Below are 57,671 nucleotides of genomic sequence, written 5' to 3'. Positions count from 1 at the left end.
TCACCTGTTTTACCAAAGATGCCTTGCGCCAGTTTGGTTTTAAAGCTAAGTTGAAATTTTGCTTCGTAATTATTGTAATCTACCCGAAATGGTAATGTATAACCAGGTGTTTCGCTGAACGGCCGCTCATTGGGGTTGCTGCTCCAGCGCCCTGCAGTAATAAAGACCGGACGATAAGATGTAATGGTAAATGTTTTGCGTTTGGTAATTGAATCAAGCTCCCAACGTTGACTTAAACTACTGGAGGCTGTTTGTTCGTTGCTGTCATATACTTTTTGAGCATAAAGATTGCATGTGATCAGTAACAGCGCAGCAAGGTGTGCGGTAAGTGATTTCATAATAGCGTTTTGGTGTTGGTTATCTGAAACGGTTAAATATGGGTTTTGTTTGCTAAACAATCGTTTAACTTAAAACTCTCCCAGCCTGTCTTTCACATACGTGATCTCTGTTTTCCCATGTGGCACTGGTTTGCCGGTTGCATCTACATTTACAAACACAATACGTTCAATGCTTAAAATTGGTTCACGGGTTAGTTTATTCCGTACTTCACAACGCATGGTTACCGATGTATTCCCAAAATGCGTGGCCATAATACCGATCTCGATAATGTCTCCCTGTCTTGGTGCTGAAATAAAATTGATCTCCGAAATAAACTTCGTTACTACATGAGGGTTCTCCAGTTGAATAACGGCATACAGCGCTGCTTCTTCATCGATCCATTGCAGCAAACGGCCGCCAAACAAGGTACTGTTGGGGTTCAGGTCTTCGGGCTTTACCCATTTACGGGTGTGAAAGTTCATCAGGTTCTTTTGATCGCTCATAGTAGAAGTTTATACACTAATGTACAGCGCAAGTTTCATAAACCGTTTAATGCCGGTTAACAAAAAATAATTTCAATCACCGGTTCATTTTCGTAACTTATATATCTAAATCGTTTTGGTATGAAAAAAGCAGTCATCATTACGTTGCTGCTGGCTTTTTTTGCCTTGGTGGCAATTGCCAACATCAATCGCAAAACGGAAAACAAAACAGAAAAAAAGATGGAGAAGAAAGTTGAAAAGAAGATGGAAAAGAAAAAAGATTGTAAGCGATCCTGTTTGTTTTCGTAGTTCAGCACAAGTCCCACTTTCAACAAAGCGGGACTTTTTTTATTGGTTTGTTTGAATAAATCCGGTAGATAGTTACAGAATAGTTGAACAAATAATAAAAAAGTTTGTAATATTATTTAAGTTAACCGAAACACAGTTATGCGATACCAACTAACCGAAAAGCTTCGTCATCTTATTATCATTGGACTTCTTTTCATCTTATTCGCTTGCAACAACTCCACCGGCAACAGCAATACTGAAACATCAACTACGGATTCTTTAACCACAACAACTACACAGCCCTCTCCTCTCTGTTATGCATTTGCATCCGCAACTGATACAGTTGAATTGAAATTATTGATTCAAACCGATCGTTCTGTAAGCGGAGAGCTTCATTATAAGTTAAGTGGCAAAGATGGAAACCACGGTTCGATACAGGGAATAATGAAAGGAGATACAATTCTTGCCGATTACGAGTTCATGTCGGAAGGAAAAGAAAGCATTCGTCAGGTAGTGTTTCTCAAAACTGATAGTTTGATCACCGAGGGCTATGGCCCTGTGGAAGAGGTAAATGGTGAAATGCGGTTTATGAAAGGGACAACACAGGACTTCAGCAAAGGATTGAAACTTTTCTTAACGAATTGCAAAAATTAATACCACACATCTTCGCTGGTATGTAATCAAACTTTCATGTACATCTGCTTCAAAACTTTTAGTATGAAACAAACAATCTTTTTTCTTGGCATTGCTGCTGTTGTGCTGCAATCGTCATCCTGCCATAGCAGTAAACCATCAACAACATCAAACAGTCCTGCTGCAACAGAAACAACAACAGTTGCAACGGATACTAAAACCACAAGTGGCGGCAGCGAAATGCTTTTTATGTATCGCTGGTACCTTTCTGAAATAAATCAAAAGCCAGTGCGTAGCGAAAACGGCAGAACTGCACATTTATCATTTTCTCCCGGACAAGTAAGCACAGTCGCAGGTTTTACAGGTTGTAATCGTTTAAGCGGAACGTTCGAATTGTCGGGATCAAATGCAATTAAATTTTCGCCATTGGCGGTTACAAAGATGGCTTGCCTGAATAATGATCAAACAGAAAATCTGTTTTTGCCTGCTATTGCTGCAACCAACAAATGGAGTGTGCAAGACAAAACACTTCTCTTCTACAATGGAGAAACTGTGGTAGCAAAATTTACAGCTGTTGATGTTGCTGTTGCCAAACTTGAAGGCAACTGGGAGCTCAATTACATTTCTGGTGCACGCATTGCTTTTGATGGATTGTATCCCGATAAAAAACCAACAATCCGTTTTGAACTTGGTCTTTCCATGATCAGTGGCAATACTAGTTGTAATGGTTTCAGCAGCAAGTACACGATAACAGGCAACTCAGTGAAATTTGCTCCTCCCCTTTCAACCATGATGGCGTGCCCGGGTAACGGAGAAAAAACGTTTATAGAGATGTTGCAGAAAGTTAATAAATACGCATTATCTGATGACAATACACTCAATTTTATGATCGATGATGTGGCCGTAATGCGTTTCGCACGGAAATAATCATTTAACCAAAACATTATGAACAAGAATCATCTGACTGCTTTTGTTTTTTTTCTGAGCTGTTTATTGAACCAGGAAACGTTTGCACAAACAAAAAGCAAAGCACTCGTTATACATTCCATCGCCGGGTTCAATGCGCCACAGTTGGGAGATCTGAATACTGTTTTGGCAAATGAAGGATTACCGCAGTTCAAAGATTTTTATTTTACACGTGGCGGTGGATTTTATACCATCTTTCCAAAAGCACGACTTGCTTCTTTATTCAACTTTGCTACTTTCAGCGGAACAAAAACCACAGGAGACCAAAGTAATTGGTTGCGCTCCACGCAGGTAGGTACATCACTTGGTTTTGTTGCTACAAAAAGCGAAACGATACAGGTAATCCCTTTTGCAGGTTTGAACTATTCGTTTTTTGGAGCAAGAGTTTCGGCCGATGACGTGAGCAGCAGTTCATTCAATAATTATTTTGGTGCAGCTGCCAATCAATATCATGTTTCATCCAATCAGTTTATGGGACATCTCGGTTTGCACATCAGTAAAGTGGGAATTGGCGATAAGCGTTTGCTTGAAAAAATTGTTATCGGATTAAGAGCAGGCTATTATCTTCCGCTGGGCGACAGCAAATGGAAGTCAAACAATACTGCTTTATCGGATGGCCCCAATATTAATTCCGGTGGAGTATACGCAAGCTTTCTGTTAGGCCTCCAACAATAGTTATTTACATTCATCATCACCAACCATAATTGACCTCGTATGCAGTACAAAATTTTCTTATTAGCAGCAACGTTTTTTGTTTTTACACAATCGCCTGCTCAACTATCGCCCGGCTTTGACAAAGGAGAATATATCGAGTTAATGAAAATGTCGGCACGTACTTCTGCCGCTGAGAATTACTACAGTAAAATTGCAGAGCCGCAGCGATTCAAAATGGTTTATCAATCACCCGTTATTGGTTTGGATAATTTATGGGATCTGTGGAGCGATGGAAAAGGGATTGCCACAATCAGCATCCGCGGTACAACTACCAACAGCACGAGTTGGCTGGCGAATTTTTATGCAGCGATGGTTCCTGCCAAAGGTCAGTTGCAATTGGCAGACAATGATTTGTTTGAATACGAACTGGCAAGTAATCCAAAAGCTGCCGTGCATGTGGGATGGTTGGTAAGTACTGCTTTTTTAATGAGGGATATGATGCCGAAAATTGATTCAACTTACAAAGCAGGAACAAAAAGTATCATCATTGTCGGGCACAGCCAGGGCGGTGGAATTGCTTATCTGGTTACATCTTACTTGTACAATCTGCAAAAAACCGGAAAACTTCCGGCCGATATTCGTTTTAAAACATACTGCAGTGCCGGACCAAAACCAGGCAATCTTTATTATGCTTATGAATACGAAGCAATGACGCAAAACGGTTGGGCATACAATGTGGTGAATGCAGCAGACTGGGTGCCTGAAGTGCCGATATCCATTCAAACACTAAACGATTTTAATCAATCAAATCCATTTATACATGCACAAGGAATTATCAAAAAACAAAAATTTCCAACCAGCCTTGCATTAAAATACATGTACAACCAGTTGAGTAAGCCGCCAAGTAAAGCACAAAAAAGGTATCAGAAATATCTTGGCTCAATGACTTCTAAAACTGTACAGAAAACACTGCCGGGTTTTGTTCCTCCTGCTTATTATGCCAGCAGTCATTACGTACGTACTGGAAATATGATCGTGTTGATACCGGACGAAGAATATTTAAAACTATATCCTGAAAGTCAATCAGCTGATAATTTATTTCCACATCATTTGCATCCGCAATACTTGCTGCTTGCTGAAAAATTAAAGTAATTACTTTTTTATACTCTTCAGCACATCAGCAGTTTTGCGTTTTACTGTAGATGATTTGTTGAAGTTGTAACTGAGTGCAATACGATAATTTCTTGTTTGTGTACGGCTATAACTTTCAAGATTGAAATTTGGTCCGTATGTAAACACTCTGTTCTGTTGCTGAATGAACGGATCAGTTGCATTAACGCTGATAATCACTTTCTTTTTAAACAGTTTGTATTGCACACCCATGTTCATCGAAACATTGCTCCGTACTGTTCCCTGTGGGTTAGCAAATCGATTGAATGAAAATGCGCCTGTAAACGTCCACAGATCGGTTGGATTATAATTGGTGCTGAAGTTTGAAGTGAATGAACCTCCGTCACGAAACTTCCTTACCTCTTTGTCAAAGCTCCCATATTTGTTGTACGTGTAGCTTGCACTAAAATTGGTTCGTAATTTCCGGCTGATGGTTAAACCTGCCCATGTGCTTGTTTCATATTCCTGGCGGTTGCTTACATTGTCCCATGATACAATTGTTTTACCATCGGTTTGTAACGTGCGTATCTGACTGAATACATCTTCCACTAAATTGTATCCAATACTGAAGTTGTAAAAATATTTACTCTTTGTTTTACCTCCCACCAAATCGAATGTGTGCGATTGCGAAGGCAACAGATCAGGATTGCCGTAACGCAAATTGTATGGATCGCCATAATCAATGGCAGGGTTCAATTCACCAATGCCCGGCCTTCGAATTGTGCGACGATAGGCGAACGTTAAATTCGTTCCGTTCTTCCAACTGCGGTTGAGGTTCGCAAACGGAAGAATATTAAAAAAGCGATTGTATTCCGTTTTATTATCTCTGAATAATTCAAACAGAAAATTGGTTTGCTCAAACGATGAGCCGGCAGTAAATGAAAAGCCGGGCATAAAAAGATGTTTCATCGAAAGTCTGGCACTCAGTATATCCTGGTGAAACTTAAAATCATTACTCAGCAAATCAGCTTTTTGAAAAATGTTTTCCGGTTTTTTCATGAACTCGGTATTTAACAGAACATGACTGTTGTTCCGGTTGTAAGCCACGCCCGTTGAGATACTTGTTTTTTGATTACTCAATGTGCGGCCGTAAGTAATAGTAACGCTGTATCCGTTCGATCTTGTTTTATTGGTTTGCCGTTGCGTACTGTCTATGCCGTTCGGTGTATCATCAGCATTTAAAAACTCCTGGAAAAAATTCCGGACATTTTGATTCCATCCAAAATTCGCAGCCGATAAAATGCGTAGTTGCTCGCCGGGACGTTTTCCTTTGCGTGTATAGCTGAGATTGATCGATGGATTTCTTGTACTTCCTTCCGACGCAACAGTACGCTCACTCAATCTTGAAATATCTTCAAAACGGTTAAGGTTGGTGTAACGGTTAAAGCCGGTATTGTTGCTGTTGCTTTGATTGTATTGTGCCACAAAGTTGAAGCTGTTCCGCTTGTCGAGTTCATAATCGATATTTAATCGGAAACTGGGACGTACACTTTTATTAAATGAACGGTTGATAATGTTTAACTGGTTGCTGGAATCTTTATAAATATTGGTTCGGTTACTGTACCCCTCCGATTGAAATTCGTTGTAAGCAACACCTCCATTTAAGTTAACAGCAAAGCCTTGTTTGCGGTAGTTAAAGTTGGTGCTTACACCTGTTTGACCTCTTGTACCTGCGTAAATATTTACACGTGCACCAAAGCCTACTCTTCCTTTTTTCGTTACAATGTTGATTACGCCACCTTGTTCGTTGGCATATTGTGGTGGCGGATTGGTAAGTACTTCAATTTTTTCGATCATACTACCGGGCATACTTTCCAGCAGATCCTGCAATTGCTGGGCATTCAGCTCAACCGGTTTGTCATCGATCAAAATTCTTGGCTCTTTTCCCCGCACAGAAATTTTTCCATCAGCATCGGTTGTTACGAGGGGCGTTTGTTTCAAGAGTTCAGTAGCGTTGCTACCGTTGCTCAAAGCACTTTCGCCCACGTTGAAGGTGATGTTGCCATCTTTTGATTCGATCAATGGCTTTTCTACAAAAATGATCACTTCGGCCAACTCAACCGACTGATTGCTGAGAGGGATGTCATTGAAATTGAAATCAGCTCGATCTGTTCGTAAATGAATACTGTCGATGGTGAGTGTTCGAAAACCCACGGCAGTGATCTGTAATCGATAATAACCCAGCTCAAGGTTGTTGAAAGTGAAACCGCCATTCTTGTCAGTTAAAAAAACAGATTGCCGGCTGGAATCTTTGTAGGGAATCACGGCTACAGTGGCACCCATGATTGCTTTTTGACTACTTGTATCAATGACTGCACCCACAATTACACCATCTTTTTTGGTTTGTTGAGCAACAGCTTTTGAAAAAAAGAATAAAACAAACAGTAGAGTGAAGAGAACGAAGTTGGAACGCAAAAGGCTAAAGTTTGGGTTAAAGGTAGATTTTGAAGTAAGACGTTGCTCAGTATATTCCACCAGCGGTCTCATTCGCTGTCAATCTGTCACGAAATAGAATTGTTTCATTAACTTTGCCTGCTCAATTTTTGAATGATATGCTGGATTTGATAACCGATAACAAAGTGCATGACGAAAGCAGACAAGGGGAAGCGTATGCTCCCTTCGTAAGCGATCCGAATCAATATAAAAAGAAGTTTTACATTGAAAGTTATGGCTGTGCAATGAATTTCAGCGATAGTGAGATCGTAGCCAGCATTCTCAACGGAGCCGGTTACGGGGCCACCCGCAATACCGACGAGGCCGACCTGGTGTTATTGAACACCTGCTCCATTCGTGAAAAAGCAGAACAAACTATCCGTAAACGATTGACCGAATTCAGAAAAGCTAAGCAACGCAAGCCGGGCTTGTTGGTTGGTGTACTGGGCTGCATGGCCGAGCGCTTAAAATCGAATTTGCTGGAAGAAGAAAAACTGGTGGATATGGTGGTGGGCCCAGATGCTTACCGCACATTGCCTGGGTTGATCGAAGAAGCGAAAGGCGGACATAAAGCAGTGAATGTGTTGTTGAGTCGTGACGAAACCTATGCAGATATTTCGCCCGTTCGTTTGGAAAGCAATGGGGTGAGTGCGTTTATCTCCATCATGCGTGGTTGCAATAATATGTGCAGTTTCTGTGTGGTGCCGTTTACACGTGGTCGTGAGCGTAGCCGTGATGCCAATTCAATTGTTGCCGAAGCGCAGGATCTGTTCGATCGTGGTTTCCGTGAAGTAACACTGCTCGGCCAGAATGTAGACAGCTATCATTTTGTGGATGAAAAGAGTAATGTAACGGTTTCGTTCGCCATGTTAATGGAACGGGTGGCATTGGTGTCGCCATTACTTCGTGTACGTTTTTCTACATCGCATCCAAAAGATATTACCGATGATGTGTTGCATACAATAGCGAAGTATGAAAACATCTGCAATTATATTCACCTTCCGGTGCAAAGTGGTAACACACGTATTCTGCAGTTAATGAACCGTACCTACACCCGTGAGTGGTACATGAAGAAAGTAGATCGCATTCGTGAAATCATTCCTGATTGCGGATTGAGTTCTGATATCATCACAGGCTTCTGTTCTGAAACGGAAGAGGAACACCAGGATACATTGAGTATGATGGAATACAGCCAATACGATTATGGCTATATGTACTTCTACAGCGAACGTCCGGGTACACTGGCAGCGAAACGCTACAAAGATGATATTCCGGAAGATGTGAAGAAAAGACGATTGCAGGAGATTGTAGATAAACAATACTATTTATCGCTGCATAGTAATCAACGTGATGTTGGTCAAACTTACAAAGTGTTGATTGAAGGCGATAGTAAAAAAGATGCGAATAGTTGGATGGGTCGCAATTCACAAAATAAAGTGATTGTATTCCCCAAAGAAAACTATGAACTGAAGAAAGGCGATTATGTAATGGTAAAGGTGAATAGTTGTACGAAGGGCACATTGCTGGGTACAATTGCAAATCAATAACACAATGGATTTACAAAGTATAAAAAACAGGTTTGGAATCATCGGCAACTCCCCTGCCCTCAATCATGCATTGAATGTAGCGGTACAGGTATCTGGTACCGATCTCACCGTTCTCATTAATGGAGAAAGCGGTGTTGGTAAAGAAGTGTTTTCGCAGATCATCCATTCCTTATCAACCCGTAAGCACAATCCATTCATTGCAGTGAACTGTGGTGCTATTCCGGAGGGAACAATCGATTCAGAATTATTCGGACATGAAAAGGGATCGTTCACCGGTGCTGTTGATGCACGGAAAGGTTATTTCGAAACGGTAAATGGTGGTACTATTTTCTTAGATGAAATTGGTGAAATGCCATTGGGTACACAGGCCCGTTTGCTGCGTGTGCTGGAAGCAGGTGAATTTATTCGTGTGGGTTCATCGAAAGTGCAAAAAACGGATGTACGTGTAATTGCTGCTACCAATAAAGAGTTGTTTGAATTTACACAAAACAACAAGTTCAGAGAAGATCTGTATTACCGTTTAAATACTGTTCCCATTCGTGTGCCTTCCTTGCGTGACCGTAAAGAAGATATTCCACTCTTGTTCAGGAAATTTTCAGTTGACTTTGCAGAACGTTATAAAACAACACCTGTTCAACTGGAAGAGGATGCGAAAAATCTGTTAATCAGTTATCCGTTTCCCGGTAATGTGCGGGAATTGAAGAATATTGCAGAGCAGATTTCAGTTCTCTCTACCAATAAAATTGTGACGGCAAAAGATCTGTCACCATTTTTACCGGAACGCAGCTTCAACCGATTGCCGGTGTTGGCGCATCAACCTTCAGCAGCAGGCAGCGGTTCAGAATTTGCGAATGAACGTGAGATCTTGTACAAGCTCTTTTTTGATATGAAACGTGATGTAACTGAGCTGAAGAAAATGTTTCTGGAAGTATTACAGCATGGAGGTTCGCAGGTACAGATGCCGGGCAACTTTTTCAATGATACGATGATCGCTGAACCAAAGCCGATGGATATGAATCAACCGGTACTAAACTCATCAGCCTCATCGCAACCGGTGCTTCTTGGAGGTAATGGTGATATTCATGATCATGTGGAAGTGGAAGAAAGCCTCAACATCATGGACAAAGAAAAAGAACTCATCATTAAAGCATTGAAAAAACATAAAAGTAAACGTCGTGATGCAGCACTCGATCTCGGCATCAGCGAAAGAACACTATATCGAAAACTGAAGGAGTATGATATTGAAGAACTCTGATAAAAATCGAAAGTACAAAGTACAAAGTACAAAGTACGGGTCGTTGCAATTTATCAAATCCGGTAAGTTGGCAGTGGTTTCGTACATCGTACTTCTTACATCGTACCTGTTCTCCTCTTGTTATTCCTTTAAAGATGTGTCCATTCCACCTGAAGTAAAAACGGTGAAGGTGAATTACATCGATAACCGTGCACGGATCATCAATCCGCAGTTGAGTCAGCGTTTAACAGATAAGCTGCGTCAGAAAATTGTGAATCAAACACGCTTGTCGCAAACCAACAGCGATGAAGCACATTACGATATCAGCGGACAGATCACTGATTACTATGTAACAACGTCCGGTATCTCTAATCAACAGGCTGCATCAAACCGTTTGAATGTTACGGTGCATTTGGTGTTCAAGAATCGGTTGGACGATAAAAAAAGTTTTGAAGCAGATCTTACCCGCAACTTTGATTTCTCCGCCAGTCTTTCGTTGAGTCAGGCCGAAAATTCTTTGACAGATCTGATCGTTCAAAACATGACCGACGAAATATTCAACCGTATTTTCTCAAACTGGTAATTTTTTCAATTACTTTGCTTCAATGATCAATGCAGAAGTATTTCACCGATTGCTGCAGCAACCTTTTTTGCTGAATGAATGTTCAGAAGCTGACCTTGAGATGCTTGCATATCAATACCCATGGTTTGGTACTGCCCAACTATTACTCGCAGCGAAACAAAAACAAAGCGGTCGTATCAATGCTGAAAAGCAATTACAAAAAGCAGCGTTGTATTTCAACGAACCACTATTACTTCAGCAGCAATGGAAAAAATTTGCCATAACAGAATTGGTTTCTGCTGAAAAGCCGGTAGCAGATGAAGAACTGACCATTCCTGAAATTATTTCTATCGATGAGAATGATGCGGCACTCGATGCAGAGGCATTGCTTGTGGTGGAAGAAATGAAGGATGAGCAACAGGCAGTAATAACCGATGCGGTGATGGATGCGGAAGCAATGCTGGAAGTAGAAGCTATGAAAGAGGAAAAGGACGCAGTTATTACAGATGCTGTGTTAGATGCAGAAGCAATGTTGCACGCAGAAGCAGCAAAAGATGAAGCGATTATTACAAAAGAAGCCGATATTGAATCGGCTGCAGCGGCATCGATCGAAGCAGAGGCAGCCCGGGAAGAAATTTCGCAAATAAAAATACAGCCAGAGCAGGAAGAGGAAAAGCCTGTTTTTACATTTGAACCCTTTCACACAGTCGATTATTTTGCCTCGCAAGGAATCAAACTTCGGGAAGAAAAACTGGCTGATGATCAACTGGGCAAACAGGTGAAAAGTTTTACTCAGTGGCTCCGTTCTATGAAGAAGATCTATGTGGAAGAGCAGAAAGAGCTCGATTCTTCCATGGAAAAAGAAGTGGTTTCAATCGCCACCGAGAGCAATCAGCAAACCGAAGTGATCACCGAAACTATGGCGGAAGTGCTCGTAAAACAGGGCAAACGGACACAAGCCATTGATTTGTACCGTAAATTAAGTTTGTTGCATCCCGAAAAAAGCGTTTATTTTGCCTCCCGAATTGACGAATTAAAACAATAAAAGAAATGATTTGGTTATTCATCATACTGGTAATTTTGGCCAGTGCGTTATTAGGATTTGTAGTGTTGGTTCAAAACCCAAAAGGTGGCGGCCTCAGTGGCTCTGTAGCCGGTTTCAGTAACCAGTTTATGGGTGTAAAACAAACTACCGATGTACTTGAAAAGGGTACATGGTTGTTTGCAGCGATCATTGGTATTTTGTGTTTGGTTTCTTCTCTGTTTATTTCTGATACTGCCGGTACAGGTGGATCAGGTAACCTGGAAAAAGTGCCAACCAATCAGCCGGTTCAGCAACGTCCTGCAACAAATACAACCCCTGCAGCACCTGCTCCCACTCCAAACAAATAAGTAGTAAAAATATTTTCTGTAACCCCGGCCATGCGTCGGGGTTTTTTGTTTTATTTTGATACGGGCAGCAGTACATGCATCAACTGCGTTGGCGTCGCACACTGCATCTTTTATACCATATTGATCTTTTTCGAATCAATGGCATAATAATTTCTATCAAATCAATTCTATTGAATAAACCAACCCGAACAGATGAAAAAAATTATTGGCTACACGTTTCTGCTTCTATTTATCGTTGCTTGTTTTTTTGCATGGAAATTTTTAGGCAGCGCCACTACGTTCAACGAATCAAGAAAATATCTCTACATCAACACGGGTGAAGCCAATCAAAAAGCAGTGATGTCTACTTTACGTGATTCTGGTTTTTTAAAAAGCCCTGCAATGTTTGAATGGGTGGCCGGACAACTGAACGTGTGGACAAGATTGCAACCGGGCCGATATGAAATTGCAAAAGGCAGCAGTCTGCTCACGCTGGCCCGTACACTACGTAACCGCAATCAGGCCCCTGTTAACCTCATCATCACAAAGCTCCGCACCCGGAACGATCTGGCTGCATTGATTGGCCGCAAATTCGAGACCGATTCGGCAACAATGATCAGCTATCTTACCAATAACGATTCACTCAGGAAATTCCAACTTGATACCAATACGGTGATGACGGCTGTATTTCCCAACACCTATTCCCTGCTTTGGAATTCTGGACCGCAACGTATACTCCGCAAACTCAACGAGCAACGCACAAAATTCTGGACCGATGAGCGCAAACAAAAAGCGACAGCATTGGGTTTAACACCTGAACAGGTGCATTCTCTTGCTTCCATTGTGGAAGAAGAAACCATCCGGCACGATGAAAAACCAACCATTGCCAGTGTTTACCTCAACCGGTTAAAAAAAGGAATGAACTTAGGTGCTGATCCCACTGTGAAATTTGCTGTGGGCGATTTTACTTTGAAGCGGATCCTTTTTGTGCATATTAATTCAACAGCTTCATCGCCTTACAACACGTATAAAAATAAAGGCCTGCCCCCCGGCCCTATTTGCACACCATCCGAAACTACAATAGATGCCGTGTTGAATCCTGCTCCAACAGATTATCTTTTTTTCTGTGCAAAACCAAACGGAAATGGTTATCATGCGTTTGCCGCAACAGACACAGAACATCTGAAAAATGCAAGAGCTTACCAACAGTGGCTTGATAGTTTAAAGATCAGGTAACATTTAAAACCGTTATTTTCGGCTTGCATGTCAATTGAAGCGTATATATATAATTTGCCGATTGTAAGAACGCTTATCCGTTTCAGCAAACGATTCCGTCCGCCTGGCTTTGAAGGAATTTCCTTGTATGAAGTAAGTCGTTTTTTTATTCAGCAAATACAGAAAGGGAGTTTAAACCAGCGTGCCGCTGCTATTTCGTTCAATTTTATCATGGCATTACCGCCCGCCTGCATCTTTTTATTTTCGCTGGTTCCTTTATTTCCCATTGCTGATCAGTTTTATAATGAAGTAAATGCCTTTGTGAGAGAAATCACTCCAAACGAAGCCACACGTAATACAGTGGAAAGTTTTTTAGCTGATTTTTTTAAACGGCCAAAGAACAGTTTATTATCGATCGGTTTTATAACATCAATGTATTTTTCGTCCAATGCGGTGCTTGGGATCATTCATAGTTTTAATCAATCGATCCGTGAAACAGAAATTAAAAACTTCTTTGCTTATCGCTGGAAGGCCATCCGATTAACATTTGTGATCATTCTTATTTTTATAGCCAGCATTATTTTATTGATCACACAGGGCGCATTGTTCAACTGGGTGTTATTGCTCTTAAAAATTGACAGCGTTCTTATTAAATGGCTCATCATCATTTTAAGGTGGGTAGTGATCGTGGGGTTGTTTTTTTATTCTATTGCTTTTATTTACAAGCACGCTCCTTCGGTTGAAAAAAAATGGCGGCTCATTTCGCCCGGTTCTATTGTGGCCAGCGCACTCATTATTTTGTTTACATTCCTGTTTTCTTTTTGGATCAACAATTTTGCGGTGTACACGATTTATGGCTCTATCGGTACCATCCTCATCTTAATGATCTTTATCAACTTTATTTCGCTGGTTTTGTTAATTGGCTTTGAGCTGAATGTGAGCATCAAGCTACTCAAAAAACAGAGCGATAAAAGGCTGAAAGAAGAGATAAGCGGTGAGGTAAAGCAGGAAGAAACAGTGTAACTTTAAGCAGAGTCAGCATAATTCTGGCTGACGTTTTTTTACAACCATTCATCAACCTAAATTATAAGCAAATGAAAAAGATCCTTGTATCGTGTGCGGCACTACTCACACTGTTTGCGTTCACAGTTTTACCGGATGAACTAAGTATTGGAAGCAGCATTCCCAATGCCTCCAAAAAAATGAAAGATATTTCCGGTAAGGAATACTCCTTCAGCGATGTAAAGAAGAAAAACGGATTGCTGGTTGTGTTCAGTTGCAATACTTGTCCATGGGTTGTAAAAAATCAACAGGTAGCGGCAGAGGGATATGGTTATGCATTAAGTAAAGAAATTGGTGTGATCGTTTTAAATTCAAATGAAACATCTCGTGGTGGCGATGACTCACCTGCCCGTATGAAAGAGTATGCAGCTGCACAAGGTTACAAATATCCATATGTAATGGACGACAACAGTTCTATGGCCGATGCTTTTGGTGCACGTGTTACACCTGAGTGTTATTTGTTTGATAAGGATATGAAACTGGTTTATCATGGTGCTATCACCGATAATCCAAAAACGCCATCAGCAAGTACACGTGATCATTTAAAAGTAGCGATCGATGAAATGGCAGGTGGTAAAGATGTAAGTATGAAAACTTCAAAAGCAATGGGCTGCGGTATAAAGCGTAAATCGTAAACAATACAGATATCAAAAATCAAACCCCCGCAATATGCGGGGGTTTGATTTTATGGATCTACTTTTCCAAGTAGTAATTTGATTTCTTTCTCCAGCTCTTCCGGTTTCATTTCGGCCTCAACAAATTTTCGGTAACCTGTTTTCTTATTGATGAATAAAGTAGCAGGCATAGAACCTGTCCACTTTGGATCAATGCGTGGACAAAACTCGTCCGGCTTTTCTTCATCCAGCCAAACGATTTCGGCAGTATATTTTCTTTTATTAGCAAAATCACGGATACGCTTCGGATAGTATTCTTCAAAATCAAGACTTACCAATAACAGTTTTACATTTTGCTTCTTGTATTTATTGGTGAGGCTATGGAAGTAAGGCAGTTCAGCGATACATGGTCCACAGAAAGTTGCCCAGAAATTGATTACCAATACAGAATCGTTTGTATCTGCATATTGCAAAAGATTATCCATCTTCCAACGTTTGATGGGTTGTGCTTCGGCATTGCAGAAGGCAATCAAAACAAGCAGGAGAAAAACGACTTTCTTCATATTATAAAGTTAATTCACATCCGGATTGATAGCTTCCAGATCATCGGGCCGAAATCCCCATTCATCCAATAATGTATGAAATGTGCTGTCATCCAATCGCTGCTTGTCGTAATGACCTGCATTTTTCTTTTGTCGCATAGCTTCGTAAATACTTACAGCACATGCAACTGAAATATTGAGCGATTGAATAATACCCATCTGCGGAATAATAAAATTACCATCAGCCATTGCAATGATCTCTTCACTTACACCGGCATGTTCATTCCCAAACACCAGTGCAACGCTTTCAGTAAAATCAATTTCATGCAAACTCACTGCATCGCTGCTGAGATGTGTGGTGTAGATCTTTTTGTATTTTTTTCGCAACGCAGTAAAGCATTCTTCCGCACTTTCAAACTGATGAACCGTTAACCACTTTGCTGCACTGGACGAGCTGCGTGCACCCCATTTTTTATGTTTTGGAATTTTGTTGGTGAGTACATAAATTTCCTGGATACCTACTGCATCGCAGGTGCGCATTACAGCAGAGATATTGTGTGGATCAAATACATTTTCCAGTACAACTGTAAGATCGGGCTGTCGTTTATTTAACACCGATAGTAAGCGTTCTCTTCGTTCGGGAGTCATGGCAGCGAAATTAAGACAAATCAGTTCTGTTCAGTTGTTCTTCTGTAGCTTCTGTACGGGCGGAGATATTTGATTCCCTTCCTTGTTTGAAAGCGGGTGCCGATCTGTTTCCAGGAGCCAGCTTCTGAACGCCACACAATAAAATGGAGATGGGGAAACGCTGTGTAACCGGTTTTACCGCTATAACCAATTAGTTGACCTTGCTGTACTGTATCGCCAACATTTACCACTGCCCCATTCAGTTGCAGATGCCAGTATCCTGCTCTTGTGCCATCATCATGGTTGATGATGATCGAATTACCAAACTGTCGAAACTCTCTGTTTAAACCACCTTTATCACCATCCTCTTTTACCCTCGCTACAACTCCACCTCTTGCAGCATGAATGGGCGTACCCCGTTTCATCTTAAAATCGATGGCAGCTCTGTTCTTGTGTGTAAATCTGCTGAAATAACCTTGCACCACCATTTCCTTTGTATTAACCGCATAGGGCAAGCTGTACACATAACTGGTATCATCTTTCAATTTCCCTTTTTGTAAGAGACGGAACTTCGTTGCCTGTGGGTCTTTATTCACTGCACAGCTGCTGGCCAGCAGCAATATGGAGATCGTAACATTAAGGTACAAGGCTTGTTTGAACATAGAAGACAAAAATACGGAGAGATCGAATAAGCGGGCCTGGTAGATATCAGATGATCCGGTGTTCAACAAGTATCCATTATTGTGGAGGTTTTAATCACAACAGAGGGTGGCAATATTGAGGTAAACAACCAATTCTAATAGAAACACTCAACGTTAAATTGATTATTTTAACCACTCGTGTAATAACTGCCATTGAATCATTGCAAAACCAGGTTTTTGTCTATTTTCCGCATATTATAGAAATTAATCAATTCTTAATTTCTAGATCAAATTTTTTATTGACATGAGAGGATGTTTTACCCAAAGGTTTTCGATTTTTCTTGTTTTCCTGATTTGTTTTTACCAGCAGTCTATTGCACAAAACGTTGAATCCGATACAGTTTTTTACAAAAAAGCTGTTGATAACACCGTTTTGCTATACCACCAGCAAATGCAAAACCAACGGGGAGTCTTTAACGGTGTTAATTATTACGGCTATCCTTTCCCATTTGAAAACGGACATCCATACTTTAATACAAGTAACCCCGCCCAGGGCTCGGTTATTTACAGGAATGTGATTTACCCTTCTCTTCTTTTGAGTTATGATCAAGTTGCTGATGTTTTAATACTCCATCAAAATAATCGTACGATTCAATTGCTTTCCGAAAGAATATCCCGATTTGAAATAGCGGATCATCGCTTTATCAATATCACGCAGGATAATATGAATTCAACTTCGCCAAAGCCCGGTTTTTATCAATTATTATATGAGGGCAACGTGAGTTTGATGAAGAAAGAAATCAAAAAGATCAATGATTACATACGAACAAAAGGCGAAGGTGTTTTAAAGAACATTGATGTTGAAGCCAAATACTATATTAAAGTAAAAAATAATTTCTACTTAATAAAAAATAAACAGTCGATACTTCAGGCTTATAAGGATAAAAAGGAGAGCATTGAAAATTTCATAGAAAGTAAGCAATTGAACTTTAAACGGGATAAAGAACGTATGCTGATCGAAGTGACAGCTTTTTATGACCAGATAACCAAGTAAAATGAGAATACACCGTATTGTTTTATACACATTTATATGTTTCAGCTGTCTGAAAACCTATGGGCAAAAAGATTCAGCAAAAGCACTCGTTACAATTGATATAAAGAATGTAGCTGTTACAGAATTTATCCAGCTTCTCGAAAGGCAAACCGGCTATTTCTTTTATTTTGATGCCCAACAATTCGACACAATGAAGCTGAGTGTTACTGCCATGAATCAACCACTCGATTCAGTTTTAAAGAATGCGTTTGCTTCAACTTCATTTTTTCATGCAATTGATGAAGATAAAAATGTGTTTATAACAAAGGGTAAGAAACTCAATTTTCAGTTGGGGTCTGATTTTGCTGTTAATGCGGATAATCCCAAAAGTAATACCAAGCCACAGTATGAAGTAACGTTTGAAACAGACAGCAGCGAAGTAAGTGAGAACAAAGTAACTCCGTCAACCGAAAATGCGGTACTGGAAAATAAGTTGTATGAAGTTGGAGAACGAGGAGTTGTTAATCAGCAAAAAACAGCAACCATTGCCGGTTATATAAGGGATGCAAAAACAGGCGAGCCTATAGCAGGAGCTTCGATCTATATTGACCGCACAAATTTGGGCGCAACTACCGATCAGTACGGCTATTACACCCTCTCATTACCAAAAGGTAAACATACATTGAACATCCAGAGCCTGGGCATGAATGATTCAAGACGCCAGGTGTTATTACACAATAGTGGAAAGCTGAATATTGATCTGGTGTCGAAAGTAATGACGCTCAAGAATATCACCATCTCGGCACAAAAGATCAATAATATAAAAGGTACGCAAATGAGCGTACAAAAAATTGATATCAAAACGATCAAGCTTGTGCCTGTTGTATTTGGTGAAGCAGATGTGTTAAGGGTTGTAACAACCTTGCCGGGTGTTAAAACTGTTGGTGAAGCAAGCACAGGGTTAAATGTACGGGGTGGTGCTGCAGATCAAAATCTTATTCTGTTCAATGAAGCAACGATATACAACCCCTCACACTTTTTTGGAATGTTCTCAGCATTAAACCCGGAGGTTGTTAAGGATGTGGAGCTTTTCAAAAGCAGTGTTCCTGTTCGGTACGGTGGCAGACTTTCTTCGGTTCTTAATATCAATAGCCGTGAAGGGAATAAGAAAAAAATTACAGGATCGGGAGGTGTTGGACTTTTGACCAGCCGGCTTGAACTTGAAGGGCCTATCGTTAAAGATAAGTCATCGTTTATCATTGCCGGGCGTACAACATATGCAAACTGGTTGTTAAACCTGCTTCCGGATCAGTACAAAAACAGTAATGCCGCTTTTTATGATCTTAATCTGAATATCAACCATGAGATCAATAAAAAAAATACGATCTATCTCACCGGTTATATGAGTAACGACCGGTTTAATCTTAATAGTGATACATTATTTGGTTATGGTAATAAGAATGCATCACTAAAATGGAAACACATTTTTAATAACAAGTTGAATAATGTTACTGCTGCAGGTTATGACAGTTATGAATATTATACATCCAGTAATTATTTGCCGGCAAATGGATACAAACTCAGCTTTGCGATCAATCAAACTTATTTCAGAACACACTTTAATTATTATGTAAATAATCAGCATAGTTTAGATTTCGGGTTTAACTCACTTTATTACAAATTGAATCCGGGGTCGTACCAGCCATTTGGAGAAGAATCATTAGTTGCTGCTGATGAAATTGCACCGGAGCAAGCGCTTGAAAGTGCACTTTATATAAGTGATAAGTATAAGCTTAATTCACTTTCTATCGATGCAGGAATCAGATATAGCCTGTTTAATTATCTGGGCCCGCAAAATATAAACCGCTATGCTCCCGGATTGCCCATTACGGAAACAAATAATATAGGGGCTGATAAATATGGTAATGGTGATTTTATTAAAACATATGGCGGCCCGGAATTTCGGTTATCGATGGTTTACTTGTTTAATGATAGTTTCTCGATCAAAGCTGCATTTAATACACAGCGTCAGTATATTCATTCGATCTCAAATACTGCTGCTATGTCGCCAACAGACATTTGGAAGTTGAGCGACCCTAATATAAAACCGCAATATGGTAGCCAGGTTTCAATTGGACTATTTAGAAATTTCCGCTCTAATACAATTGAAGCATCGGTAGAAGCGTACTATAAGGATATTCGAAATTATCTCGACTATAAAAGTGGTGCAAAACTGGTAATGAACCCTGCTTTGGAAACAGATGTATTAGGTACAAAGGGTAAAGCATACGGTGTTGAATTGCTCATAAAGAAAACGGCTGGTAAACTAAATGGATGGATCGGTTACACGTGGTCACGTATCCTGTTAAAAGCAGATGACCCTCAGGCTGGAGAAATGATCAATGATGGCGAATACTACCCTGCTAATTACGATAAGCCGCATGATATCACATTGATCAGCAATTATCGTTTTAATCATCGTTTCAGTGTATCGTTTAATGCAACCTACAGTACGGGCCGGCCTATTACTTTGCCGATCGGTATCTTTTATTATGCAGGAGGTCAACGAACACTTTATACAAATAGAAATGCATACAGGATACCGGATTATTTCCGGGCAGATTTTGCTATGAATATTGAAGGCAACCATAAAGTGAATCAAACACTGCATACATCGTGGACGTTCGGTGTTTTTAATTTAACAGGCAGAAAAAATCCTTATTCTGTTTACTATGTGTCGGAAAACGGATCGATAAATGGCTATAAATTATCCATCTTCGGAAGTGCTATCCCGTATGTGAATTTTAATATCAAGTTTTAAACATGCAAATGAAAAATATCTCTTCATATCTATTATTACTGTTGCTGCTCGTTGGCTGCAAGGAAGATTATGATTCGCCTTTCGTATCGCCAAATTCCGGCTTCCTTGTAGTAGAAGGCGTGATCAATAGTGGCCAGGGACGTACCAGCATTAAATTGAGCAGAACAGCAAAACTCGAAAACCAGCTTTTGAAGGTGCAGCATGAAAAAGGAGCATCTGTAAAAGTTGAGGGAGAAGATAACAGTTCGTATGGCCTTAATGAAACAAGCGAGGGAAATTATACAGCCAACAATTTAAATCTAAACAACGCTGTAAAATACCGGCTGCATATACGAACCCTGACCGGCAAAGAATATGTGTCGGATTACGCTACCGCCCAAGCCTCACCTCCAATTGATAGTATTACATGGAAAATGGAAGAAGGTGGTGTTCAATTATACCTCAACACAAATAATATTTTGAATAATACACGATATTATCAGTGGGATTATACTGAAACATGGGAAGTGAAATCGCAGTTTGCTTCGATGTTGAAATTTCAGGTTTTTAAAGACAGGCAAAATCGTGATAGTTTCTCGATCGCCTATCGGGATAATGTCAATTTTGGAATTGATTCATCCATTTATAAATGCTGGCAGAGCAATGAATCTAATGAGCTACTCATTGGATCGTCGGCCCAACTTGAAAGAGATTTTATTTATTTACCCATAGCATTTGTTCCGGGCGGATCAGAAAAGTTAAGTTTGCTTTACAGTATTAATATCCGGCAATATGGGTTAAGTAAAGAGGGCTATGAGTTTCTTGAAAAAATTAAAAAAAATACAGAGCAATTAGGAAGCATTTTTGATGCACAGCCGGGCGAGTTAAAAGGAAATATACGTTGTATTACTGATCCATCCGAACAGGTGGTTGGATTTGTAAATATTTGCAATGTGTCGGAGAAAAGAATTTTTATTTCTGCACAAGATGTAGGCGGTTGGAATTTTTTTCCGGTTACCTGTTCCACTGTTTCGCTTCCAAATAACAGCGACTCGATCAGAAAATATATGTCAGGGTTAACTCCTACTCTGCCATCAACCTATGCCACGCCGCCAACAAATCCACCTGTAATCAGCTCATTCGAAGCCGCTGCGAATGTATGCGTGGATTGTACAGTTAGAGGCACGAATATTAAACCCGTTTTTTGGCCATAATAGTATACAACTGATGAAGATAAATCTTGAAATGGATAGGATGAGATATGTAAGGCTTACAAGAGGAATAGTGGTTGCGGCTGTGCTTTCTGTTATTGCAGTTTTTAGCGTGGTTCGATCAAAAGCACAAGTACAGCAATTTGAGATCTACAGACAAACTGCTTTACAGGAGAAAATATTTCTACATACAGATAGAAATATCTACTTGGCGGGAGAACTCTGCTGGTTCAAAATTTACAATGTTGACGCAATTTTTCATAAGCCGATCGATATCAGCAAGCTGGCCTATGTGGAAGTTCTTGATAAGAACAACCGTGCTGTAATACAAACAAAGCTGATGCTTGCTGAAGGTGATGGTAATGGTTCGTTACAATTGCCTGTGACATTAAATTCCGGTACCTATAAATTAAGAGCCTATACGAACTTGATGAAAAATTTTAATGTTGATCATTATTTCGAAAAAACAATTACAATTATTAATTCATCGAACCAAGATGAAATAGCTGTGCCGCCCCCCATCCGCAAATTTGATCTGCAGTTTTTTCCTGAAGGAGGAAATCTTGTAAATAATATCGAGAGTAAAGTAGCTGTTCGATTTGTTGACGAAAATGGTAAGGGGATAAATGCAAATGGCGTTATCCTTAATGCGGCAAATGATACAATCATAAAGTTTAAAACCAGCCAATTTGGGCTTGGATATTTTCTTTTTAAACCTGAACCGGGAAATACATACAAAGCAGTAGTAACAATGCCTTCCGCCCAAATAATTACGGAAAAACTCCCGGTGGCATATACAAATGGTTATGCAATACAACTCACCAAAGTGGGTGGAAAGCAACTTAAAATTGCCGTTAGCAGTAACGGCAATGATCTTGCATTTAGTCCGGTTTTATTATTTGCCCATACCCGTAACGCAATAAAGTTTTCGCTTGCTGCCAAGCTTCAAAACGGCAAAACAGAGTTTTTAATTGAGACCAACAAATTGGGTGATGGCATCACTCACTTCACACTTTTTGACGCTGGCAACAAACCTGTTTGTGAAAGGTTATATTTTGTATACCCTGCCAAACAATTACAGTTAGCCATCAAGGCCGATTCTTTAGAATATGGTATCCGAACAAAAGTGAATATCAATATTTCGACAAATGGCAAAAACAATGAGGTTGATAAAACGAAAATGTCGATGGCTGTTTATCGCATCGATTCTTTGCAACCTATCGACGAAATGACAATTACTAATTATTTGTGGCTCAATTCTGATCTTACAGGTACAATCGAATCTCCACAGTATTATTTTAGTGCTAATACACCGGAAGTACACGATGCGATGGACAATTTAATGCTGACACATGGGTGGCGACGATTCGAGTGGAATGAAATTCTTCAAAACCCGAAACCAGCACTAAAATTTTTGCCTGAAGTAAGTGGGCATATTGTTACGGGAAGAGTTGTTCAATCTGGTTCAAGCAATGTGGTAAAGGATATCCCTGTGTATTTTTCAGTACCCGGAAAGCGAATTCAATTGCATACTGCTGTGAGTGATGAAAAGGGGAAAATAAAATTCGATGTTCCTGAGTTTTATAATGATGGTGAAATTATTGTTCAAACGAATACAGCGCAGAATAACATGTATAATGTTGAGATCGATAATCCTTTTTCAATGGAGTTCTCAAGCCGAAAGTTACCCTCTCATTTAACAAATGCTATTCCCGCACAGGATCTGATAAAGCGGCATAAAGAGTTGCAGGTCCAGAGTGCATATCATAAAAGCAAATACAGTCAATTCTCGACCACCATTGATACCTCCTCCTTTTATTTCAAATCTGATATCACATATTCACTTGATAAGTATGTTCGGTTTACTACTATGGAGGAAATAATGATTGAATACGTACGGGAGATCAAAGTAAAAAAAGCAAACAACAATAGTCGTTTCTCAGTTTACAATATCAATGATCAACTCTTTATGGAGAACGATCCGTTGGTGTTACTCGATGGTGTGCCGGTATTTAATGGCAACAAATTAATATCCTATAATCCATTAAATGTTGAGCGGCTCGAAGTAATTGAACGGAAATATCATTATGAGAATCTTCTTTTCAATGGGATCGTAAATATGGTTACGTATAATGGCGATCTTAAGGAATTTGAGCTTGATCCGCATGTTACAGTTATGGATTATGAGGGCCTTCAGTTACAACGAAAGTTCTTTTCACCTGTATATGAATTGAAGGAGCAATACGAAAGCCGTGTTCCTGATTACAGGAATGTACTTTTGTGGGAACCGAATATTGTTATTGATGACGCAGGTGGAGCCAATATTAGTTTTTACAGTTCAGACATACCAGGTAACTATGTGATTGTTGTACAGGGACTTTCTGAAAATGGGAATACAGTTGATAAGGTTTTGCAATTCCGGGTTAAAAAATAATAACCAACTTGTTATAGTCTGAACAACTAAAATGTATTTCGAAGAAGGTTAAAGTGAAGGAAGTTTTATTTTTCCTATTCATAGATCCACAACAGCACAGGCTTCTCCGAACTGTTGATCAATCGTTGCAATGTTTTTAAAAAGCCTGGTGATACAGTTGGGCATCCATCGCTTTGGCATATTTCAGTAAAAACTTCATCATTCGGTACACAATCATGCGCATGTAATACAACGTATCGTTTAAACGCATTGCTGTTGGTTGAATCAAGTCCGTAGAGTTTGTACGCCAATCCAAACCTGCCCATATACGGTTTGCCGATCTTGTATTTGCCCAAGGAGGTACAGCCGCAGCCGGGTTCGTTTCCATATTTCCTTCCGCTTAACCATCGCTCATTACATCGGCCATGTGTAACGGTGCCTGCATTGAGAATGGAATCATGATTCAGATCATATACAAAAAAGCGGTTAGAGCCGGAACGTATTTTCATATCGATCAGGAAACAGAATTCTTCGTTGTAGCGATTGTTTTTTATAAATTCCTTTGCAGTACTTGCTTTGCGTGTTAAAGCTTTTTGTGTTGCGTCAAATGCCTTATTGGTCGATGCAACAGGATTGGTTTCATGTTTTGAAGATTTTCCTGTTGATTTCAGATTTAACCAAACGAGAATGAATGTACAGATTGTAATAAGGCTCAGAAAAAGGATGACTGTTCGGGTCATGGTTATTATTTAATCTGAACTAGATTCCAGCTAAACAATTATCCACATGAATAAGTATTGGATCAATGTTAAATAAAACTGAAGAGTGTTGCTGATTGTTTATCAAAGCCATATGTTTTAAAATTTATCGATTATTTTCAACTGAAGTATTCCTGAAAAATGAATAATCTTTTTAGTTGGTCGTGAAGATCTCTCACATTCGTGCATGACGGCAGTAGAACTGATGTCTGTTAATTGATATAAGCTTTTAAAAATTGGATAAATAGCCATTGGGAAGAATGTAGTGACATTTACTGCCTGTTATCAAACATCGTCAAATCCCATTCGTCAAACCAACGAAGAACAGGTTTGTTATCTTCAAATTGAATCGGCAACCAAACGTACCTTCCGTCGATAGCATTTTCAGGTGTCCACCGGTCACCCAGATAGATAAAGGCATTCTTTTTTCCTGCTACCTGAAGAATAAAAGTGCTCTGCGACCAGAAGGTTGTTTTTACCTGCATATCGTCACCTCTGCTTGGGTCGCCCAGTTCCTGCCACGGACCAAAAAGATGATCTGCCACTGCTAGCCGGGCAGGGTTCGGTTTCCAACCTGTTGTACCGGAACTTATCAAATAATATTTACCGTCTTTTTTAAAAACTGCCGGCGCCTCATTGGCTTTTCCTTCTAATGCCCGGGCATATTTTCCAGTAAAGTTCTGATAGTCGTCGGTAAGCTCTGAAATATGTAAAGTTTGATTGTTTTCAGAAGAATGAATATGGTAAGCTGTTCCATCGTCATCAACAAATAACGTCATGTCTCGTGCCATTTGTCCTTTTGTAAAATCCCTGCGAACAAAATAACCTTCACGAACTATTTTTTGTCCTTCAGGTTTTTGCAAACCAATGCCTGCAATCGTAGGTTCCTGATCAATTTTTTTAAATGCATCCGGAAAGTGTAAAGGCCAGTAGCCTGCGTTGGGGTTAACGCTTTTTATATATCGATAAGGCCCGGTAACTTTATCACTAATAGCCAATCCTGTTAAGGCAGCCTTGTATCCTTGTCCTTTCAGTTCATGATGAAACCACATCACAAAGGTTTTTGTCTTTTTGTTGTAGATCACTTTTGGACGTTCAATAATGCAGCCTTTCACCAATAAATTGGTCGTATCTTCCACAACTGCTAACGCTATCCCTTCATCTTTCCAATCGCTTAAGTTTTTCGATGAATAAACATGCACTCCGACATTCGCACGGTTGCCCGCCTCACCTTCTGTTTTATGCTCTCCGAACCAGTAATAGATGTCGTTGTGTAATAAAACACCACCACCATGCGCATTAATATGCACTCCGTTATTGTCTAACCAAATGCTACCCGGTTTTATACTGGTTGATGTCTGTGCATTTAAAAACATGCAGCTCAATATAAATGCGCTGTATAGAGGAGCTATTTTCATGCTGAGAATTTATTTTATGATGACGGATAATTCATTGTTTCATTGACTTCCAAATCGCACTGTAAATTCCTCCAAATCGTTAAGAAGTAATTTTGCCACCCCACCTTTAGGAATTTAAATAAATATAATTGTATCAAATTTATTTAACCGGGTTTGTCGATTCTTTTAAGAGAAGCGGTTTGAATTGTTGTAACAATCTTTTACTGGTTTTATGTTACAGATCTTTCAAGTGTTAACGATCGGGACAATCCTCCCGTAATTCTGCGTGAGAGGCAACCGTTCAATAAGAATATGCATATTACAAAAAGCAAAAGCCTCACTTTTCAGTGAAGCTTTCAATTCAGTCGGGACGACAAGATTCGAACTTGCGACCCCTAGCACCCCATGCTAGTGCGCTACCGGGCTGCGCTACGTCCCGAACAAAAAATAGAAATCCACCCCTGGATTTCAGCGGGCAGCAAATGTAAGATTTAAATCTATTTGGCACAAAATCAATCAAAAAAAACGATCTTAGCGGCGCATTAACTTGAACCCGTTACATGACCATTCTCATCAGGCAGGCACACATTATTGATCCCGCTTCTCCGTTTCATTCTACGCAACAGGATGTTTTGATTGAAAACGGATCGATCAAACAAATTGGACAATTACAAAACAGTTCAGCCGACAAAATCATTGAACATGAAAATCTCCATCTCTCACCGGGATGGGTGGATCTGTTTGTCAATTTTTGTGACCCCGGTTACGAATACAAAGAAACACTGGAAACAGGGATGGATGCAGCGGCAGCCGGTGGTTTTACAGAAGTGATGGTTTTGCCAAATACAAACCCCGTTGTATCGGGCAAAAGCCAGGTTGAGTATTTGGTGCAGCGTTCGAAATACGCTGCCGTAAGTATTCATCCATTGGGTTCCGTCACCAAACAAACTGAAGGAAAAGAGTTGGCGGAGATGTATGATATGAAAGCTGCAGGTGCAGTTGCATTTACCGATGGTGTTCATCCTGTGCAATCGGCAGGTTTATTACTCAAGGCACTCCAGTATGTAAAAGCATTCAATGGTACAGTAATACAGATACCCGATGATAAAACCATTGGTACACATGGACTGATCAATGAAGGAATTGTGAGTACAAGATTGGGCTTGCCCGGTAAACCGGTCCTTGCCGAAGAGATACAGGTGGCAAGAGATATTAAGCTTACCCGTTATGCAGAATCAAAACTGCACTTTACAGGTGTTACATCGCCTAAAAGTTTAGAATATATCAATCGTTCAAAAGAAAGCGGCATTGCAGTTACATGCTCGGTTACACCCGCTCATTTATATTTCAGTGATGAAGATTTGCAGACGTATGATACAAACCTCAAACTCTACCCGCCTCTTCGTGCAATAACCGAACGTGATGCGTTGAAAGCTGCGGTGCTGAATGGTTCGGTTGATTGTATTGCATCGCATCATCAGCCGCATGAATACGATAGCAAGGTTTGTGAATTTGAATATGCCAAAGCAGGAATGATCGGTTTGGAAACAAGTTATGGTGTGATGGGCGCTGTGTTTGGCGAGAAGTTAAGTGCCGAAAAATGGGTGGAACTGGTTAGCATTAATCCACGCAGGGTCTTGGATCTGGAAATGCCTTTGATAAAAGAAGGTGAACCTGCCAATGTAACAATGTTCATACCCCAGGCGACATATGTGTTTACAGAAGATGACATCCGCTCCAAATCAAAGAATTCTGCCTTTGTTGGCAGGGAACTAAAAGGAAAAGTGGTTGGCATCATCAATAACAATCAACTGAAACTTAACTAAACAATTTTATGGAAGCAAAACAAACAAACCCGCTTTTACAATATGGATTATTATCAGCAGCTGTTGGTGTGATCGCATACATTGCTTTATACCTTGGTGGTGTAAAACTAATGGTTAGCCCGCTTGCCTTTGCACTCAACCTTCTCCCTATTGTATTTGCCGTGCTGGCTTGTGTTACTGTTAAAAAAAGAAATGAAGGTTATCTTGAATTTGGACAGGCGTTGAAAACAAGCTTTGGAGTATTTGTAATTACAGGCATCGCTGTCAGCATTTTTTCATACGTATTGTTGAATTTTATTGATCTTGAGTTTAAGCAGGCGATGCAGCAAACCTCGCTTGAAATGTCGGAGAAAATGATGAAACGTTTTGGCGCATCGCAGGATCAGATCGATAAAGCACTTGATGAAGCCAATAAAAAAGATAATTTCAGTTTTAGCAGTGTGATGTTAGGCTTTGCGTTCAGCTGCTTTATTTATTTCCTGTTCTCACTTATTATTGCATTGATCGTCCGTAAAAAGAATCCGGAGAATCAAATGCCACAAACCATGTAAATTCATTCATGAACCTGAGCCTTGTAATACCACTGAAAGATGAAGCAGAGTCGTTACCTGAACTATGTGCGTGGATCGAGCGTGTAGTTACAGAGCAACAATTATCGTATGAAATTATTTTGATCGACGATGGCAGCACAGATGAATCATGGAATGTGATCAATCAACTTCGTGCTGCAAACTCATGCATCAAAGGCATTAAATTTCAACGTAACTATGGTAAGTCTGCAGCTTTGAATGAAGGGTTTAAAGCTGCTCAAGGACAAGTGGTCATCACTATGGACGCTGATTTGCAGGATAGCCCGGATGAAATTCCTGAATTGTATAAAATGATCGTAACCGATGGTTACGACTTGGTTAGTGGCTGGAAAAAGAAACGTTACGACAATACACTTACAAAAAATATTCCTTCGAAATTGTTCAACGCCGCCACCCGTAAAATGAGCGGCATTAAATTGCACGACTTTAACTGCGGTTTGAAATCGTACAACGGTAAAGTGGTGAAGAGTGTTGAAGTGTATGGCGAAATGCATCGTTATATTCCGGTGCTGGCCAAATGGTCGGGCTTTCGAAAAATTGGTGAAAAAGTAGTGGAGCACCGTAAACGAAAATACGGTGTTACAAAATTTGGCTGGGATCGTTTCGTAAATGGATTTCTTGATCTGGCAACGATCACATTTGTCGGTAAGTTCGGTAAACGTCCCATGCACTTTTTCGGCTTGTGGGGTACCATTTTCTTTCTTGTTGGTTTTATCATAAGTGGGTATCTCATTGTATCGAAAATTGTAGATAGCAATTTCTCCATCACCAATCGCCCTACTTTTTTTATTGCATTGGTTTCGATGGTGATTGGTTCGCAGTTATTCCTTGCTGGGTTTATTGGTGAATTGATCGGCCGGAATTCGCCTGAACGGAATAATTATTTAATAGAAGACAAAGCAGGGTTATGAAAATAGTGATCCTCGGCCCGGCACATCCCTTACGTGGCGGCATTGCGATCTTTAACGAACGTCTTGCCCGTCAATTTCAAAACGAAGGCCATGATGTAACCATCTATTCATTCAGTTTACAATACCCGGATTTTTTATTTCCGGGCACCACACAATATTCATCTGAACCGGCACCTGCTGATCTCAACATCAACATTAAAGTCAACTCTATTAATCCATTAAACTGGTTAGCAGTTGGCAACGAACTAAAGAATCTGAAACCCGATCTGGTAGTTGTCCGTTATTGGCTGCCGTTAATGGGACCTGCATTGGGCACCATTCTTCGCCGCATCAAATCAAATAAGCATACAAAGATTATTTGCATAGCAGATAATGTGGTGCCGCATGAAAAACGCTTCGGCGATCATGCATTCACGAAATATTTTATTAAACCGGTGGATGCCTTCATCACCATGAGTGAAAAAGTGCTGACCGATCTGCGTTCCTTCACCCAAACAAAACCAGCCGTGCTGCAACCACACCCGTTGTATGATGTGTTTGGCAATGCAGTTTCAAAACAGGAAGCACGCACTCACCTCGGTATCAATCAGGAAGTATTTGTGTTTCTGTTCTTCGGCTTTATCCGTAAATACAAAGGACTTGATATGTTGTTGGAAGCATTTGCGCAATTGATAAAATTGCAAATTGCCAATTGTAAATTGATGATTGCAGGTGAGTTTTACGAAGATCGCAAAACTTACGATGATCTTATCGAACAACTTCAATTAAGAGATGATCTCATTCTTAAAACAGAATTCATTGCAGATAGTGAAGTAAAATATTATCTCTGTGCTGCTGATGCCGTGGTACAACCATATCGAAATGCAACACAAAGCGGCGTTACTCCCCTCGCCTATCATTTTGAAATACCGATGATCGTTACCAATGTTGGAGGTTTACCTGCATTTGTACCGCATGGTAAAGTTGGTTTGGTTTGCGAGCCAACAGTTGATTCTATTACAGCGGCCATGCAGCAATACATGCAAACAGGCAGCGAACAATTTTTGCCACATCTTCGTGAAGAAAAAAAGAAATATGGCTGGGATAAAATGACGGCTGCTGTTTTACAACTGGCGGCATCGGTATAAACGAATCACATGCTTTCACTGCTTTTTGCATTTGCGAGTAGCTAGAGGCGAACAGCCAGCGGCTTTTTCATTTACCTTTACACTATGAGTGAACAGATCAAACAGATCATCCATGATTCCATTTCAGTGAAGCAACTTTTGCTGCAAGATGAAACCGTGATTGCAAAGCTGGACATGATCAGCGACTTGCTGGTAACTGCTTTTCAAAAAGGAAAGAAAGTGTTGTTCTGTGGTAATGGCGGCAGTGCTGCCGATGCGCAGCATTTAGCAGCCGAATTCAGTGGTCGTTTTTATTTAGATCGTGAAGCATTACCTGCCGAAGCATTGCATGTAAATACATCGTACTTAACAGCCATTGCAAACGATTATAGTTTTGAAGTTGCGTACGCAAGGTTAATCAAAGGAATTGGTCACGCAGGTGATGTGCTGGTTGGATTATCAACTTCGGGCAATTCACCCAACATTATTGAAGCATTTAAAGCAGCGCAGGAAAAAGGAATGATCACCATTGGCTTTACCGGACAAACCGGTGGAAAACTGAAAGCCTTCAGTGATTATCTGTTCAATGTTCCGTCCATTACAACACCCCGCATTCAGGAAAGTCATATTATGTTGGGACATATCATTTGTCAATTGGTAGAAGAACGTTACTTCGCTGCAAAAGGTTGATCTATGATTCATACATCACTACCTACAAATCATCCTGCAAATACAGCTTACTTTATGCCTTTACCACATAAGGAATTACCATTGATCGATAAAGACTGGACCTTGTTTCTCGATCGTGATGGAGTGATCAACAAAGATGTGGTGGGCGATTATATCAAAAACTGGAATGAGTTTCATTTCATGCCAGGTGTAATAGAAGCCATCAAACAATTGTCAGAATTATTTCCACGAATATTTGTGGTAACGAATCAGGCTGGCGTCGGCAAGAAATTAATGACGCTGGATGATCTGCAGGAAATTCATACAAACATGTTGCAGGAGATTGCTGCAAACAATGGCCGTATCGATAAAATTTATTTCTGTCCTGAAACAGATAACAAACACATCAACCGCAAACCAAACCCCGGCATGGCCTACCAGGCAAAAGAAGATTTCCCGGCGGTTGATTTCAGCAAGTCGATCATGGTGGGTAATATGCCCAACGATATGTGGTTTGGACGGAAGATCGGTGCATTCACCGTTTATCTCCCCACCCGTCCTGCAGAAAATCCTGATCCTTCAACCGTAGATGCGCAGTATAAAGATTTGTTAGCATTTGCCACAGCACTCGTGAGCAAGGCTCAAACACAATAACTTTGCCCCAAATCAGTTAATATCTTTCATGCAAAAACTGTTTACCCTTTTCTGCCTTTGTTTTGCGCTTGCTTCTTCGGCACAGCAACTCACTCCTGCTGAAGTAAAGCAATTCAAATTACGTGAAGATTCACTCAAGCGTTTTGGTTATGAGATCGTTCGTGGAAAGGATGCAGCAGTGCGTTTTCGCAGCGACAGTAACTTTACACGTATTCTTGTAAGAGCGTTGATCCAGGATAAATCCTATCTCTTTCCGTTTGACTCCCTAAAGACAATTTCAAAAGTTTACAGTCCCGATAGTTCCTTCCGCATTTTTACCTGGCAGGTAGTAAAGGATGATGATTATTGTCGCCAGAAAGGGTTTATCCAGTTACGTACACCAAAAGGAAGAGAGAAATTTATTCCGCTGCGTGATGCAAATGAATTTATTGAAAACGATACCGACACTATTGCAAATAATATGTGGTGGATCGGTGCAGTGTATTACAGGATCTTAGAGAAAGAACACAACGGGAAAAAATATTACACCTTATTCGGGTACGATGAAAACGATACACGTACAACAAAGAAATGGTTAGATGTATTATCGTTTGATGAAAATGGCTCACCTGTGTTTGGAATGCCCGGAGCTTTTTCGTTTGTAAAGGATTCTGTTCCGAAACCTGCGATGAATCGTTTTTTACTGGAGTATAAGAAAGACGGACGGGCAAGAGTGCAGTATGATGAAGAGTTAGACATGATCATCTTCGATCATCTTGTTTCTGAAACTAACGAGCCCGGCAAACGTTATACATTAATTCCTGATGGAGATTACGAGGGCTTTCAATGGACCAACGGGCAATGGCTCCACATCGATAAAGTATTCGACTTTAAGTTGAAAGATGGAGAAGCTCCTATTCCGGAAGCGATTGACTTTAATAACCGCTTAAAGTTTGGTGAGGGTTTAGAACAACCAGCAACAACGCCTCCACCTGCTGTAAAGAAACCCGCCGCAAAACCTCCGGTTAAAAAGAAAACAGGCGGTAACTAAAAAGGCCGCATAAAGCGGCCCAATCGTTTTCAGGGATCAAATATTTTTAAGTAGTTAATTCTTCTTTCTCTTTGTTGGTGTTTTCGGACGGTCGTTGATTTGCCTTAGCAGTGAGTCATTCAAAATTGCATTCATCTGCTCATCTTTCTTTTTGATCCAGATCGTGATCGTTCGTTTTACAGAGAAATCTTTTTTCAATACAACCTCAACAACTACGGAATCATCAGGGAATGTCCAATCGATCCATACACTATTGCCTTGCAGTTTTCCATTACTCACTTTAAACTGCAATTGATCGGTAGTAAGCGGCAAATATCTCCCATCGCTCATTTTCGCATCTACATTTATATAGTTCCAGGAGCCTTTCTTTAAACTATCAGTATACAAGTTGAAAAAAAGGCTGTCGATCTTTTGCGCCTGCAAAAAACCAATGGAGAAAACACACGAAAGCAACAGAAGGGAATGTTTCAAAAATTGTGATTTACTGCAAAGATTGAAAAACTATGCCAGAGGTTGACTGCGGTGCAAAATTTAACATAATTACCCCCAGCAGTTGTAAATTGTATTCGCTAAACAAATTGATATGAAACTGATCGTATTTGGTGCTACAGGGCAAGTGGGTGTTCAATTGGTAAAGCAGGCGCTGTGGCGTGGGTATGAAGTGAAAGCATACGGACGTAACGTGTTTGATCTGAAAATTGAAGATGAAAAGCTTGAACTGGTGAAAGGAGCTTTGTTCGATGCCGGTGAAGTGCTGCGTGCCTTGAAAGGTTGTGATGCAGTGTTAAGTGTTATTGGCGGAGCATTCGACGGAACCGATAAAGCACGTTCACTTGGTATGAAAAACATTGTGGAGCAAATGAAAAAAGCCAATGTTAAACGGATCGTTGCACTCGGCGGAATGGGTGTATTGAACAGCACCGATGAAAAAATGCTGATGGATGAGCAAGATTATCCCAAAGAATATTTACCTGTTGGTATTGAACATCGCAAGGCGTATGAATATTTGCAGGCGTCGGGTCTACATTGGACCTTTGTATGCAGTCCGGATATCATGAATGATGGACCAACCGGAAGCTATAGTATAAGGAAAGATTATCCGCCACCAAATGCAAACCACATCAATGCAGGTGATCTTGCTCAGTTTATGTTGAATGAACTGGAGCGAAATGAATTTGTAGAAAGCAGGGTTGGAATTTCCGCCATCTGATTGAAGCAATGATGACACGGATTGATACGGATGTTAACTGATATCCTAATCCGTTTTATCCTGTTAAAATCAGTGTAATCCGTGACCCTATCCTCTTTTCAACTCCCACAAAAAAATACTGGTAGCAATAGCTGCATTCAGCGATTCGGCTTCACCGAAACGTGGGATCGTCAGTTTTTCGGTGAGTAACGATTGAACATCTTCCCTTATCCCGTTTGCTTCATTTCCAATCACTAAGATGCCAGCTGTTGGATATTCAAATGAGGCCAGTTCTTTGCCACCCAATACAGCACCAACAACGGGCAACTGTTGACCGGAAAGAAAAGAAGACAGCTCTTTTTCAATAACCGATACACGCATGATGCTGCCCATGGTTGCCTGCACCACTTTGGGATTATAGATGTCGGCACAATCGGGCGAGCAGATAATGCTGTTGATGCCAAACCAATCGGCCATGCGAATGATGGTACCCATATTGCCGGGATCACGAATGCCATCCAATGCGAGGGTCCAGCTATCGTTTGAAGGCTCCCACTCTTTTTCCGGAAAATAATGTACAACAGCCAATGCCTGATTAGGCGTTTGCAGTTGAGAGATGCGAGTTAATTCATCATCAGTAACAACAGTGTGTTGGGCAACTTGATTTGTAGCAGGGTTATTGCTGTAAAAGGTTTCGGTGGCGTATAAGCGAACAATTTGTTGCGGATAACGTTCCATCAGTTCAGCTACCATTTTGTTACCTTCAACTAAAAACAGCCTTTCTTCCTCTCTTCTTTTTTTATGGCCTAAACTTTGGATATATTTGGCTTCGTTTTTACTGAGCATCGATTTAATCATTTTATGAGCTTCACCCGGGTTACCATCACCATATTATTCAGTTTGGCTGCAATGCAGATTTTTCTCTCCTGCGGAGCGTTCAAAAAACCAACCCGGAGGCAATATACCAAAGTAAAGAATTTTCCTAAAGGAAAGCCGTTTGTTTATTTCAACGACATCAAGCTCGAAAAAAATCAACTTAACAAGGATAACAGCAGCTTACTAATTGATGGTTTGTTCAACCAATTAGATGACAGTATGCGTACGGTGGTTAAAAATTCCTACGTAATTCTCAAACGACTTGAAAACCCTCCTGCATTTGATACCACCTATGCGTTGCAAAGTGCACAGAATATGGAGGTGTTTTTAAAAACCATGGGGTATTACAATGGGAAAGCTTCGTATGCCTATAAAATGGATTCTGTTTACAACAATAATCCGGATAAATTGCAGATTCGTGTAGCAACAACTTTTACAGTTACAACCGGCCCCGTTTTCAGGATAGATTCCATTGCACTGATCCCAAACGATTCGAACCGTGCGGAGATCGAACCAATTGTAGCGCTTACCAGGCAATACCAATCGGAAAGTTATTTACAGAAAGGCGATCCGTTCTCGGAAGAATTGATCTCAAGAGAAATGAACCGGCTGGTGAATCTCTATCGTAATAATGGATATTATAACATGACGAGAGATGCATTGTATGCCGATGTAGATACGGTGTTCCTTGCATTGCTGGATCCCAATCTTGCACTTGACCCCATCAGGCAGTTTGAAGTATTTGCCGAAGCGTTGGAAAGAAGAAAGAATCCGCTTATTAATGTGTACATCCGTACCAAGCCAGCTACCAATGCATACGTGTTTCAGCAATTTACCAATCAAAACATTGTTGTTTACCCGGAATACAAAGGCGGATCAAATGTTGACTCAACCAATTTTATCGACAGTACACGGAACAATATCAGTATACGTTTTGAAGCAGGGAAATTCAAGCCGGCATTTATTCGTCGCAATCTGCGTTTACGAACCGATAGTTTATACAGCGCTTTAAAAGTGAATCAAACAGCTGATGAACTCAATAAACTGAATGTATGGCAGGTGGTGCGCATTCAACCAAAAATTGCAGTGAATGATTCCACTAAAATTGATTACGATCTCTTCCTGATCCCCTACAAACGTTATACATTCAGTACAAATATCGAAAGTGTATTTAACCAGGTACAATCTGCATTGAGTACAGCCGGTAATCTCATTGGCTTTGGTGTAAATTTTGGTTTACAAGACAGAAATATTGCCAAGCAGGGAATTCAAATGAGCAATAACATCCGTGCAGGTATTGAATTAGGCTTACCTCCTATCAACTCAGGGTTACAGGCAACTGAATTAGCATTCAGTAATTCATTGAGTACACCACGTATTCCCCGTTGGTTGTTTACACGTAAAAGCAGAACATGGCTTAACCGTAAAACCTTTCTTACAACCAATCTTTCATTTATCGATCGCAATATTAACCAGAATGGTTTATTTGCCATTACCTCTGTAAGCTCAACCTTTGGCTGGCAGTTTCAGGCAAAGGATGCTATTTGGCGTTTGAGTCCGTTGAATGTTGAATATGTGAAACTGTATGATCTTTCACAAACATTCAAAGATCAGTTGGATGCAAATCCGTTTCTGCGCAATTCGTTTAACCAGGGGTTTGTGTTGGGAAATTTCAATGCAAACTTTTCACGCCCGCAGATCCGAATCAAAAAGCGTGATAATCATGTGGCAGGCATGCGTGTTAATTTCGAAGAATCAGGCGCATTGTTCGGCCGTTTAAAAAAAGTAATTCCTCTTTTTGATAAAGAGTTATTTGAATATGTAAAACTGGATGCGGAAGTAAAATACCAGATATTAAAACCTTCCAGCACATGGGCCCGTTGGGTGTTCCGTGCTGCCGCAGGCGCAGGCTATTTGTATGATAACGATACATCAAGTATGCCCTTCTTCAAACAGTTTGCAGGTGGTGGCCCCAACAGTATGCGTGCATGGCCTTTGCGGAGTATTGGTCCCGGTGCAAGCCCTGCTGATATACGTACAGGACGTAATCAATTCTTCAGTCGTTCCGGCGATATTATTTTTGAAACCAATGCTGAGTACCGTTATAAAATTTTAAGTATCTGGCCCAACTCGTTAATACTGGAAGGCGCTTTGTTTACCGATATCGGTAATGTTTGGAACTTTCGGAATAAAGGAAATGCAGGCAACGATACGGTTGTTTTAAATTTCAAAAATCTGTATCGTGATCTGAGTGTAAGTGTGGGAACGGGCTTGCGTTTGGATTTTGTCGGACTCTTTATGATACGTGTTGATGTTGGTTATCGTTTGAAAAATCCAGCCTTCCCTTATGTGTTGTCAAACAACGGATGGCGTGCACCAAAAATAAGTGTTGCCAATTTGTTTGGCCGCTCCGATGCCAATCGTAATTGGCGTTATGAAAACATCAATATCTCATTGGGTATTGGTTATCCGTTCAATTGGTAGCAGTTGATTATAAATTTTCGTACTGTTGTTTCTGTTCTTTTATCCATTCCAACGTTTCCGGTAAACTCTTCGCCTGCTCGGTTGTAAACTCACCAATTCTTGTGCGTCGTAAACTGCTCAGGTAAGCGCCACAGCCCAATGCTTTCCCATAGTCATGTGCCAAACTGCGTATGTAGGTGCCTGTTGAACATACAACACGAAAGTGAAGAACAGGTAATTCAATTTTCGTGATCTCAAATTCGCTGATGTGCAGTGGCCGGGGATCAAGCACAACATCCACACCTTTCCTTGCCAACAAATACACAGGTTTCCCATCCCGTTTAATTGCAGAATGTGTGGGTGGTACCTGCATAATATCACCAATGAATTGTTTGGTGTTTTCGTGGATGAGTTCTTCTGTTACATACGAATAATCATTCAACTGTTCGGGCTCACTTTCAAGATCGTAAGTAGGTGTAACAGCTCCAATGGTAAATGTGCCGGTATATTCTTTTTCACGTGCCTGGTATTCATTTATTTTCTTGGTGAACTTACCGGTGCAGAGTATCAGCAGCCCTGTTGCCAAAGGATCAAGTGTACCGGCATGACCAACTTTTTTTATTTTGATGGTATTCCGCACTTTAGCCACTACATCATGCGATGTCCATTCGATTGGTTTGTCAACCAGCAATACCTGCCCTTCTGTAAAAATTGTTTGTACTTCCTGTTTCATGTAGTGGGCAAAGGTAACGGAACTCCTGTAAGTAAACTGTCGGCTTATTCACTGCCATTTCATTCTTATCCCCGCAGTACATTCACCTGCTTCCATTCATTTAATTGTATCTTTACGTTGTTATGAATACTTACCACATTCCTATTTTCTTTGAGCCATTTGAGAAGCAAAAAAAAGCAGCACGCCTGTTGCATTTGCTGGCAGGTTTTTTAATGATCGCCAATGCATGGGGCGATTTTCATAATTCCACACCACATTTGTTTTTTATTGTTGTACAGGTAGCGGCTGCTATTATGATCATTGCATACGCTTTTGCGGGTAAGCGAATGGTTTTGAACCAGGGTTGGAGTAATGGAATGTTCCGATTGCTGGGTGCAGCAGTGCTATTGTACGCATCCTGGCATTTTGTTAGTGAGAACGATATGCTCAGGGCTTTGCTTCAGTTTTTTGGTGGAGCTGGTTTACTCCTCTTGTTTTATACTGAACGAAAAATATATCAACCTTGCCAAGTCAAGATCGATGAAAAAGGGGTACATACACCCAACAATCTCAAAGAGCGTTTAATTGAATGGAAGAATATTGAGAATATGGTGATCAAAAACGATTTTGTTTCTATCAATACCGTGCAGAATCAATTTATTCAATATGAAACGGCCCTTGTGCTGAGCGAATTACAAATGGATGAAATGAATGCTTTTTGCCGGGAACGGTTTACAAAAGCTTCCTGAAATGGACTTTATTTGATCACTATTCTAAACCATCCGTCAAATCACTCTAATAAAACCGATTTTTAAAATATCTTTGATCTGTTGAAAAAGGCGATCTGCATATTATTTTTGGGGGTGTATCTCATCTCTTCTACTGAGTTACGGCAGTTGCTCAAATTTCCGCTGCTGATACAACACTATGCAGAACACAAAGCTGAGAACAAATCGCTCCGCCTCTTACAGTTCCTCGCAATGCATTACAACGATGAGGATATTATTGATCTTGATTACAGCAAGGATCAGCAATTACCATTCAAATCGCAAAACGGGTACACCGGTGCAGTGTTGAGTGTGTTTGAGCCAACGCCGATCTATATTCTTGTTCCCCGTACATTTTTTTATACAGCAAAACATCATTTCATTCCGAATGATGATTTTACAAATACTGTTTTTCTCTCCTCGATCTGGCAACCGCCAAAGTTTTCCTGCTGATATTTTTTTTGAACGGCAATAAACTTTTCTCCACCGGAGTGAAGTATGCTGTATTTATTACAGTTTAAAAACAGCAGGATATGTTGAATGCGATCATACAGTTTTCTGTAAAGAATAAACTGATCATTGGCTTACTCGTTATTGGCCTTATTGGCTTTGGCAGTTATGAGGCTACAAGGCTGCCGATTGATGCAGTGCCCGATATTACCAACAACCAGGTGCAGGTTATTACTGTGGCGCCATCATATGGAGCAACCGATATTGAGCGACTCATCACCTTCCCGATTGAACAGGTGAATAACAATATTCCGGGATTGATCGAGATCAGAAGTTTTTCACGGTTTGGGTTATCACTGGTTACGATTGTATTTGATGATAATACCGATGTGTATTGGGCGAGACAGCAGGTAACTGAGCGTCTGCAAAAAGTACAATCCATTATCCCTCCTGAGATCGGTACACCGGAGTTAGCACCTGTTACAACCGGACTTGGTGAAATTTATCAATACGTTGTTCGCCCCAAAAAAGGATATGAAAACAAATACGATGCAACGGAATTGCGCACCATTCAGGATTGGATCGTACGACGTCAGTTGTTGGGTGTACAAGGTGTAGCAGAGGTAAGCAGCTTTGGTGGTAAACTCAAACAATACAGTATTGAAGTAGATCCCGCAAAACTCTTTTCATACGGCATTAACATCAACGATGTATTTACTGCACTGGAAAAGAACAATCAAAACACAGGAGGCGCCTATATTGAAAAGGCATCAACCGTGCTGTACATCCGGAGTGAAGGATTAGCCGGAAGCGAAGAAGATATTAAGAACATTGCGATCAAACGTACAACCAGTGGCGCTCCCTTATTTATTCGTGATGTGGCTGATGTTAAGATTGGTCATGCCACCCGTTATGGCGCTATGACGTTCAATGATGAAGGTGAAGTGGCGGGTGCTGTGGTAATGATGTTGAAAGGTGCTAACAGCAGCGCCGTTATCAAAGATGTAAAAGACAGGATCGCACAAATACAAAAAACATTACCGGAAGGTGTGGTCATTGAAGCCTTTCTTGATCGCACCAAGATGGTGGGTCATGCAATTGGAACAGTAAAAACGAATTTGCTGGAAGGTGCATTGATCGTTGTGTTCGTTTTGGTGTTGTTCTTGGGAAACTTCAGAGCGGGAATTTTAGTGGCATCAGTTATTCCACTCGCCATGCTGTTCGCCATTATAATGATGAATATGTTTGGTGTGAGTGGCAATTTGATGAGTTTAGGTGCATTGGATTTTGGGTTGATTGTAGATGGTGCCGTGATCATTGTTGAAGCAGTGATGCATCAACTAAGTCACAGTAAAAAATTCAACAGTACGTATCGGTTAACCGGTGAACAGATGGATGCTGAAGTAAATCACAGCGCCAGTAAAATGATGAACAGTGCGGTGTTTGGACAGATCATTATTCTTGTCGTTTATCTTCCCATCTTCACGTTGCAGGGTATTGAAGGAAAGATGTTCAAACCCATGGCACAAACTGTTGCTTTTGCATTATTGGGTGCGTTCATTCTTTCGCTTACCTATATTCCAATGATGAGTGCATTGTTCCTCAGCAAAACGATCCATCACAAACAGAACTTATCCGATAAGTTCATGATCTGGCTGGAACGCATTTATCAGGGTGCGTTGAACAAGGTCCTGAATTTTCCAAAAACAGTTCTGGCTTTAGCATTACTATTATTCGCATCGTCAATCTTGATCCTTCGTTCACTCGGTGGTGAATTTATTCCCGCATTGGAAGAAGGTGATTTTGCTGTTGATACACGTGTGTTGACAGGAAGTAATCTGCAAACAACCATTGACTATACGCAGAAGGCAGCGCATATTCTTAAAACAAGATTTCCGGAAGTTGAGAAAGTTGTAACCAAGATCGGCAGTGGTGAAGTGCCCACCGATCCTATGCCGATGGAAGCGAGTGATTTGATGGTGATCTTAAAAGACAAAGAAGAATGGACTTCCGCAAAAACCTTTGATGAACTGGCAGAAAAAATGGGTGATGCGTTGAAAGATGTGCCTGGTATTACAACCGGTTTTCAATACCCCGTTCAAATGCGTTTCAATGAATTGATGACGGGTGCACGACAGGACGTGGTGTGTAAAATTTTTGGCGAAGACCTCGATACATTGGCGATGTATGCACAAAAGCTTGGAAAGATCATCAACTCTGTTGAAGGCGCAAAGAGTTTGTATGTGGAAGCAGTGAATGGATTGCCACAGATCATTATTCAATACAACCGTGCAGCTATTGCACAATACAATTTGAGTATTGCCGATATAAACAAGATCGTAAACACCGCTCTTGCCGGACAAAGTGCAGGGATGTTATTTGAAGGTGAAAAGCGATTTGACATTGTGGTCCGTTTAAAAGGTGATCAGAAAAAAGATGTAAAAGATATTCAGCAACTGCTCATCCCCACTCCTTCCGGTTCACAAATCCCGTTATATCAATTAGCGAATGTGGAGATCAAAGAAGGGCCGAATCAAATTCAACGGGAAGATGCCAAACGACGCATCGTTGTTGGTTTTAATGTTCGTGGTCGTGATGTGCAAAGTATCGTCAACGAACTGCAACAAAAAACAGAACAACAATTAAAATTACCAACCGGCTATTTTATTACCTATGGTGGTTCGTTTGAAAACTTGAACGAAGCGAAACAACGTTTAATGATCGCAGTTCCCGTTTCATTGTTGTTGATTTTTGTACTGCTCTATTTTGCATTTGGCTCGGTCAAACAAGGTTTGTTGATCTACTCTGCAATTCCACTATCGGCTATTGGAGGTATTTTATTTCTTGCGTTACGTGGTATGCCATTCAGCATCAGTGCTGGCATTGGATTCATTGCGTTGTTTGGTGTGGCAGTGTTAAACGGCATCGTGTTGATCGCTGAATTTAATCGCTTGCGAAAAGATGGATTGGATGATGTGCGACGCATTGTATTGATGGGTACTAAAATCCGTTTACGTCCGGTGTTGATGACGGCTTCTGTTGCATCGCTTGGTTTTTTACCAATGGCATTAAGCAATGGTGCCGGTGCAGAAGTGCAACGACCATTGGCGACCGTTGTGATCGGTGGTTTGATCATCGCAACGTTTCTCACACTCTTTGTTTTACCTGTATTGTACATCGTTTTTGAAAAAGGAATCAAGATGAAAAAGAAAAACAAAACCGGATTGATGAGTTTGTTGTTGCTCCTGTTCCTGTTGCAGGGAACAGCAACTGCACAAACACCCATCAGCTTGCAGGCAGCTATTGATACAGCAGTAAAGAATAATTTATTGCTAAAGAATGAACAACTGATCACACAGTATAAACAACTGCTCATTCCATCGGCTGCAGTGGTACCGCAAACAACAGTACATGCGGAAGCCGGACAATTCAACAGCATTTATACGGATACACGATTTGGTCTTTCCCAAAGTTTCAGTTTTCCAAAAGTGTACAGCAGTCAAAAAGAGTTACTTCGGGAAGAATGGAAAAACAGTTCGCTGTCAACTGCTGTAAAAGAAAAAGAACTGAAACTACAGGTAAAATCAGTGTTCTATCAACTGTTGTATTTACAGGAGAAAGAACAGTTGCTGCTGTATGCCGATAGTTTGTTTACTGCTTTTTATAAACGCACCGAATTACGTTTGCAAAAAGGTGAAAGTAATATTCTGGAAAAAACAACGGCTGAAACACAGCTCGGGCAAATTGTATTGCAACGTAAACAACTGTTGCACGACCGTGCTTTGTTACAACTGCAGTTTCAAGTATTGCTAAACACAACAAACAGTCTTCAACCCTCTGCTCCTTTTCGTATCAGCTATCAACCAACTGTTGCTGAATTATCACAACACCCTGATATCATGCTGGCGAAGCAACGGGAACGTATAGTTGACGCAACCATCCGGGCAGAGCAATCGAAATTATTACCGGAGTTATCATTGGGTTTATTCAGCAGCAGTATTACCGGTATTGGTGCCGACGACAAATACTATAGCAGTGCAAGACGTTTTCAATCGGTACAGGTTGGTGTCGGTATTCCAGTTTTTGCAAAGGCGCAAAAAGCAAAGATCAATAGTGCCAAGTTCAGTAAACAGGTGGCGGAAAATCAGTTAGCTATCGGTTTGCAAGTGCTGCAAAGCAATTACCAAAAGGCGCTTACGCAATATGGACAATACCGTGAAGCAGTCAATTATTTTGAAAACACTGCTGTAAAAAATGCAACGACGATTATTGAAACAGCCAATAAGCAATTCAACAGTGGACTTATCAATTATCTGGAATGGTTCATGTTGATCAACCAGGCCACCACTGTAAAAAATGATTATATCGATGCTGTTCGAAATCTCAACGAAAGCATCATTCAACTCAATTATTATGACAATCAATAAACGAAAAGGAATGAAACAGTCATTTTTTCTAACAGCACTCCTTCTCACACTTTTTTCCTGCAGTAATATAGATGCAGCAAAAGAAACCGAAGCAACTGAAATAATATCAAGCCGCATTACGCTTACTGATGCACAATTAAAAAATGCAGCATTGGAAATTATTTCGATTCAACAACGCTCCATCTCTTCAGTGTTGAAACTGAATGGTCGCATTGATGTGCCGCCGCAGAATATTGTTTCCATCAGTGTGCCATTAGGCGGCTATCTTAAATCAACCAAGTTGCTGCCGGGTATGCATGTGCAAAAAGGTGAAGTAATTGGTATGGTGGAAGATCAGCAATACATTCAATTGCAGCAGGATTACTTAACGGCAAGAGCAAGAATTGGTTTTTTGGAAGCCGAATACCTTCGACAAAAAGAACTCAACGAAAGCAAAGCCAGCAGCGATAAAGTGTATCAACAAGCCGAAGCTGAATTCAGAAGTCAGAAAGTATTGATCAGCGCATTGGCTGAAAAATTAAAACTGGCAGGGATCGCCCTGTCCAAACTGGATGAAACAACGATAACCCGGAGTGTACCGATCTACTCTCCCATTGATGGTTATGTCTCAAAAGTGAATGTGAATATTGGTAAATATGTAGCTCCAACAGATGTGTTGTTTGAACTCATCAACCCAACCGATATTCATTTGGCATTAACGGTATTTGAAAAAGACGTGAATAAACTGTTCATCGGTCAGAAATTGGTTGCATATACCAATAACGATCCCACCAACAAGCATGCCGGCGACATATTGCTTATCGGCAAAGACTTAAGTGACGATCGCAGTACCGAAGTACATTGCCATTTTGATAACTATGATAAAACGCTCATTCCCGGTACTTATATGAATGCAGAAGTGGAAGTAAAAAGCAACGCAGCTTGGGTGTTGCCCGAAGATGCCATTGTTCGATTCGAAAACAAAAACTATGTGTTTGTAAAATCAGCAGCCAAAGAATTCGAAATGCTGGAAGTGCAAACCGGAATTACCGAAAATGGGTTCACCGAAATTTTGAACGGCGAAACACTCCAGCAAAAAGGACTGGTAGGTAAAGGCGCTTACACGTTGCTGATGGGTTTAAAAAATAAAGCAGAGGATTGATCTTAATTTATTATACTCTGTTACTTCATTCAAGTAGTTTTTAACACTAACCCAATGTGACTTATGTCACATTGGGTTAGTTCATTTATTTATTATTGTACCTTTATAAAAATCTAAACATACCATGTACAATAAAAAATGTGTACCTGCGTATTAAGGATTGAAACACTCCCCACCAACTTTCTATTTCTGTTTAAAGTCAATACCAATGCAGTTTGCTGTATGGTAATTGAAATTTTATTACGGTAATTATAAACCAATTAGCACATGAAAAAAACAATGCTCTTTGGGAGTAGTATTGTTGTGTCCATTATTTTGCTCTTAAATGCATGTAAGCATCAAATTCCGGTGCCGCCCGACAATGGTAATCCTGGTGGGGTTTCCGGTATACCCGGCACCGTTGGTCGTGTTTGCAGTAACGACTCAGTTTATTTTGCCAATGATATTTATCCACTCATCAGTTCTACCTGTGCTATGGCAGGATGCCATGATGCCATCACGCATAAAGAAGGGATCGATCTGTCTACTTACAACAATATTAAAAATTATATCGTTGCCGGAAATGCATCAGAAAGCAAGATTTACAAAACGATCATTAAAACAGATAATGAACGCATGCCCCCTCCTCCAATGCCGGCATGGACAACTGAACAAATAGCCAAACTCCGTACATGGATCAATCAAGGTGCAAGAAATAACGCCTGCGACAGATGTGATACAACTGATTATAAATTCAGCACAGCAATCAAAACTTTAATTCAAAACAAATGCCAAGGCTGTCATAATCCTGCATCACTGGGAGGGGGAATTGATCTGTCAACTTATACAGCGATCAAAGCAGCAGGTGTTAATGGCAAACTTTATGGTTCCATTAATTGGTCTGCAGGTTATATTCCTATGCCGCAAGGAGGATTGAAAATGCCGGACTGTGAAATCAAACAGATCAGAAAATGGATCGATGCAGGTATGCTCAACAATTAAACGAAAACCGTATGAAGCGGATCATCATTTATGTTTTAATTATTCTCAGCAGTTCCTGTTATTACGATGCTGCAGATCTTTTATATCCTGCCAGTGGTATTTGTGATACTACCGCAACATCCTATTCGCAAAAAGTTGTGCCGCTACTGCAACAACATTGTTACAGTTGCCATTTGAATGCTTCAACCGGTGGAGGTATCATGATGGGCACTTATACAGCAGATAAAACGCTTGCAACAAACGGGAAACTTTATGGAAGCATAAGTCACACAGCTGGCTTTTCAGCAATGCCAAAAGGCGCAGCGAAAATGACCAACTGCCAAATTGCAATGATTAAACAATGGATCGATGCAGGAACACCTGCCAATTAATAAAGTCATTATGAAAAGGAAAACGATCTTCAGAAACAGTTTACTTCTTATTCTTATCCTTGGGTCAATTGCTGCTTATTTCGCTTACAGGGAATACAACCGTAAAACAGAAAATGTTGACAAACTTGATGCGGCATATGAACTAACATCCGATGCACTGATTCAGGAGTTTACAGAAAACGAAAAAGTAGCAACAGAAAAGTATTCCGGAAAAGTGCTGCAGGTTGATGGGCTGCTGAAAACAATAGATACAGATGATAAAGGATACATTACAGTTGTATTAGGTAACAGTGCTTCTCCCTCATCAGTACGATGCAGTATTGATACTTTATTTCCGATTGAAAAGAATAATCTGCAGATCTATGCACCCGTTGCAGTCAAAGGTATTTGTACAGGCTTTAACGCAGATGAACTGGGGCTAGGTGCCGATGTGTTATTGAACAGGTGCATCATCATTCAAAAAGAAACTATTTCACATTAAATCAGCAGATATGAAAAAGATAAGTTGGTTACTGATTGTTTTACTGTTTGCAGGAATTGTTTCTGCACAAGACAAATATTTTACAAAAACAGGGAAGATCAATTTCGATGCTACTTCTCCCGGCTCTCCCGAACAGGTTGAAGGCATTCATAAAAGCACTTTATGTGTGCTTGATACTAAAACCGGTAATCTGCAATTCTCCGTTACCATGAAAGGGTTTGAATTTGAGCGGGCATTAATGCAGGAACACTTCAATGAAAATTATGTGGAGAGCGATCAATTTCCTAAATCAGAATTCAAGGGTCAGATCAGCAACAACAGCAGCATTAGCTATGCTACAAATGGAGAGTATCCTGTTTCTGTAAAAGGAAAACTAACCATGCATGGAATTACAAAAGATGTTGAAGCAAATGGAAAACTTGTTGTTAAAAATGGCAAGATCGCTGCAACATCTGTGTTTACTGTTTTACTTGCCGATTATAAAATAAGTATACCGGGTTTGGTTGCGGATAAGGTCTCTACATCGGCAAAGATCATTGTGAATTGTTTGCTTGATCCGTTACCTGCTAAATAAACACTTCATTCCCAAATCAGCATGAAAAGGAAAATACATTTCGCAGCCGCATTACTGATCCTGCTTTTTTCTTTCAAAACAAATGCACAGGAAACCGAAGATCTTTTAAGTCTTGTTGATTCAGGAAGCATAACTAAGACATTCATCAAATCTGCATTCAAATCAACAAGGGTTATCAATGGCCACTCGATGGAATTTCTTTCTCCCGGAACCATGGACTTCCGCATACTGCATCGATTCGGTCAGCTTGATCAGGGTTATAAAAATTTCTTTGGTTTAGACCAGGCCAGTATGCGTATGGGATTTGATTTTGGCTTATATCGAAATCTTATGATCGGTGTGGGAAGGAGTACATTCAAAAAAGAACTTGATGGTTATTTCAAATATGCACCTGTTATGCAATCAACAGGAAATAGAAGTTTTCCAATGACAATTGCCATTGCAGCAGGCATAACCATGAATACCTCTCCATGGGCCGACCCAACAATCAACAATTATTCTTCTTCCCGCCTCGCCTATTATTATCAACTGATACTTGGAAGAAAATTCTCTGAACGTTTTACGCTGCAATTAACGCCTACAATGGTTCATACAAATCTTGTTGCACTGCATACACAACCAAACGATGTGTTTGCCCTCGGCGCCGGCACACGTTTAAAACTTACAAAACGGATTGCTATTACCTGTGACTACTTCTATCTCTTTAACGGAATTGAACAAGCTGTAAACTATAATCCATTGTCGGTAGGTGTTGATATTGAAACCGGCGGACATGTGTTTCAACTTCATTTTTCCAATGCCACCGGTATGAATGAACGGGCCTTTATTAATGAAACAACAACCCGTTGGGACAAAGGCGAAATCAGGTTTGGGTTTAACTTATCCAGAGTATTTCAACTTAAAAAGAAAACAAAAATTACGGGTTAACATCAAAATAAATGTTTTAAAGCCTGCTTTAATAAGTCGTTTTGATTTTTTCAGAAAAAATCTGCACCTTTTGTGTGGATTTTTTTATGAACGGCATCTCCATCTTAAACCTACTGCTATGGCGTCACCACTTTCAGTCTCAATTGTGCACCCCGCTTTCAGTAATCTCAAAAAGATCAGTCCGCTCTTGCATTTTTTTGCCGGGCTGGTTTTCATTGCTGCAGCTGCCTACGAATTCAGAATGAATAACCGAACTACTGCCTTTTGCGAGATCGTGATTGGGTTAGACGTGATCGCCCTGGCATTTATCCGTGGTTTTGCGGACGAATCATCCCGAATGAATGCATCGTTCCGCCTGGTGGAGGTAATCGTTTTTGGCGGATTGTCAATACTGGCGCTTTTGGACCAGTCGTTGGCAACGGCTACCCTGTTGGCGCTGGCAACCGGAATGTATTATTATGTGTTTCATTGTGAGAAAAAAATGATCAGCCAGGAAAAAGTATCGGTTCACCATTTGGGTGTTACCATCTCCAATTTTCCCCGGGATAAAGAACTGGCCTGGGAACAGATCCGGCAACTTGATGCGCATCCCCACAGCATTACAATTCACACCCATCAGAACAAAATTCACCGGTTTGAATTCCAAAAAGCAATTGCTTTCGACGAACTGGAACAAATTCACGAATTTTGCCAACATTATTTAATAAGCGAGTAGTAAGTGGTGAATGGCGAGTGTTGTTCCTTCTGCTCGCCACTAACAATTAACTACTGGCAATGGCCTTACAACATTCTCCTTATTTACTCTATTCCGACGGAAACGGAAATATTTTTGAAGACACATCGCTCTACGCCGTAGGTCGTGAAGGCTGGGACGCTTTTCCCGTGCCGGAAGAAGACTGGATCGTTTTGCCCGATGGTGGCAACTTGTACGAATTACCCAGCCGCAAGGCCATCGGTATTGATGTGGAAACAGGCGATATGCGGTTGTGTGAAAAAGGATGGGCCGTTGCTGCATTTGTTCCTCCTGCACATACGAGTTTATACTTTGCCGCTTTTGAAAGTGAACCCGATGCGGAAACATTGCCCCTGTTTTGTTATACTGCTGCCGGTTGGCACGATGATAAGTTTTATGTAACGGCTTTACGCATTGAACAGGATATCCGTCAGGAATGCGAAGGTTATGATGATGATACGATTGAAACCGGTGCACAGCGTTTGGTAAAAGCTTATCCCAATAACCGATTGGTGAAACACCTGATGGAAAACTGTTGCAATACGTACAACTGCCCTGCTGCACGCAACTTTGCCATGAGCCGATGGGAATGCCCGATTCCGATTTCTCCTGCCTGCAATGCCAATTGCATTGGATGTATTTCATTTCAACCGCAGGAAGAAACCATTCAAAGTCCGCAAGATCGCTTAACCTTTAAACCAACTGCTGAAGAAGTAGTAGAGTTTACAGTGCCACATCTGGAAACAGCTCCCTATCCGATCGTATCTTTTGGCCAAGGATGTGAGGGTGAACCATTGCTGATGTGGGAAACCATGCGTGAATCGATCATTGAAATGCGGAAGCACACACAAAAAGGTAGTATCAATGTAAATACAAATGGTTCTGATCCAAAAGCAGTGAAAGCATTGTGTGAAGCAGGATTGAACAGTATTCGTGTAAGTACCAACAGTGCACGGAAGCATATTTATGAGGCGTACTATCGCCCCAATAATTATACGTTTGAAGATATTGTGGAGAGTTTAAAAGTAATGACGAGTTATGGTGGCTGGACAAGCATCAACTACTTTGTATTCCCGGGTATGACGGATAGTGTGGAAGAATACGAAGCATTACGAAAACTCATTAAAGAAACCGGATTGAAAATGATCCAGTGGCGAAATTTTAATATTGATCCTGATTGGTATCTTGGAAAGATTGGCGTTACCGAAACAGGTGAGATCATGGGCGTTCGTCAATTGATGGATCTGCTGCGTGAAGAATTTCCTGATCTGAAGTTTGGTTATTTCAATCCACCGATTGAACGGATCAAAGGTAATTATGAAGTTGATTTTGCGCATTGGTAATTGAGGTAGTTACACAAAGAACACAAAGGATGCACAAAGTCCGCAACGTTTTCTTTGTGCTCACAGTGACAATCTTTGTGTACTTCGTGAAACTAATCAACACATCATTTAGCATAATGAAATTTGCGATAGCTTGAAAGCTTCATGCAATATTTGGAATAGATTCAGTAAGTTGGCTTCTATTTCATGCAACGCCCCAACCATATTCTGCCATTAATCGTTCTGTCGCAATTTGCAGGCACCTCATTATGGTTTAGCGGTAACGCCATTCTTACAGAGATCAGTAAGGCATTTCAACTTGAAAAAGATGGGTTAGCCGTTGTTACCTCATCGGTATTGATCGGGTTTATCACCGGTACTTTTTTGTATGCCGTCACTGCTATCGCTGATCGGTTCAAACCTTCCGTGGTATTTTTTATGTCCTCGTTGTTGGCTGCTGCCGCCAATCTGCTGATCCTGTTACCGCAACAGGATTTTTTTCTGTTAGTGGTATCAAGATTTTTTGTTGGATTTTTTCTGGCAGGGATTTATCCCGTTGGCATGAAGATCGCTGCAGAGTGGTATGAAAAAGGATTAGGCAAAGCGTTGGGTTATCTTGTAGGTGCGTTGGTATTGGGTACAGCCTTTCCGCATTTATTAAAACAAACCGATTGGAATTATAACTGGAAGCATGTGTTGATGGTAACTTCTACTGTTGCAGCAACCGGTGGACTCATTATTTTTTTGTTTGTACCACGAGGACCGTTTTTTAAAAAGGGAAACAGTTATTCGTTCGATGCATTTAAAAACAGTTTTCGCTTTCCCAATTTCAGAGCCGCATCGTTTGGATATTTTGGTCACATGTGGGAGCTGTATGCCTTCTGGGCCTTTGTACCAATTATTTTAAATCTATACATTCAGCAAAACGGGGCATTGCTGAATGTGCCGTTATGGTCGTTCATTATTATTGCAGCAGGTGCTGTTGGTTGTGTGGCCGGTGGTTATATCACAATCAAACATGGAAGTGCGAAAGTAGCGTATGCAGGTTTGCTCATTTCATTTTGCTGTTGCCTATTATCCATTTTTAGTTTTGTATTTCCTCCCGCATTGTTTCTTTTCTTTTTGTTGATTTGGGGATTTGCTGTTGTGGCCGATTCGCCGCAGTTTTCTTCCATTGTAGCCCAAACAGCCGTTGCAGAAAATAAAGGTTCTGCACTAACCATTATTACCTGTATTGGATTCGCCATTACAGTAGCAAGCATTTATGTATTGAACCGTTTGTTTGAGCAGTTTATGCAATCGCCGTATGTATTGCTGATACTTGCACCGGGGCCGCTTTTTGGATTGTGGAAATTGCGACCGCTGCTGAAAGTGAAGGCGTTTAATTGATCAACCGTTGATACATTTCATATGAAATAAGTTTTCCCGCACCATTGCAAACTCCGCAAGGCATCTATATTTGAAACATGAAGCCCAACCAAAACCACATTGTGCTCGGCATTCTCCTGGCCGTGGCTGCCACGATCATCTGGAGCGGTAATTTTATCGTAGCCCGTGCGGTGATCAATGATATTCCCCCGGTTGCTCTGGCTTTTTTCCGTTGGCTTACAGCTTGCATCTTATTGTTGCCGGTAGCATGGAAACATATTAAACCATCGTGGAAGATCGTACAGCAAAATAAAGCTTATTTTTTCTGGACAGGGTTAACGGGCATCAGTCTCTTTAACACGTTTGTTTATATAGCAGGACATAGCTCAACAGCCATTAACCTCGCATTGATCGGTACCACTTCGTCTCCCATCATGTCTATCATTCTGGCGCATTATTTTTTAAAAGAACATATTCAATGGCGGCGCATCATCGGAATTGTTTTGTGCATTGCAGGTATCTTTTTTCTGTTGAGCAAAGGGAGTTTTCAAAACCTGTTGCATCTGCAATTCACAAAAGGTGACGGATGGGTACTACTCGGTGCGTTAAGCTTTGCTATCTACAATATTATGGCACGTAAAAAGCCGAAAGACATTTCAGCAGTTGGCTTTTTGTTTTTTGTCTTCTGTATCGGCACAGCGTTGTTAATTCCGGCTTTTTTTATTGAAGCTGCGTATGTAAAACCGATACAATGGACCTGGCAAACGGGTTCTGTTATTTTATATCTCGGTTTAGGAACTTCCGTGATCGCATTTTTATTCTGGAATCGTTCCATTAAAGAATTGGGTGCCGGACGAACAGCTTTGTTTGGTAATCTCATTCCTATTTTCAGCAGCATTGAAGCGGTCATTATTCTTGGTGAAAAAATCAGTTATATTCACATCATCAGTTTTCTGTTGATTGTTGCCGGATTGGCGATTGACAACAGTGTACTGTTGAAACGAAAATAATTGACTGTATGAAGAAGGTCATTATCATTGGTGCAACATCCGGCATCGGAAAAGAATTGGCGCTGCGTTATCTCAAAGCAGGTAACATGGTTGGCATTACCGGCCGGCGAAAACATTTACTCGATGAACTGCAACATCAATATCCACAACAGGTTTTCTCCGCAGCATTTGATGTAGCCGGCTCCGAAAACATTCTTCATTTCGAAAAGTTAATTGATCAGCTGCAAGGCATGGATCTGTTTATTTACAACAGCGGATATGGTGAAGCAAGTAAGGAATTGAATTGGGAGATGGATAAAAAAACAACACTTATCAACGTTAATGGCTTTGCCGAAACAACCAATTATGCGTTCAACTATTTTGTAAAGCAGGGATATGGACAAATTGCCGCCATATCATCCATTTCAGCTTATCGTGGTAATAGTTGGGCGCCTGCATACGGAGCCAGCAAAGCGTACATGAGCAACTATATGGAGGCATTGAGCATTAAAGCTTATCGTATGAAACTGCCGATCTTCATAACAGATATACAACCCGGTTTTGTACTTACCGATATGGCCAAGGGAAATAAATTATTCTGGATGGCGCCACTTGCGAAAGCAACCACACAAATGGTGGAGGCCATTGAAAAGAAAAAGCGACGGGTGCAGATCACTAAACGATGGGCGATTGTTGCATGGTTGTTTAAATGGCTGCCCTATTCAATTTATAAAAAGCTCTAAGCCAAGTGCTAACGTTTTCATAAAAGCTTCACATCCGTTATGCAATGTGGCATGGTTTTCCATCGTTACTTATAAAAGAGCTAAATTCGATGTATCAAACTTCATCCATGCAGCAAATCGACACACAAAAAAATTACAAAGCAGCAGCAGTAACCGTTGTGGTACATGCAGTATTGCTTTTTTTGTTTTTCGTGCTTACCATTGCAATGGCGGTGCCTACTCCTCCTCCATTGGAAGAAGGCATTGAAGTAAATCTTGGCAATAGCGATATTGGTTTTGGAGATGTGCAACCATTGATACCCGACGAGCCAGCTCCCGAATCCATTCCGGAAACAACTACTACACCGCCGCAACAACAAATTGCAGCAGCTGTTGATGAAACGGAAAAAGAACTGAGTGAGCGGGATGATGAAGATGCACCGGAAGTAAACAAACCTGCGAAAGTAACCAAGCCGACCAAAGTGGTTCCAAAAGATAATCCGCCGGTGGCAACCACAAAGCCTGCAACTACAACAGTTGTAAATCCGAAACCGGCTCCTCCGAAACCGAAAGCGGTATATGGTGGTGGCACTGGAACAGGTGGCAATAATTCTGATACTTATAACAACAGCCGCAACCAAGGTGTTGCCGGTGGCACAGGTGATCAGGGAAAAGCCGGTGGCAACCCCAACAGTGATAATTACAATGGCTCTGGTGGAACAGGAACCGGTGGACCAATAGTTACAAGCGGCAATCGTAAGATCATTAAATACTATTCGTTTGGTGGTGATCTTGAAAAAGCAACCATTTACGCTATCATTAAAGTATCGCCTGAAGGAAAAGGAACTTTTGTACGCATTGGTCCACGTTCTACGTCCGTAAATCAGGCTTATGCAACAGCAATTACAGAGTACTTACGAAATATTCAATTTGATAAGTCAACGACCGAGTCGACAGTTACGGTTCAGTTCAATTTTAAAGTGAACGATTAATTAGATTCACTTTTTAATTTATAGCCGCATCATTTGTTTACGCAAATGATGCGGTTTTTTTTGACGTGTCCTATTGAACCAAAACAAACTCAGTTTATCCGTTTATTTTACCATTCAATCAAAAAAAAGAAAAGTACATCCGACTCGTATGTTTCCTACGTATGTTTATGCCCGTAACCTTCGAATTTCTCCTACCATCCGTTGACACTGATCAAAACACCATCAGTTATTATCTATTCCCTTTAAAAACGCAGGATCATGAAGATGATTAGGTTATCGCTATTGTCTGATGCAATCAGCCGCATCAAGAAAATTGGTTATACAGATGAACTCGATGGTTACGCCGCACGCCGCTTAGGTATTTTCAACACACTTAATTTTATTGGCTTACTTACAGGGATTATTATTCCGGTAGTGGCTATTCTCAACAAAGGCTATTTACCTGTAATTGCATGGATCGTTGCAGCAGCTCCTGCTTTTATCAGTTTCGTTGTATTGGTTGCAAACTATTACCGCCGTTACGATTTTGCGATGCTGTGGTATTTTATTTTGTATCCTGCCATTACTTCATTGGTGTACATAGATAGTATTGATGTTGGCATTGAATTATTCTTTATTCTGTATGCCGTATTTGCTGTTTTCTTTTTACAAAAACTCAGTTTGATCTTGCAGGCAATCGGCTTTTCGTTGATCTGCTATTTCGCTGTATTTGTTGTTCAGCAGAACTATGAATTTGTGATGAAGGATATCAATTACCCGTTTTATGTGTTTAATCATGTTCTGTCGGTTGCGTTGATTTTCATTGGCCTTTTTCTGATCAAAAAAGAAAACAAGGATTATCAGGCAGAGATATTGAACAGCAACGAAGAGCTTTACCGATATACACAGGAAATCGAAAAACAGAAAGAAGAACTCGCTGAATTAAATAATCTGAAGTCGAAATTATTTTCTGTGATCTCTCATGATCTGCGTACGCCACTCTATGGTTTACGAAACCTGTTTAAAAGTGTGGAGCAATATGATCTGCCTGCTGAAGAAATTAAAGTATTGATCCCGGATGTGGTGAAAGATCTTCATTACACCACCGATTTAATGGAGAACTTGCTGCAATGGGCCAAGAGTCAGATGAAGGGTGAATCAGTTTCACCGCAGTTGATCGATATGAACAAACTCATTCAGGATGTGCAACAGGTTGTTCGGCTGCAGGCAGAAAATAAGCAGGTGTATCTGAAAACAAAAGCCGAGAAACCCGTTTATATATATGCTGATAAAGAAATGATCGAAGTGGTGTTGCGTAACCTCATCAGCAATGCAATTAAATTCACACCAAAAGAAGGCGAAGTAATTGTGGATGTAAAACAGGATGAAGAAACAGTGGAGGTACTTGTAAGTGACACGGGCACGGGAATGAGTGAAGAGAGCCGCAATAAATTATTTGGCGACGAACATTTTACCACCAAAGGAACATCAAATGAAGCCGGAACCGGTTTAGGTTTGATGATCTGTAAAGAATTTCTTAAGAAAAACGGTGGCAACATCCATGTAGAAAGCGAATTGGGAAAGGGCAGCACTTTTGCATTTACTTTACCACGTGCCTGATGCATCAACCAGTGCATTCAACTTCTATCTTTGCTGCATGACTTACGAGGAGACGATCAATTATCTCTTTACCCGGCTACCCATGTTCAGCCGAATTGGTGCTGCTGCAATTAAAAAAGATCTGCACAATACCATCGCATTATGCGAAGCATTGAATGATCCGTACAAACAGTTTAAAAGTATTCATGTTGCCGGTACCAATGGCAAAGGTTCGGTAAGTCATATGCTGGCAGCTATTTTGCAAACAGCCGGTTACAAAACAGGCCTGTACACCTCTCCTCACCTGCATGATTTTCGTGAACGTATTAAAGTGAATGGTGAAATGATCAGCAAAGAGTTTGTGGTCGATTTTACGAAAGACATTCAACCGTTGATCGAAGAAATTGAACCTTCCTTTTTTGAGATCACCGTTGCAATGGCATTTGAATATTTCAAACAAGAGAAAGTTGATGTTGCCGTAATTGAAGTAGGACTTGGCGGACGATTAGACAGTACGAACATTATTACACCTGAACTTTCCATCATCACCAACATTGGTTGGGATCATATGAATTTATTGGGGGATTCATTGGAAGAAATTGCGTTTGAAAAAGCAGGGATCATTAAACAAGCCATTCCTGTTGTAGTAGGCGAAACATTACCGGAAACAAAACCTGTGTTTGAAGAAAAAGCAAGTATGATGAGGGCCCCTCTGTATTTTGCATACAATGAATTCAGTGTAACAGGTAAAAAAACAGTTGATCATCAGTTGGTAGTTGATGTAAGAGATCGGAAAACAAAAACTGATTTTCATTATACACTTGATCTGCCTGGTGGTTATCAAACAAAAAATATTCTCACCGTTCTTTCTTCCGTTCGTCAACTGCAGGTACAAGGTTGGAAAATTTCGGAAGAAGATATACAAACAGCGTTGGCTTCCAGTAAAAAGATCAATGGGTTGCATGGACGATGGGAAGTAATTCATGAACATCCAACCGTAGTAATGGATGTAGGCCATAATGAAGATGGAGTAAAACAGATCGTTGCCCAACTCAATGAGAGCAGCTTTAACAAACTGCACATTGTTATTGGCATGGTAAAAGATAAGGAGATTGAGAAAGTATTAGCCTTGTTGCCAAAAAATGCACAATACTATTTTACCAAAGCACATATTCCGAGAGCATTACCGGAAGCTGATTTGCATGCAAATGCTTTAGCATTTGATCTCAACGGAGAAACATTTGAAAACGTAAACGCAGCCATTGCTTCAGCACTGGAATGTGCAACAAACGATGATTTGATTTTAGTTTGCGGGAGTGTGTTTCTTGTAGGAGAAGTGGATGTGAACGCAATAATCAATTAACAATCATCAAAAGCAAATAGGCATTTATAAATTCTGGCAGATGAGTGCGTCAGTCGGGGCATACTTCTTACTTCCTGTTTCTTACTTCGTGCTTAGTATTTCAGCTCACCAAGTTTTTCCAACCCATACAACAAAGCCGTAGTGTGCATACTTTGTAACAATTTGTTTTCACGGATAAGTTGTTTCAATTCTTCGATGCTAAGCAGGTGTACTTCTATATCCTCGCCTTCATCCAGTTTCTGCTCTGTTACTTTTTCACCTCCAGTGGCAAGATAAGCCCTGAGTAAATTATTATTTGTAGAAGGATTGGCTGATGTTTGACAGAGATATTCAATTTTATCAAAACGGTATCCGGTCTCTTCAAGTAATTCTCTTGCAATTGCTTTTTCATAGGAAGCATCCGATGCATCTACACAACCGCCGGGTAACTCCATAAGTGTGTCACCCAAAGCATGACGGTATTGTCGCACCATGATCACCTTCCCATC

General features: G+C 40.6%; 55 protein-coding genes and 1 tRNA gene (2 of these 56 running past the window's edge). 43 read left to right on the top strand and 13 right to left on the bottom strand.

What is annotated here, in order from left to right:
* Together WG989_RS16895 and WG989_RS16890 are read right to left on the bottom strand one after the other, a co-directional pair.
* On the bottom strand, positions 1–338 hold the 5' portion of the coding sequence (locus WG989_RS16895; protein WP_340431213.1) for a phospholipase A. It extends 565 nt beyond the left edge of the window; only the first 338 of its 903 coding nucleotides appear in the window; the start codon lies at positions 336–338; its stop codon lies beyond the left edge, outside the window.
* A 69-nt stretch (positions 339–407) separates the two neighbouring features.
* Positions 408–821 (bottom strand): acyl-CoA thioesterase, encoded by a 414-nt coding sequence (locus WG989_RS16890; RefSeq protein WP_340431211.1) that lies wholly within the window; start codon positions 819–821, stop codon positions 408–410.
* A 120-nt stretch (positions 822–941) separates the two neighbouring features.
* Here WG989_RS16890 and WG989_RS16885 point away from each other — a divergent pair, with 120 nt between their 5' ends.
* From WG989_RS16885 to WG989_RS16865, 5 genes are all read left to right on the top strand, one after another.
* Positions 942–1,109 (top strand): hypothetical protein, encoded by a 168-nt coding sequence (locus tag WG989_RS16885; RefSeq protein WP_340431210.1) that lies wholly within the window; start codon positions 942–944, stop codon positions 1,107–1,109.
* Positions 1,110–1,247: 138 nt separating this feature from the next.
* On the top strand, positions 1,248–1,742 hold the full coding sequence (locus WG989_RS16880; RefSeq protein WP_340431208.1) for a hypothetical protein: 495 nt from the start codon (positions 1,248–1,250) through the stop codon (positions 1,740–1,742).
* Between the two features lie 63 nt (positions 1,743–1,805).
* On the top strand, positions 1,806–2,648 hold the full coding sequence (locus tag WG989_RS16875; protein WP_340431206.1) for an META domain-containing protein: 843 nt from the start codon (positions 1,806–1,808) through the stop codon (positions 2,646–2,648).
* Positions 2,649–2,666: 18 nt separating this feature from the next.
* Complete coding sequence (locus WG989_RS16870) at positions 2,667–3,362, top strand: hypothetical protein (RefSeq protein ID WP_340431204.1); 696 nt, start codon at positions 2,667–2,669, stop codon at positions 3,360–3,362.
* A 39-nt stretch (positions 3,363–3,401) separates the two neighbouring features.
* Entirely contained in the window at positions 3,402–4,493 is a 1,092-nt protein-coding gene (locus tag WG989_RS16865; protein ID WP_340431202.1) for a lipase family protein, read from the top strand.
* Here the strand turns inward: WG989_RS16865 and WG989_RS16860 are convergent, their stop codons facing one another.
* Entirely contained in the window at positions 4,494–6,926 is a 2,433-nt protein-coding gene (locus WG989_RS16860; protein WP_340431200.1) for an outer membrane beta-barrel protein, read from the bottom strand.
* 137 nt (positions 6,927–7,063) lie between these two features.
* Between WG989_RS16860 and miaB the strand changes: the two genes are divergently transcribed.
* From miaB to WG989_RS16820, 8 genes are all read left to right on the top strand, one after another.
* Positions 7,064–8,491, top strand: coding sequence for a tRNA (N6-isopentenyl adenosine(37)-C2)-methylthiotransferase MiaB (miaB, locus tag WG989_RS16855; RefSeq protein ID WP_340431197.1), 1,428 nt, complete (start codon positions 7,064–7,066; stop codon positions 8,489–8,491).
* Positions 8,492–8,495: 4 nt separating this feature from the next.
* Positions 8,496–9,746, top strand: coding sequence for a sigma-54 interaction domain-containing protein (locus WG989_RS16850; protein WP_340431195.1), 1,251 nt, complete (start codon positions 8,496–8,498; stop codon positions 9,744–9,746).
* Positions 9,727–10,308 carry an LptE family protein gene (locus tag WG989_RS16845; RefSeq protein ID WP_340431193.1) on the top strand — a complete coding sequence of 194 codons (582 nt, stop codon included), beginning with the start codon at positions 9,727–9,729 and terminating at the stop codon, positions 10,306–10,308. The genes WG989_RS16850 and WG989_RS16845 overlap by 20 nt, the downstream gene beginning before the upstream one ends.
* 22 nt (positions 10,309–10,330) lie before the next feature.
* Complete coding sequence (locus WG989_RS16840) at positions 10,331–11,332, top strand: DUF8458 domain-containing protein (protein ID WP_340431192.1); 1,002 nt, start codon at positions 10,331–10,333, stop codon at positions 11,330–11,332.
* A gap of 5 nt (positions 11,333–11,337) precedes the next feature.
* A complete protein-coding gene (secG, locus tag WG989_RS16835) occupies positions 11,338–11,679 on the top strand; it encodes a preprotein translocase subunit SecG (protein WP_340431191.1) in 342 nt (113 codons plus the stop codon).
* A 192-nt stretch (positions 11,680–11,871) separates the two neighbouring features.
* The gene (mltG, locus tag WG989_RS16830) at positions 11,872–12,894 is read left to right on the top strand and encodes an endolytic transglycosylase MltG (RefSeq protein ID WP_340431189.1); all 1,023 of its coding nucleotides are present in this window, start codon (positions 11,872–11,874) and stop codon (positions 12,892–12,894) included.
* Positions 12,895–12,921: 27 nt separating this feature from the next.
* Positions 12,922–13,896 carry a YihY/virulence factor BrkB family protein gene (locus WG989_RS16825; RefSeq protein WP_340431188.1) on the top strand — a complete coding sequence of 325 codons (975 nt, stop codon included), beginning with the start codon at positions 12,922–12,924 and terminating at the stop codon, positions 13,894–13,896.
* Between the two features lie 71 nt (positions 13,897–13,967).
* Positions 13,968–14,570: a redoxin family protein gene (locus tag WG989_RS16820; protein ID WP_340431187.1), complete on the top strand. Its 603-nt coding sequence runs from the start codon at positions 13,968–13,970 to the stop codon at positions 14,568–14,570.
* Between the two features lie 50 nt (positions 14,571–14,620).
* Here WG989_RS16820 and WG989_RS16815 read toward each other — a convergent pair whose 3' ends face one another.
* The 3 genes from WG989_RS16815 to WG989_RS16805 are packed head-to-tail and all read right to left on the bottom strand — an operon-like array spanning position 14,621 to position 16,449.
* Entirely contained in the window at positions 14,621–15,112 is a 492-nt protein-coding gene (locus tag WG989_RS16815) for a TlpA disulfide reductase family protein (RefSeq protein ID WP_340431185.1), read from the bottom strand.
* A 9-nt stretch (positions 15,113–15,121) separates the two neighbouring features.
* Positions 15,122–15,739 (bottom strand): TrmH family RNA methyltransferase, encoded by a 618-nt coding sequence (locus tag WG989_RS16810; protein ID WP_340431183.1) that lies wholly within the window; start codon positions 15,737–15,739, stop codon positions 15,122–15,124.
* 20 nt (positions 15,740–15,759) lie between these two features.
* Entirely contained in the window at positions 15,760–16,449 is a 690-nt protein-coding gene (locus WG989_RS16805) for a M23 family metallopeptidase (protein ID WP_340431181.1), read from the bottom strand.
* Between the two features lie 214 nt (positions 16,450–16,663).
* On the opposite strand from WG989_RS16805, the gene WG989_RS16800 reads away from it, so the two are divergent.
* The 4 genes from WG989_RS16800 to WG989_RS16785 are packed head-to-tail and all read left to right on the top strand — an operon-like array spanning position 16,664 to position 23,837.
* On the top strand, positions 16,664–17,413 hold the full coding sequence (locus WG989_RS16800) for a hypothetical protein (protein ID WP_340431179.1): 750 nt from the start codon (positions 16,664–16,666) through the stop codon (positions 17,411–17,413).
* Position 17,414: 1 nt separating this feature from the next.
* The gene (locus WG989_RS16795; RefSeq protein WP_340431178.1) at positions 17,415–20,213 is read left to right on the top strand and encodes a TonB-dependent receptor; all 2,799 of its coding nucleotides are present in this window, start codon (positions 17,415–17,417) and stop codon (positions 20,211–20,213) included.
* A gap of 8 nt (positions 20,214–20,221) precedes the next feature.
* On the top strand, positions 20,222–21,406 hold the full coding sequence (locus tag WG989_RS16790; RefSeq protein WP_340431177.1) for a DUF4249 domain-containing protein: 1,185 nt from the start codon (positions 20,222–20,224) through the stop codon (positions 21,404–21,406).
* Positions 21,407–21,437: 31 nt separating this feature from the next.
* A complete protein-coding gene (locus WG989_RS16785) occupies positions 21,438–23,837 on the top strand; it encodes a hypothetical protein (RefSeq protein WP_340431176.1) in 2,400 nt (799 codons plus the stop codon).
* A gap of 74 nt (positions 23,838–23,911) precedes the next feature.
* Here WG989_RS16785 and WG989_RS16780 read toward each other — a convergent pair whose 3' ends face one another.
* The 3 genes from WG989_RS16780 to WG989_RS16770 form a co-directional block, all read right to left on the bottom strand.
* A complete protein-coding gene (locus WG989_RS16780; RefSeq protein WP_340431175.1) occupies positions 23,912–24,556 on the bottom strand; it encodes a murein L,D-transpeptidase catalytic domain-containing protein in 645 nt (214 codons plus the stop codon).
* 290 nt (positions 24,557–24,846) lie between these two features.
* A complete protein-coding gene (locus WG989_RS16775) occupies positions 24,847–25,992 on the bottom strand; it encodes a glycoside hydrolase family 43 protein (protein ID WP_340431173.1) in 1,146 nt (381 codons plus the stop codon).
* 344 nt (positions 25,993–26,336) lie between these two features.
* Positions 26,337–26,410 (bottom strand) — tRNA-Pro (locus tag WG989_RS16770).
* Between the two features lie 121 nt (positions 26,411–26,531).
* On the opposite strand from WG989_RS16770, the gene WG989_RS16765 reads away from it, so the two are divergent.
* From WG989_RS16765 to WG989_RS16735, 7 genes are all read left to right on the top strand, one after another.
* Entirely contained in the window at positions 26,532–27,797 is a 1,266-nt protein-coding gene (locus WG989_RS16765) for a dihydroorotase (protein WP_340431171.1), read from the top strand.
* A gap of 8 nt (positions 27,798–27,805) precedes the next feature.
* The gene (locus tag WG989_RS16760; RefSeq protein ID WP_340431169.1) at positions 27,806–28,348 is read left to right on the top strand and encodes a DUF4199 domain-containing protein; all 543 of its coding nucleotides are present in this window, start codon (positions 27,806–27,808) and stop codon (positions 28,346–28,348) included.
* Positions 28,349–28,356: 8 nt separating this feature from the next.
* Positions 28,357–29,298: a glycosyltransferase family 2 protein gene (locus tag WG989_RS16755; RefSeq protein ID WP_340431168.1), complete on the top strand. Its 942-nt coding sequence runs from the start codon at positions 28,357–28,359 to the stop codon at positions 29,296–29,298.
* Positions 29,295–30,425: a glycosyltransferase family 4 protein gene (locus WG989_RS16750; protein ID WP_340431167.1), complete on the top strand. Its 1,131-nt coding sequence runs from the start codon at positions 29,295–29,297 to the stop codon at positions 30,423–30,425. The genes WG989_RS16755 and WG989_RS16750 overlap by 4 nt, the downstream gene beginning before the upstream one ends.
* A gap of 84 nt (positions 30,426–30,509) precedes the next feature.
* Positions 30,510–31,094, top strand: coding sequence for a D-sedoheptulose-7-phosphate isomerase (locus WG989_RS16745; protein ID WP_340431165.1), 585 nt, complete (start codon positions 30,510–30,512; stop codon positions 31,092–31,094).
* Positions 31,095–31,097: 3 nt separating this feature from the next.
* On the top strand, positions 31,098–31,727 hold the full coding sequence (locus tag WG989_RS16740; protein ID WP_340431163.1) for a D-glycero-alpha-D-manno-heptose-1,7-bisphosphate 7-phosphatase: 630 nt from the start codon (positions 31,098–31,100) through the stop codon (positions 31,725–31,727).
* 28 nt (positions 31,728–31,755) lie between these two features.
* The gene (locus WG989_RS16735) at positions 31,756–32,757 is read left to right on the top strand and encodes a hypothetical protein (RefSeq protein ID WP_340431161.1); all 1,002 of its coding nucleotides are present in this window, start codon (positions 31,756–31,758) and stop codon (positions 32,755–32,757) included.
* A gap of 54 nt (positions 32,758–32,811) precedes the next feature.
* Here WG989_RS16735 and WG989_RS16730 read toward each other — a convergent pair whose 3' ends face one another.
* The gene (locus WG989_RS16730; RefSeq protein ID WP_340431159.1) at positions 32,812–33,228 is read right to left on the bottom strand and encodes a hypothetical protein; all 417 of its coding nucleotides are present in this window, start codon (positions 33,226–33,228) and stop codon (positions 32,812–32,814) included.
* Between the two features lie 112 nt (positions 33,229–33,340).
* On the opposite strand from WG989_RS16730, the gene WG989_RS16725 reads away from it, so the two are divergent.
* Complete coding sequence (locus WG989_RS16725) at positions 33,341–33,967, top strand: NAD(P)-dependent oxidoreductase (protein ID WP_340431157.1); 627 nt, start codon at positions 33,341–33,343, stop codon at positions 33,965–33,967.
* Positions 33,968–34,054: 87 nt separating this feature from the next.
* On the opposite strand, the gene WG989_RS16720 is transcribed toward WG989_RS16725, so the two are convergent.
* Positions 34,055–34,804: a TrmH family RNA methyltransferase gene (locus tag WG989_RS16720; RefSeq protein ID WP_340431156.1), complete on the bottom strand. Its 750-nt coding sequence runs from the start codon at positions 34,802–34,804 to the stop codon at positions 34,055–34,057.
* 3 nt (positions 34,805–34,807) lie between these two features.
* On the opposite strand from WG989_RS16720, the gene WG989_RS16715 reads away from it, so the two are divergent.
* Positions 34,808–37,306: a BamA/TamA family outer membrane protein gene (locus tag WG989_RS16715; RefSeq protein ID WP_340431155.1), complete on the top strand. Its 2,499-nt coding sequence runs from the start codon at positions 34,808–34,810 to the stop codon at positions 37,304–37,306.
* Positions 37,307–37,313: 7 nt separating this feature from the next.
* On the opposite strand, the gene truB is transcribed toward WG989_RS16715, so the two are convergent.
* Positions 37,314–38,018, bottom strand: coding sequence for a tRNA pseudouridine(55) synthase TruB (truB, locus tag WG989_RS16710; protein WP_340431154.1), 705 nt, complete (start codon positions 38,016–38,018; stop codon positions 37,314–37,316).
* Between the two features lie 122 nt (positions 38,019–38,140).
* Here truB and WG989_RS16705 point away from each other — a divergent pair, with 122 nt between their 5' ends.
* From WG989_RS16705 to WG989_RS16625, 17 genes are all read left to right on the top strand, one after another.
* Positions 38,141–38,746 carry a hypothetical protein gene (locus WG989_RS16705; protein ID WP_340431152.1) on the top strand — a complete coding sequence of 202 codons (606 nt, stop codon included), beginning with the start codon at positions 38,141–38,143 and terminating at the stop codon, positions 38,744–38,746.
* 81 nt (positions 38,747–38,827) lie between these two features.
* The gene (locus tag WG989_RS16700) at positions 38,828–39,217 is read left to right on the top strand and encodes a hypothetical protein (protein ID WP_340431151.1); all 390 of its coding nucleotides are present in this window, start codon (positions 38,828–38,830) and stop codon (positions 39,215–39,217) included.
* Between the two features lie 80 nt (positions 39,218–39,297).
* Positions 39,298–43,641 carry a CusA/CzcA family heavy metal efflux RND transporter gene (locus WG989_RS16695; RefSeq protein ID WP_340431150.1) on the top strand — a complete coding sequence of 1,448 codons (4,344 nt, stop codon included), beginning with the start codon at positions 39,298–39,300 and terminating at the stop codon, positions 43,639–43,641.
* A 10-nt stretch (positions 43,642–43,651) separates the two neighbouring features.
* A complete protein-coding gene (locus WG989_RS16690) occupies positions 43,652–44,782 on the top strand; it encodes an efflux RND transporter periplasmic adaptor subunit (protein WP_340431149.1) in 1,131 nt (376 codons plus the stop codon).
* A 267-nt stretch (positions 44,783–45,049) separates the two neighbouring features.
* The gene (locus tag WG989_RS16685; RefSeq protein WP_340431146.1) at positions 45,050–45,763 is read left to right on the top strand and encodes a c-type cytochrome domain-containing protein; all 714 of its coding nucleotides are present in this window, start codon (positions 45,050–45,052) and stop codon (positions 45,761–45,763) included.
* Positions 45,764–45,774: 11 nt separating this feature from the next.
* Positions 45,775–46,134, top strand: a complete 360-nt coding sequence (locus WG989_RS16680; protein WP_340431144.1) for a hypothetical protein — start codon at positions 45,775–45,777, stop codon at positions 46,132–46,134.
* 10 nt (positions 46,135–46,144) lie between these two features.
* Positions 46,145–46,615 carry an OB-fold protein gene (locus WG989_RS16675; protein WP_340431142.1) on the top strand — a complete coding sequence of 157 codons (471 nt, stop codon included), beginning with the start codon at positions 46,145–46,147 and terminating at the stop codon, positions 46,613–46,615.
* A 10-nt stretch (positions 46,616–46,625) separates the two neighbouring features.
* Positions 46,626–47,189: a YceI family protein gene (locus WG989_RS16670; RefSeq protein WP_340431140.1), complete on the top strand. Its 564-nt coding sequence runs from the start codon at positions 46,626–46,628 to the stop codon at positions 47,187–47,189.
* Positions 47,190–47,210: 21 nt separating this feature from the next.
* The gene (locus tag WG989_RS16665; protein WP_340431138.1) at positions 47,211–48,116 is read left to right on the top strand and encodes a DUF5777 family beta-barrel protein; all 906 of its coding nucleotides are present in this window, start codon (positions 47,211–47,213) and stop codon (positions 48,114–48,116) included.
* A gap of 118 nt (positions 48,117–48,234) precedes the next feature.
* Positions 48,235–48,831 carry a hypothetical protein gene (locus WG989_RS16660; RefSeq protein WP_340431136.1) on the top strand — a complete coding sequence of 199 codons (597 nt, stop codon included), beginning with the start codon at positions 48,235–48,237 and terminating at the stop codon, positions 48,829–48,831.
* Positions 48,832–48,890: 59 nt separating this feature from the next.
* On the top strand, positions 48,891–50,192 hold the full coding sequence (locus WG989_RS16655) for a radical SAM family protein (protein WP_340431134.1): 1,302 nt from the start codon (positions 48,891–48,893) through the stop codon (positions 50,190–50,192).
* 186 nt (positions 50,193–50,378) lie between these two features.
* A complete protein-coding gene (locus tag WG989_RS16650; protein ID WP_340431132.1) occupies positions 50,379–51,560 on the top strand; it encodes an MFS transporter in 1,182 nt (393 codons plus the stop codon).
* Between the two features lie 77 nt (positions 51,561–51,637).
* Positions 51,638–52,549, top strand: a complete 912-nt coding sequence (locus WG989_RS16645) for a DMT family transporter (protein WP_340431130.1) — start codon at positions 51,638–51,640, stop codon at positions 52,547–52,549.
* Positions 52,550–52,557: 8 nt separating this feature from the next.
* Positions 52,558–53,271, top strand: a complete 714-nt coding sequence (locus WG989_RS16640) for an SDR family NAD(P)-dependent oxidoreductase (protein ID WP_340431128.1) — start codon at positions 52,558–52,560, stop codon at positions 53,269–53,271.
* Between the two features lie 107 nt (positions 53,272–53,378).
* Positions 53,379–54,242: a hypothetical protein gene (locus tag WG989_RS16635; protein ID WP_340431126.1), complete on the top strand. Its 864-nt coding sequence runs from the start codon at positions 53,379–53,381 to the stop codon at positions 54,240–54,242.
* 258 nt (positions 54,243–54,500) lie between these two features.
* Complete coding sequence (locus WG989_RS16630; protein ID WP_340431124.1) at positions 54,501–55,841, top strand: sensor histidine kinase; 1,341 nt, start codon at positions 54,501–54,503, stop codon at positions 55,839–55,841.
* A 37-nt stretch (positions 55,842–55,878) separates the two neighbouring features.
* A complete protein-coding gene (locus WG989_RS16625) occupies positions 55,879–57,183 on the top strand; it encodes a bifunctional folylpolyglutamate synthase/dihydrofolate synthase (protein ID WP_340431122.1) in 1,305 nt (434 codons plus the stop codon).
* A gap of 92 nt (positions 57,184–57,275) precedes the next feature.
* Here the strand turns inward: WG989_RS16625 and WG989_RS16620 are convergent, their stop codons facing one another.
* Positions 57,276–57,671 carry the 3' portion of an NUDIX hydrolase gene (locus tag WG989_RS16620; protein WP_340431120.1) on the bottom strand. 153 nt of this gene lie beyond the right edge of the window, so 396 of the gene's 549 nt are visible here — the last part of the coding sequence; its start codon lies off the right edge, out of view — the gene reads right to left on this strand; the stop codon is at positions 57,276–57,278.

The sequence above is a fragment of the Lacibacter sp. H407 genome (genome assembly GCF_037892605.1).
In the GTDB taxonomy this organism is placed as follows: Bacteria; Bacteroidota; Bacteroidia; order Chitinophagales; family Chitinophagaceae; genus Lacibacter.
The sequence above is the reverse complement of the archived record's forward strand: the minus strand, read 5'-3'. Positions and strand labels throughout refer to the sequence as shown.

Excerpts from the sequence above, each read along its gene's own strand:
- WG989_RS16645 (WP_340431130.1), top strand. The coding sequence starts at position 51,638 with ATGAAGCCCAACCAAAACCACATTGTGCTCGGCATTCTCCTGGCCGTG.
- WG989_RS16850 (WP_340431195.1), top strand. The coding sequence starts at position 8,496 with ATGGATTTACAAAGTATAAAAAACAGGTTTGGAATCATCGGCAACTCC.
- WG989_RS16655 (WP_340431134.1), top strand. The coding sequence starts at position 48,891 with ATGGCCTTACAACATTCTCCTTATTTACTCTATTCCGACGGAAACGGA.
- WG989_RS16775 (WP_340431173.1), bottom strand. The coding sequence starts at position 25,992 with ATGAAAATAGCTCCTCTATACAGCGCATTTATATTGAGCTGCATGTTT.
- WG989_RS16755 (WP_340431168.1), top strand. The coding sequence starts at position 28,357 with ATGAACCTGAGCCTTGTAATACCACTGAAAGATGAAGCAGAGTCGTTA.
- WG989_RS16640 (WP_340431128.1), top strand. The coding sequence starts at position 52,558 with ATGAAGAAGGTCATTATCATTGGTGCAACATCCGGCATCGGAAAAGAA.
- WG989_RS16680 (WP_340431144.1), top strand. The coding sequence starts at position 45,775 with ATGAAGCGGATCATCATTTATGTTTTAATTATTCTCAGCAGTTCCTGT.
- WG989_RS16815 (WP_340431185.1), bottom strand. The coding sequence starts at position 15,112 with ATGAAGAAAGTCGTTTTTCTCCTGCTTGTTTTGATTGCCTTCTGCAAT.
- WG989_RS16875 (WP_340431206.1), top strand. The coding sequence starts at position 1,806 with ATGAAACAAACAATCTTTTTTCTTGGCATTGCTGCTGTTGTGCTGCAA.
- WG989_RS16885 (WP_340431210.1), top strand. The coding sequence starts at position 942 with ATGAAAAAAGCAGTCATCATTACGTTGCTGCTGGCTTTTTTTGCCTTG.
- WG989_RS16825 (WP_340431188.1), top strand. The coding sequence starts at position 12,922 with ATGTCAATTGAAGCGTATATATATAATTTGCCGATTGTAAGAACGCTT.
- WG989_RS16795 (WP_340431178.1), top strand. The coding sequence starts at position 17,415 with ATGAGAATACACCGTATTGTTTTATACACATTTATATGTTTCAGCTGT.
- WG989_RS16780 (WP_340431175.1), bottom strand. The coding sequence starts at position 24,556 with ATGACCCGAACAGTCATCCTTTTTCTGAGCCTTATTACAATCTGTACA.
- WG989_RS16845 (WP_340431193.1), top strand. The coding sequence starts at position 9,727 with ATGATATTGAAGAACTCTGATAAAAATCGAAAGTACAAAGTACAAAGT.
- WG989_RS16690 (WP_340431149.1), top strand. The coding sequence starts at position 43,652 with ATGAAACAGTCATTTTTTCTAACAGCACTCCTTCTCACACTTTTTTCC.
- WG989_RS16890 (WP_340431211.1), bottom strand. The coding sequence starts at position 821 with ATGAGCGATCAAAAGAACCTGATGAACTTTCACACCCGTAAATGGGTA.
- WG989_RS16810 (WP_340431183.1), bottom strand. The coding sequence starts at position 15,739 with ATGACTCCCGAACGAAGAGAACGCTTACTATCGGTGTTAAATAAACGA.
- miaB (WP_340431197.1), top strand. The coding sequence starts at position 7,064 with ATGCTGGATTTGATAACCGATAACAAAGTGCATGACGAAAGCAGACAA.
- WG989_RS16705 (WP_340431152.1), top strand. The coding sequence starts at position 38,141 with ATGAATACTTACCACATTCCTATTTTCTTTGAGCCATTTGAGAAGCAA.
- WG989_RS16760 (WP_340431169.1), top strand. The coding sequence starts at position 27,806 with ATGGAAGCAAAACAAACAAACCCGCTTTTACAATATGGATTATTATCA.
- WG989_RS16720 (WP_340431156.1), bottom strand. The coding sequence starts at position 34,804 with ATGATTAAATCGATGCTCAGTAAAAACGAAGCCAAATATATCCAAAGT.
- WG989_RS16635 (WP_340431126.1), top strand. The coding sequence starts at position 53,379 with ATGCAGCAAATCGACACACAAAAAAATTACAAAGCAGCAGCAGTAACC.
- WG989_RS16685 (WP_340431146.1), top strand. The coding sequence starts at position 45,050 with ATGAAAAAAACAATGCTCTTTGGGAGTAGTATTGTTGTGTCCATTATT.
- WG989_RS16745 (WP_340431165.1), top strand. The coding sequence starts at position 30,510 with ATGAGTGAACAGATCAAACAGATCATCCATGATTCCATTTCAGTGAAG.
- truB (WP_340431154.1), bottom strand. The coding sequence starts at position 38,018 with ATGAAACAGGAAGTACAAACAATTTTTACAGAAGGGCAGGTATTGCTG.
- WG989_RS16670 (WP_340431140.1), top strand. The coding sequence starts at position 46,626 with ATGAAAAAGATAAGTTGGTTACTGATTGTTTTACTGTTTGCAGGAATT.
- WG989_RS16785 (WP_340431176.1), top strand. The coding sequence starts at position 21,438 with ATGGATAGGATGAGATATGTAAGGCTTACAAGAGGAATAGTGGTTGCG.
- WG989_RS16800 (WP_340431179.1), top strand. The coding sequence starts at position 16,664 with ATGAGAGGATGTTTTACCCAAAGGTTTTCGATTTTTCTTGTTTTCCTG.
- WG989_RS16765 (WP_340431171.1), top strand. The coding sequence starts at position 26,532 with ATGACCATTCTCATCAGGCAGGCACACATTATTGATCCCGCTTCTCCG.
- WG989_RS16625 (WP_340431122.1), top strand. The coding sequence starts at position 55,879 with ATGACTTACGAGGAGACGATCAATTATCTCTTTACCCGGCTACCCATG.
- secG (WP_340431191.1), top strand. The coding sequence starts at position 11,338 with ATGATTTGGTTATTCATCATACTGGTAATTTTGGCCAGTGCGTTATTA.
- WG989_RS16820 (WP_340431187.1), top strand. The coding sequence starts at position 13,968 with ATGAAAAAGATCCTTGTATCGTGTGCGGCACTACTCACACTGTTTGCG.
- WG989_RS16870 (WP_340431204.1), top strand. The coding sequence starts at position 2,667 with ATGAACAAGAATCATCTGACTGCTTTTGTTTTTTTTCTGAGCTGTTTA.
- WG989_RS16790 (WP_340431177.1), top strand. The coding sequence starts at position 20,222 with ATGAAAAATATCTCTTCATATCTATTATTACTGTTGCTGCTCGTTGGC.
- WG989_RS16865 (WP_340431202.1), top strand. The coding sequence starts at position 3,402 with ATGCAGTACAAAATTTTCTTATTAGCAGCAACGTTTTTTGTTTTTACA.
- WG989_RS16880 (WP_340431208.1), top strand. The coding sequence starts at position 1,248 with ATGCGATACCAACTAACCGAAAAGCTTCGTCATCTTATTATCATTGGA.
- WG989_RS16660 (WP_340431136.1), top strand. The coding sequence starts at position 48,235 with ATGGCGTCACCACTTTCAGTCTCAATTGTGCACCCCGCTTTCAGTAAT.
- WG989_RS16840 (WP_340431192.1), top strand. The coding sequence starts at position 10,331 with ATGATCAATGCAGAAGTATTTCACCGATTGCTGCAGCAACCTTTTTTG.
- WG989_RS16695 (WP_340431150.1), top strand. The coding sequence starts at position 39,298 with ATGTTGAATGCGATCATACAGTTTTCTGTAAAGAATAAACTGATCATT.
- WG989_RS16725 (WP_340431157.1), top strand. The coding sequence starts at position 33,341 with ATGAAACTGATCGTATTTGGTGCTACAGGGCAAGTGGGTGTTCAATTG.
- WG989_RS16665 (WP_340431138.1), top strand. The coding sequence starts at position 47,211 with ATGAAAAGGAAAATACATTTCGCAGCCGCATTACTGATCCTGCTTTTT.
- WG989_RS16735 (WP_340431161.1), top strand. The coding sequence starts at position 31,756 with ATGCAAAAACTGTTTACCCTTTTCTGCCTTTGTTTTGCGCTTGCTTCT.
- WG989_RS16675 (WP_340431142.1), top strand. The coding sequence starts at position 46,145 with ATGAAAAGGAAAACGATCTTCAGAAACAGTTTACTTCTTATTCTTATC.
- WG989_RS16715 (WP_340431155.1), top strand. The coding sequence starts at position 34,808 with ATGAGCTTCACCCGGGTTACCATCACCATATTATTCAGTTTGGCTGCA.
- WG989_RS16650 (WP_340431132.1), top strand. The coding sequence starts at position 50,379 with ATGCAACGCCCCAACCATATTCTGCCATTAATCGTTCTGTCGCAATTT.
- WG989_RS16750 (WP_340431167.1), top strand. The coding sequence starts at position 29,295 with ATGAAAATAGTGATCCTCGGCCCGGCACATCCCTTACGTGGCGGCATT.
- mltG (WP_340431189.1), top strand. The coding sequence starts at position 11,872 with ATGAAAAAAATTATTGGCTACACGTTTCTGCTTCTATTTATCGTTGCT.
- WG989_RS16630 (WP_340431124.1), top strand. The coding sequence starts at position 54,501 with ATGAAGATGATTAGGTTATCGCTATTGTCTGATGCAATCAGCCGCATC.
- WG989_RS16740 (WP_340431163.1), top strand. The coding sequence starts at position 31,098 with ATGATTCATACATCACTACCTACAAATCATCCTGCAAATACAGCTTAC.